This window comes from Pasteurella sp. P03HT, assembly GCF_054052285.1.
This window is the reverse complement of sequence record NZ_JBSIUM010000007.1, coordinates 57,672-115,342: the sequence shown is the minus strand read 5'-3', so window position 1 is coordinate 115,342 and position 57,671 is coordinate 57,672. Positions and strand designations below refer to the sequence as shown.

Below are 57,671 nucleotides of genomic sequence, written 5' to 3'. Positions count from 1 at the left end.
ACGGTGGCATATCTAATTAAAAAATCCGCAGCAAGAAATATACTGACTCAAGTACAGTCTCATCACCGACCTTTTTGGTTAGCGGATGATTTTATTTTGTTTGGTACAAATTTTAAGCTAGATAGTGTTGTTGTTCGTCCTTTATTAGCGATAGAGAATCCCATTTTACTGAGTAATTTAGAGGGAGCACGAGGGTCACTATCAAATAATTTGTTAAGCAAATTACTTAAATACCCAGCAAAAAAAGTCTTAGCAATAGTACGTAATTTGAGGCATAAAGTGTAGGAACGTTGTATGTCAGCATTATTTAATTTGTTCTATTTATACGATCCTTGGTTATTCCATGGAGTACGTTTAGCATTCTGTGCAGGAATATTGGCTTGTCTTTGGCTTGTGTATCGGGTATACAAGCAAAAAACTCCACAAGGTGTGATTGTGCCTGTTGATAGTTTACTCGCCATTCTTGCTTTGATTGTATTGAGTGCAGTACCGATTATTGTGAATGGAACCCATGAATTTGGTGTTATGAAAATGTATATCAAAACCCTGATACTTTTTGTGTTTGGGGTAGGGATTTATAATCTGTTTTATCACCATGCCACTGGTAAAGTACAATTTATTCGGGATGTGAAAATGGGGATTATTCTGCAAGCCAGTCTAGGTTTCTTGGCATTAGCAGGATTATCTTTCATGATTGATTTTGCGCTCTCGGTGCACGCAGTGATGCCAAGATTTTATGGTTCAGAACAAGAATACCGTTTATATAACTTTACGTCTTCTGCTTTTTTTCAGCTGAGTGCGTTCTATGTCATGCTGTTACATTTCTTGTTAGCTTACAATGCGAAAACGAACCAAATTGGATCGTTGTTTGTCTTTTTAATCTTGTTTATTGGCTTAATTTCAGGCAGAACCTTTTTCATGTTATCGATCATAAGTGTCGTGCTATATTTCAAATGGCGCTATTTGCCCGTTCTACTTTTATTTATTGCGATTGTCCTATTTTTAGCGATTAATTTTGCTGATCATAAATATGTTGCACATGCATTAGAACCTGTGATCAATTTATTGTCTTATCAAGATATGACAAAGCTTAGTTCATCAAGTGAAAATTTGATCAAAAACCATTTATTTGTGCCAACATTGAAGCAATTTTTGTTGGGAGATGGGTACTACTATACAGCAGAAGGGAAATATTACGGCGCAACCGACTCAGGATTTATCCGCCAAGTGTTGTATGGTGGTTTGGCTTATCTAATTATCTGTTTTTTATTTACTTTTTATTTTGTGAAACGGGTCGCAGATCATTGGTTTAACGGCAGTTGGACCTTCATTTTATCTACGCTTTTTATTTTAAGTGTATTGCATATTAAAGCGGACACGTATGCGTTTCCTGGGATCATGTTAGTATTTCTGATGTTTTTATCGCTATTTGGTACGCAAGGAAAAACATATCAAGTGGTTAACCAGAAGGAGTCGACCTGATGTTAAGTATTATTGTCCCTTCCTATAACCGAAACGCTGAAATTCCAGCGTTATTAGCCAGTTTAAATCAACAAACTACGCATCAATTTGAAGTCATTATTGTTGATGATCATTCAAAAGTGCCAGTACAGGTTGAACAGCCGTATCATTTTGCTTGCCATGTTATCCGTAACGAGCAAAACCTAGGCGCTGCAGAAAGTCGTAATGTGGGTGCCCAACAGGCGAAATATGATTGGTTACTTTTTTTAGATGATGATGATCGTTTTGTGAATGAAAAATGTGCTGTTTTATCGGACGTGATTCAACAGCATCCTCAAGTTAATTTTATTTACCATCCAGCAAAATGTGTCATGGTGAATGAAGGTTTTTCTTATGTGACACACCCTTACCGTGATACTCAGTTATTGACGTTAGAGAATTTATTATTGGCGAATAAAATTGGAGGTATGCCGATGATCGCGGTGAAGAAATCGCTGTTTTTAAAAGTAGGCGGATTATCACGTTATCTTCGCTCATTAGAGGACTATGAATTTCTGTTAAAATTGGTATGTGAGCCTGATTTTTCACCTTTTTATGTAGATCACGCACTGACGATTTGTACTTTTCATACTCAGCGCTCAAGTGTTTCCACAAATACACAACATACAGAGCAAGCGATTCATGAAATTCAAGCACGCTATGTGAAGACGGCTGTTCAAGCACAACATTTTGAGCAAAATGCGTTATATATGCTGGCTTATCCTCACGTAATGAATTTATCTCGTGTTGCGGCAAGGTACTATTTTGCGTTGTTCAAGAAAACATACTATGTTAAGCATCTGATTATTGCGGTGTTAACCTGTATTTCGCCTAAGTTGGTTATCAATATGAAAAGGTTTATGTCATGAAATTTTCTGTTTTAATGTCATTATATATTAAAGAAAATCCACAGTATTTAAGAGAATGCTTGGTCAGTTTATGCGAGCAAACAGTCCCCGCAGATGAAATTGTATTCGTGTTTGATGGTTCAGTGACAGCAGAATTAGAAAAAGTTGTTGATGAATTTTTACCTCAATTACCGATCAAGTTGGTTAAATTACCAAATAATCTTGGTTTAGGTCGAGCACTGAATGAGGGGCTGCTACATTGTTCACATGACTGGGTATGCCGTATGGATACTGATGATATTTGTGTCCCGACTCGCTTTGAACAACAGATGGCTTATATTCAGGCACATCCTGATACGATTATTGTCGGTGGGCAGATCGCTGAGTTTGGGCAAAATATAGATGATATTGTGAGTTATCGGCGCGTTCCTACTACACATGACGAGATCCTTCAGTTTACGCGACAACGTTGTCCTTTTAATCATATGACTGTTGCTTATCAAAAAGCCGCGGTACTCGCATGCGGTGGTTATCAGGATTTACAAGAGGATTATTATTTATGGATCAAGCTTGTTGCAATGGGCAAAAAAGTGGCGAATCTACCAGAGGTATTAGTTTATGCTCGCGTTGGCAATGGAATGGTAGGACGTCGTCGTGGACTGGCTCAAGCAAAAGCTGAATGGCGTTTATTTAAACTGAAATATCAGCTACGTATACAAGGGCTGATCCCTGGTTTATTCACGTTTTTATTACGTGCGTTACCTCGCTTATTACCCACTTCGTTATTGAAAGTGATTTACCAATTTTTGAGAAAGTAGGATAGTGATTGTGTTTGCCAAACAAGTATTAAATGTCAGTGTTGTGTTAGCGAGTCTTTTTTTCGTGGGGTGTGCCCATCAGTCGCATATCAAACCTCTTGATTCTCAGGCTAAGTATGACAAAGCCAGAACCCGAAACAATTTTGATGATTATGTGAATTTTTTAAAAGGCAAAGCATTAGGCGAGGGAATCGCAGAAACAACACTCTATCAGCATAATGATATTCGTTATGTCGATAAAGCCATTGATTTGGATCGTCAGCAAGCGGGGCGAGCTAAAAAAAACACATCACATCAGCCTATCTATTCAAATCCCAATGGCACGACAAATTATTTGAACCGTGTTTTGACGCCTCGTAAAGTCACAGTGGCGGAAAATCATTATCGTGACAAGCATGCTCAAATCGAAAAAGCAAGTCAACGTTTTGGGGTACAAAAAGAGTATTTGATGTCTTTATGGGGGATGGAAAGCAGTTTTGGTTATTATCAAGGAAATTATGATGTTCTTTCTGTGTTAGCAACATTGGCCTTTGAAGGTCGTCGCGAACCGTTATTTAGTCAGGAATTCATTGCTGCTATGAAAATGTTAGAGCGTAAAGATATCTCTCGTCAGAAAATGCTTGGTTCATGGGCAGGGGCAATGGGACAAACCCAATTTATGCCAAGTTCTTATTTGCGTTATGCTGCCGATGGTAATCAAGATGGTGAAAAAGATATTTGGAAAAACCATGATGACGTTTTTGCTTCTATTGCCAGTTATTTAAGCACAGTAGGCTGGGACAAAACATTGCCTTGGGGGATCGAAGTTTATTTAACTCAACCGTTATCGCTAGAATTATCTGGGATTGAAAAAAATAAAAAACGTACATTGCAAGCTTGGCAAAATTTAGGCGTGATGTTGAAGTCTCATTCGCCGCAAAACCAAGAAAAATTGACCGCACTTTCAACGACAGATTTATGGCTTGTGAGACCCGATCGAGAAGTGGGGCGTGCGTTCCTTGTTTCGAATAATTATCGTACATTATTGAATTGGAATCGTTCAAATTATTTTGCTGTCAGTATTGGTATGTTCGCGGATCGCATTAAACAACAAGTCGGTTTGTAAATTTATGTTGACACGACGGTGTAGTGCCTCATTTTCATGCTTAGACCGATACCTGTGTTTACAGGGGTATCGGTTTTTCTAATTATCGAGCAAAACGATTACGTTGCAGCTATATCTGGGTTTTATGCACTATTTTTTACTTAAAATCGATGCATCCAATACGTTCTTCTGATAGAATCCTCTGGAAAAACGCCTCTCTTTTTTCTTTATCTGTTTTTCATCATCTCTTATTTTATACTAACCTAGGAAACATAATGGAAAATCAATCTTTTCTACATCGTTTTTTTAAATTATCAGAAAAAAAGACGACACCTAAAACAGAAATTATTGCAGGAATTACCACATTTTTTACGATGGTATATATCGTATTTGTTAACCCGTCGATTTTGGGTGACGCAGGCATGGATAAACAAGTGGTCTTCGTTACGACTTGCCTCATTGCAGGATTGGGCACAATGGCAATGGGATTATTTAGTAATTTACCTATTGCCCTTGCACCTGCGATGGGATTGAATGCGTTTTTTGCTTATGTGGTCGTCAGTAAATTAGGCTATTCATGGCAAATTGGAATGGGAACGATCTTTTGGGGCTCAATCGGGTTACTGATTTTAACCATTTTCCAAATTCGTTATTGGTTAATGGCCTCCATTCCACTAGGCTTGCGTGTTGGTATTGGAGCAGGGATTGGATTGTTTATCGCCTTAATTGGTTTCAAAAATATGGGGGTAGTGGTAGCGAATCCAGCAACGTTAGTGGCCTTAGGTGAATTACATGATCCTAAAGTTTTACTGGGGATTTTAGGTTTCTTCATTATCGTGGTATTAGCTGCACGCAATATTTATTCTGGTGTTTTAATCTCGATTGCGGTTGTGACGGGATTCGCATTTTTGGTGGATCCTAATGTCGCGTTCCATGGTGTGATTTCAATGCCGCCTAGTTTAACTTCTGTCGTAGGACAGGTAGATATTCCAGGAGCATTAGATACTGCTTTATTGGGTATTATTTTTTCGTTCTTATTAGTCAATTTATTTGATTCTTCTGGTACGCTACTTGGGGTGACTGACAAAGCAGGGATCAGTGATGAGAAGGGACGTTTTCCGAAAATGAAACAAGCACTGTATGTTGATAGTGTAAGTGCGGTGGCGGGTTCCTATATGGGAACGTCAGCAATCAGTACGTATATCGAAAGTGGTGCGGGGGTATCTGTAGGGGGACGTACAGGCTTAACTGCCGTGACTGTTGGTATACTATTTTTATTAACAATTTTCTTTTCGCCTTTAGCGAGCGTTGTGCCTGCTTATGCCACGGCGGGAGCTTTGGTCTATGTGGGAATCTTGATGGCATCAAGCTTAATTCGAGTAAAATGGGAAGATTTAACAGAAGCGACTCCCGCGTTTATTACAGCAGCCATGATGCCATTCACTTATTCGATTACGGAAGGCATTGCCTTCGGTTTTATAAGTTATTGTATTATGAAAACCTGTACTGGTCGTGTGCGTGAAATCAATGCACCAGTGTGGGTCGTTTCATTCTTATTTATCGCAAAATTTGTATGGGTAGGTTAGTATGCAAAAAATTTTATTTATCATTCATGCCGCACCTTATGGCAATGAAAGCTTTTTTAGTGCGTTGCGTTTAGCGTTGCAATTACAAGATCAATATCAACATAATGTGAAGTTAACGCTGTTTTTGATGTCAGATGCAGTGACTGGTGGATTAGCGAAGCAAAAACCAAGTGAAGGTTATCACTTGCAACAAGTGCTCGAAATTCTGACGGCGCGCGGTGCTGAAATTAAATTGTGTAAGACTTGTGCACAGGCGCGTGGGATCATTGATTTACCACTGGCAGAAGGGGTTGAGATTGGTACGCTGTATGAATTGGCGGATTGGACGGTCGAAGCTGATAAAGTATTAAACTTTTAACATAAAAAGTGCGGTAAAATAGACCGCACTTTTTTGTAGGTATGATAATCACAGAGAAAAATAAGATGATGGATACACCCGTTCTTCTCAATCCTATTACAACACCATTAAATAAAATTTGCCTTATTGAAGCCTCCGCAGGTACTGGGAAAACCTATACTATTGGTTCGCTTTATTTGCGTTTATTACTTCAAGCAGGTTCGTCGTGTTTTTCTCGACCTTTAAGTGTTGAAGAAATTTTAGTGGTGACTTTTACTGACGCGGCAACAGAAGAATTGAAAGGCCGTATTCGGGAACGTATTCATCAAGCCAAACAAGCGTTTATTGCCTATAAAACGGAAGGTATAACGGCATTACAGGAAGATCATTTTTTACTTGAATTATGCCGCACAATTCAAGATATTGATGTTGCTATACAGCGTTTAAATCAAGCAGAACAAACCATGGACCTTGCTGCCATTTATACGATTCATGGTTTTTGTCGTCGTATGCTAATGCAGTATGCATTTAATTCTGGGATTCATTTCAATTTAGTGCTAGTTAAAGATGAACAGGCATTATTGGAACGTTTTATACGCGAGTTTTGGCGTGAACATTTTTATTCACAACCTTTTGATATTGCTAACTATCTTCATCATACACTAGGCTCGCCTGATGCAGTATTTAAAAAATTAAAAAGTCATATTTCTCATCAACTTGAAGCGAACATGACCCAGAATAGATGGCTTCATGTACCATTACAAACTTTTCTAATGGAACAAATTGCTCCTCAACAACAGGCTATTCAGACATTAAAACAGGAATGGTTACAACATGAAGCCGAGTTGAAACACCTCGTATTCAATGAGTTAGAGAAAACGTATCAAAAAGGTGAAGCAAAAGCATTAAAACGTACCACTTTCAAAAAAAATCTTGTTCCAAATTGGTTTGAAAAGATTCATCTTTGGGCGAGTTCTACGGTGATGACATCTCTCCCTGACACATTGATAAAATATTTTAGCCAACAGGCGTTGAATAAATATGCAGATGAAGGGGGCATACCTCTTTCTCACCCCGTGTTTAAACGTGTAGATAACGTGATTGAGAGCACTCGTGAGCAAACACAGAATGAAAAAATCCTGTTGTACCATTATTTACGGGGTGTACAGCAGAAATTAATCGAATATAAGCAGCATCATGTTGAAAAGAATTTTGATGATTTGCTGCGACTATTAAAGCAAGCGCTTTATACAGAACAAGGTGAGGAATTAGCGCAATTTATCCGCTTACAATATCCTTTTGCAATGATTGATGAGTTTCAAGACACAGATGCACAACAATATCAAATTTTCTCAAAAATTTATATTCATCCTACGCCTCTTGAAAGCGGATTTATTATGATCGGGGATCCTAAACAAGCGATTTATAAATTTCGTGGTGCGGATATTTTTACATACTTTAAGGCGGCTGAGCAGGCAAATGCGCGTTTCACACTAGGAACCAACTGGCGTTCTGAGCAGCATTTAGTCAAGGTGGTCAATGGCTTGTTTGATTTTTCTGATAACTTGCCTTTTTTATATCAGCAGATTCAATTTCAACCTGTGACAGCTCGCCCCGATCAAGCAAAATTTGTTTTAAATCATCAAACTGAACCCGCTTTACGCTGTTATGTGGGGGATCTCGGCGTATCGAATAAAGAATTGAGCGGCGTACAAAAACAAAAATTAGCCGAGGTTTGTGCGATTTCTATTCAAAACTGGTTGCAAAGTGCGGTTGAAAATCAGGCTATTTTTCATGGTGTAAAGGATACGTTTCCTTTGGCGGCTGAGCGCATTGCGGTGTTAGTTCGTAATGGCTGGGAAGCAGACTTAGTGAGCCAAGCATTACAAAAGTTAGGCATCGCTTCTGTCTATTTATCCGATCGTAGTAATGTATTCGATTGTGTCGAAGCGAAAGAACTCGCTTTAATTTTAACCGCTTGTCTAAATCCATTTAGTGAACGCCATATTTTAAATGCGATTGCTACACGAATTTTTTCATTGACTACACGTGAAATTAGTGAGATCAAACAAGATGAACAACGTTGGACCAATATTGTTGAACGTTTTGTTTATTATCAGCGTATTTGGCAGTGGCAAGGTATTTTGGCGATGCTACATTGCCTATATTTAGAAGAAAAAATTACAGAAAAATTACTCGGTACAACAGGTGGTGAGCGTAAAACCACAGATTTGTTGCACCTTGCTGAATTATTACAAGAAGCCAGTCGCTTAAATGATAGTCCTGCGAGTTTATTACGTTGGTTTGAAAAACAAATACAAGGTGAAGATCGCCAAGAGGGGCAACAGATTCGCTTAGAAAGCGAACGTCAATTAGTCAAAATTGTGACGATACACAAGTCCAAAGGGTTGGAATATGATCTAGTTTGGCTTCCTTTTATTGCCAATACGCTGAAAGAAGACAAATGTATCATTCAAACCTATTATGATGAGACACAACAACGAGTACTATGGGACCTCGATGCTCAACATGATGATGAAATACAACGGGAACAACGCGCGGAAGACATGCGTTTGTTTTATGTTGCATTAACTCGAGCAAAATATCAGGTTGTGATGGCATTGCCAGAGACCTTTTTGACGGAGTGGAGCGCATTACAATACGTGTTAACACAAGGCAGAATGGATAACTCGGATGTGCGGTCTGTTTTAGCCGACTTTCAGCAACGCATGGCTGCACAGCAAGTTGAGGTTGCCATTGACAATTTTGAGCAGTTACAACCGACTACATTACGGCTTCCCTCTGATTCTATTAATTTAGCTTGTGCAGAGTTTACAGGTAAAATTGAGCAAAATTGGCAAGTTACCAGTTTTAGTGCAATCACAGCATTGCATGAACGAGCTAAACAATTCAAAGTGTATGAACAAGCAGAAAAGGACGAGGCGTTAACGGCTGTTTTAGGATTAAGAGATGACGAACTAGAATACGCGGATGAACAGGACGGGGACGAGCCTGTACAGCTTATTGAAGGCTATGAGAAAGGTTATAGTCCATTCGACTTTCCAGCAGGTGCTAAAATTGGGCGAGTGTTGCATCGTTATTTTGAATTACATGATTTTAATCAGCCAGTATCTCGTGAAGCACTGATACAATTATGCCAGCAATTACAGCTTGAACCTGCATGGGTTGATACGTTGCAGACATGGTTCACGAATATTTTAAATACGCCTTTATGCCCACATAGCCCCCTTAAGTTATCAGACTTGAGCACATCAAACTGTTTAAAAGAACTGGCTTTTTATTTGAGATTAGATAACGCATTAAGTGCTCAAAAATTTAATCAGCTTTTACAACAGCATGATTTTCTTTCCGAACCATTGCAGTTTCCCAGCATCAAACACGACATCACTGGCATGATGCGTGGTTTTATTGATCTCGTTTTTCGTCATCAAGGATACTATTATTTATTGGATTATAAATCCAATAAATTAGGGGGGAGTTTTAGTGATTATACCCCAGCCAAACTAGACATTGCGATGCGTGAACAGCATTATGATTGGCAGTATTTATTTTACACCGTGGCATTACATCGTTATTTAAAACAACGTGATCCAGCGTATGATTACCAAACTCATTTTGGTGGAGTCATTTATACTTTTTTACGTGGCATGAATGGGCATGGGGAGTACGGCGTTTATTTTAATAAGCCCGATTTTCAGCTTATTGAAGCATTAGAGGAGTTATTGTAATGCTGACGATCTTAAAGGAATTACAGCAACAACGAGTTATTAGTGCGGGTGATTATTATTTTGCTAAACTCATTGCAGATAAACAACCCGTCACGATTCCCCTTGAAGTACAGAATCTGGCGATTTTATTGGCGGCATTATGTCGCTACAATGATCAACAAGGTCATACGTGTTTATTGCTAGAACCAGGTGTGGAACAGCATTTTTTTAATTTAGCATACCGTACGACTGAGCGTCATTATTTAGAGAAAATTCAAGCAAAAATCGGTGCTTTATCTCCAGAAAAATGGCAGACCGCTTTAGCCGAACATCATGCCTTTACCACACGTCCTTTCGAAAAAGTGGCGCCTTTTGTTTTTCAATTTAAGGCACTTTATTTTTATCGTATTTGGCAAGATGAATACCGTGTTGCTGAATACTTAAAAGATCAGGTCCAATTGTCTCAAACGGCTAACTTTTCCACGCCATTCGCATCGATTCAAACAGTATTAGCAAAATATTTTCCTTTATTGCAGCAAAACGACGTGAACTGGCAAAAAGTAGCAGTCGCCACTGCATTACGTCAGCATTTTTGTCTGATTACAGGTGGTCCTGGAACAGGGAAAACTACCACTGTGGCACGTTTATTGTTAGCTTTACAAGAATTACACCAACGTCAATTGCGGATTAAATTAGTTGCACCGACAGGAAAAGCCGCTGCTCGCTTAACCGAATCTATTCATAGTGCGTTAAAAAATTTACAAGAAAGAGAAAATATTCAGATTGATGATGAATTGAGACAGACAATCCCTATGGTCGCGCAAACATTACATCGCTTATTGGGGATACGTTTATTTGAAGATAGCACGCTTTTTAATTCAAATAATCGGTTACCCATAGATGTGTTGGTGGTGGATGAAGCATCCATGATCGATTTACCCTTGATGGCGAAATTGTTACAAGCATTAAAACCACAAACAAAATTAATTTTACTGGGCGATGAAAATCAGCTTTCGCCTGTTGAGGCGGGAGAAACATTAGGTGAAATTGGGCAATTTGCGCAAGGACATTATAGTGTGGCATTGACACAGTATTTGCAAACGGTTGCGGGTATTTCATTACCAGCAGCAGAGCGAGTTCATCCCCTTCGAGATCATCTATGCCGCTTGTATCACAGTCATCGTTTTTCTAGTCATTCTGGGATTGGTCAACTTGCACGTGCGATTAATCAGGGCGAATATGCGGCAAGTTGGCAATGTTTTAGTCAGTATCCTGATCTTACATTAATCGATTTTTCAACGTTAGCATCACTAAGAACGGGGAACCCTGAAACTTATGTTCAAGCTTGTGTTGCATTAGTTGTAAAAAGTGCGGTTGAAAAATATGCAGATTATTTATTGGCTATCAAGCAGGTGCAACAAGTTGGGCAACCGTTGACAGAACAACAAGTCAGTACGATTTTTACCTTATTTAATTCAGTGCGTTTTTTGACGGCTCTGCGTGTCGGAGAATTAGGCGTCGAGCAGTTAAATCACAAAATCGCACAACGGCTACAACAAAAAGGTTTAGTACAGTTTAAACATGAACGCGATTGGTATTTAGGTAAGCCAGTGATGATTACCCAAAATGACAGTCATGTTGGATTGTACAATGGTGATATCGGTTTATTTTTAGGTGATGGGAAAGTGTGGTTCGAACAAGGTCAGCAACACTATAAAACCGTCCTTGCTAGCCGTGTCCCAAGCTATGAACCTGCATTTGTGATGACAGTACATAAATCACAAGGATCAGAATTTGCACATACCTGTTTAGTGTTGCCTATTGAGCCTAATCCTATCTTATCGCGAGAATTAATTTATACGGGCATAACTCGTGCCAAAGCAAAATTAACGTTGTTTACGACACCAGAAAGTTGGAAAACTGCGGTGAAACATCCCGTGAAGCGACAAAGTGGATTAGCAAAATGGTTAATTGCGTTGTTTAATACATCGGATTAGATTATTGAGTCGAAGATAGAAAAGGAGAAAACTATGCAACTTTATGTTTATGATCACTGTCCGTATTGTGTACGAGCGATGATGATGGTGGGATTAAAGGATCTGGAGGTGAAAATACAGGTTTTATTAAACGATGATGAGGACACTCCCACCAAGCTCGTGGGCAAAAAAGTCGTGCCAATTTTAATTAAAAGTGATGGGAGCGCCATGCCTGAGAGCCTTGATATTGTGAAATATCTCGATACTCATTATGGTACGCCAATGATTCAGGAAACCGTGCGTCCTGAGGTCGAGACAATATTAAAAGAGATAACAAGCTATTCAAATTATTTGTTAATGCCTCGTTTCATACAATTAGATGTAGCAGAATTCGCCACCCAAAGTGCGATTGATTATTTCACTAAAAAGAAAACAGACTATGTGGGGGATTTTGATGAACATTTTCGTAACACACCAACATATTTAGCTCGTTTAGCGCAAGATCTTGAAACATTGGAAACTTATGTAGTAGGGCAGAACTCGTTAAATCATACGTTGTCACTTGAAGATATTTTAGTCTTTCCCGTATTACGTAATTTAACCTGTGTAAAAGGCGTGAAATATCCTGAAAAATTAGCAAATTATGTAAAGCAAATGTCGAGCTTAAGTAAAGTTAATCTTTACACGAAACAAGCGGTTTAATTGGTTAAAATAGTTGCAATTTTTTGTAAACGACTTATTCTTGTGAATGAGAATTTCATCTCAACAGCACATTCATCTAAGGAGAACATTATGGCATTAGGTTGGTATGAACTTAAATTGGCAAAAGACGGTCAATTCATGTTTAATTTAAAAGCAGCAAATAGCCAAGTGATTTTAACCAGTGAGCTTTATCGTTCACGTTCAGCCGCTGAAAATGGGATTGCGTCAGTACAAAAAAATGGAGTAGACGAGAGTAATTTCGAGGTTCGTGTTGCGAAAAATGATAAGCCATATTTTGTCTTGAAAGCAAAAAATCATCAAGAAATTGGTCGCAGCCAATACTATGCGTCTCGTGTATCCACGAAAAAAGGAATTGGTTCCGTGATGAAAAATGCAGTCAGCACGGTAATTAAAGACCTCACTTCACAAGCATAAGAATCATAATAAGAATTTGCGGGTAGTAGACTACTCGCAAATTTTTTATCCATCCTATTTTTCATTTTTCTTTAAGTTTTCTTTATAAAAAGTAGTCGCTTTTTATTTCTTTCTCTTGTATAATCTCGCGACCCTGTGAATGTGTTGGATTTCCCACCACACATTATTTTATCGAGATCACACTCGAAGGGGTGCTTGATTAAGATTCATGGTTGTGTTTATGAGTGAATAAACAAAGTAAACACTGGGTATTAATAAATATTATTTGGTAATTAATTAATGAAAACTTTTGTAGCAAAGCCAGAAACGGTTAAACGCGACTGGTATGTAGTTGATGCGACAGGTAAAACTTTAGGTCGTTTAGCGACTGAATTAGCACGTCGCCTTCGTGGTAAACATAAAGCTGAGTATACTCCACACGTTGATACAGGTGATTACATCATCGTTATCAATGCGGACAAAGTTGCTGTAACGGGTAACAAAGCAGACGATAAACTTTACTACTGGCACACTGGCTATGTAGGTGGCATCAAACAAGCGACTTTCAAAGAAATGATCGCACGCCGTCCTGAAGCAGTGATTGAAATTGCGGTTAAAGGTATGTTGCCAAAAGGCCCATTAGGTCGCGCAATGTATCGTAAATTAAAAGTGTATGCAGGTTCAGAACATAACCACGCTGCACAACAACCACAAGTTTTAGACATTTAATCACGAGGTTTAGGATATGGCAGAGAATCAAAACTACGGCACAGGTCGCCGCAAAAGCTCTTCAGCTCGTGTATTTATCAAACCGGGCAGTGGTAAAATCACTATCAACCAACGTGAGTTAGACGTTTATTTCGGTCGCGAAACCGCTCGCATGATCGTTCGTCAACCTTTAGAGTTAGTTGAAATGACTGAGAAATTAGACCTATACATCACTGTTAAAGGTGGCGGTATTTCAGGTCAAGCGGGTGCAATCCGTCACGGTATCACTCGTGCATTAATCGAATATGATGAGAGCTTACGTTCTGTATTACGTGCAGCTGGTTTCGTTACCCGCGATGCGCGTCAAGTTGAACGTAAAAAAGTGGGTTTACGCAAAGCACGTCGTCGTCCACAATTCTCAAAACGTTAATTTTTTATTTTACGTTTTATATTCAAATTGCAAGTCCTTGGGGCTTGCAATTTTTTTATCTAAAGAAAATTTATCTTTGGAAATCAGCATGTGATTTATGGTAAAATAAATGCCCATTTTTTATATCATATTATGCCGCATATTCGGCACAGTTTAATCGATTATAATTCATTTAGAGCTGTCGGAGGAATAGATGACAAGCGCTGCAAATAAACGTTCAATAATGACACTTTTTTCAGATAAAACCGATATTTATTGCCATCAAGTGCGCATTGTATTAGCGGAAAAAGGTGTTGCTTATGAGACGGAAGTTGTAGACCCTCAAGTTGTATCAGAAGATTTAATGGAATTAAACCCATATGGCACACTGCCGACTTTAGTGGATCGTGATTTAGTATTATTTAATTCTCGCATTATTATGGAATACCTTGATGAGCGTTTTCCACATCCCCCTCTAATGCCAGTTTATCCTGTTGCACGTGGCAAAAGTCGTTTATTAATGTTGCGTATCGAACAAGATTGGTACCCAACTTTAGCCAAAGCAGAGGCTGGTACAGAAGCAGAACGTGCAACCGCATTAAAACAATTAAAAGAAGAGATTTTAGCGATTGCCCCGATTTTTACACAAATGCCTTATTTTATGAGTGAAGAGTTTAGCTTAGTCGATTGTTATATCGCACCATTACTCTGGCGTATGCAAGAGCTCGGTGTAGAGTTTACAGGCGCAGGGAGTAAAGCGGTGAAAGCTTATATGTCACGTGTTTTCGAGCGTGATTCTTTTATGCAGTCTTTAGGCATTTCAGCACCTAAAAATTTAATGGATGAGAAGTAATTTATAATGCAATATCGTTCTTCACCAAAGCGCCCTTATTTATTACGCGCATATTATGATTGGCTTGTGGATAATGATTTTACACCTTACTTAGTTGTTGACGCGACTTACCAAGGCGTTAAAGTGCCAATGGAATACGTGAAAGACGGTCAAATTGTGTTAAATTTATCGGCTAATGCAACAGGTAATTTACAATTAGCGAATGATGTTATCCAGTTTAATGCACGTTTTCGTGGGATCCCACAGGATATTTATATTCCAATGGGAGCAGCATTAGCAATTTATGCACGTGAGAACGGTGATGGCGTGATGTTTGAGCATGAAGCCGCATATGCGGTGTTTGACGATTCAGTCGTTGAGCAACCGTTAAGTTTTGTCGACGCTGTTGATAAACAACCAGAAGATACATTGAAACCAAAAGCGCAAAAGAGAGAACAAACCACTGAGAAAAAATCGGCTTCTCACTTGCGGATCATTAAATAATCAAATTACTCATTGTTTCAATGAAAAAAGCACGATTTATGAATATGAGTCGTGCTTTTTTATGTTTATGTGCTGTTATTGCCCCATTTTTGCCACGTTTTTTAAAAATCCTTTTGCACTGGTATAAATATCACTTTTATCTTGAGCGGCCAAAAGCATATCCGCCATTTCACGAAATGCGCCTTTTCCACCTGACAAATGTAAGACATGATCTGCCTGTTGACGTACGTAAATTGGAGCATCATTGACAGCAAAGGATAAGCCACATACCGCAAATGCAGGTAGATCAACACTGTCATCACCAATATAAGCGGTTTCATCAGGTGTTACTTGTGCTTGTTGCATCAGTTCAAAGCAGGCACTTTCTTTTTCTAGCTTACCTAAGAAAAACAATGAAATACCTAAATCTGCAATACGTTTGCGTAAAATAGGCGAGTCTCGACCAGATAATACCGCCACTTGAATACCTGATTCCATGAGCATTTTTATACCTAATCCATCACGAACATGAAAGGTTTTGATTGCTTCACCATGAGCATCATAGTGTAGTGCACCATCCGTTAATACCCCGTCAATGTCAGTGATAACAAATTTAATTTTTTTTAATTTTTCAGTTAACATCAGCTTGAAAACTCCACTAAACCGACAACTTTATTTTCATCATCAACAACGACAAGTGAATGAATTTTATGAGCTTTCATAAAGGACTCCGCTTCAGATAAATAGGCGTTTTTATGAATCGTTTTAGGGTTAGATGTCATCAAATCTTGTGCACATTTGTTCAATGTTTCTGCACCATTAGCACTTAAAGCACGACGAATGTCACCGTCTGTGATAATGCCTTTTAGTTGATCTTGTGCCATGACGAGTGCAACGCCCATTCTGCCTTCATTCATAATGGTTAAACAATCAGTAAATGAGGTACCAAGAGCGGTCACTGGTAAACGTGTTTGCATTTGATCTTTCACGCGGCACAGTAAGCGGCGACCAAGACTTCCACCAGGGTGAAATTTTGCAAAATCAGCAGGTTGGAAATTACGAGCTTTAATCAGTGAAACTGCAAGCGCATCACCTAATGCCATAGTGACCAGCACGGATGTTGTTGGGGCGAGATTATTTGGGCAAACTTCACGCTCAACACTAATATCAAGTACATAATCTGCGTGTTTTGCGAGAGTAGAGTGAGGATTGCCTGTTAATGCAATGATAGTATTACCAAAGTTTTTGAGACTTGGGATCAACTTGTTGACATCATCTGTTTCACCACTGTAGGAAATTAACATCACGATATCAATCGGTTTAAGCATGCCTAAATCACCATGAAAGGCTTCCGTCGGGTGTAAAAAGAAACTCGGCGTTCCCGTTGAAGCAAAGGTTGCAACCATTTTTTTTCCAACAAGTCCCGACTTACCAATCCCCCCTATGACTAAGCGCCCTTCGCAATGTAGGAGTAAATTGACAACATCTGCGAATTGGTGATCAAGATTTTGGCTTAAGCGAGCAAGCGCTTGTTCTTCTACTTTAAGCGTTTCTTGAGCAATTTTGAGATAATCCATTTCGATTCCTTTAATCAGACAAACAGCAGACGAATTATAACACAAAAGCACTTGTCATCATGTGGTAAAATTGTGCGAAGAGCGGAGGGAAACTATTGAATAGGGTGGAATAGTACTGTATTTCTTGGTGAAATTCCGTTATACTTCGCCACTTGAGTTGGTCAGGCAATCGCTGGTTTATTGAAGCCCTTAACCGCCTTATGGCGACCTAGTGGGACAAGTAAACGAGAGGAAAGTCCGAGCTACACAGGGCAGAGTGCCAGGTAACGCCTGGGGGGCGTGAGCCCACGACAAGTGCAACAGAGAGCAGACCGCCAGTTTCGGCTGGTAAGGGTGAAAGGGTGCGGTAAGAGCGCACCGCGTGGCTGGCAACAGTTCACGGCAGGGTAAACTCCACTCGTAGCAAGACCAAATAGGAATCCAATGGGTGGCCCGCTCAGGATTCGGGTAGGTTGCTTGAGCGTATGTGCGAATGTACGCCTAGAGGAATGATTGTCCACGACAGAACTCGGCTTATCGACCAACTCAACTTTTCTTATTTTCTTCTTGTATCAAGTTGTTTTCGTACTGCTTGGATCTTATCAAAATCCGTTACCCAAATTTTTTGATCATCTTCGATATTATTTCCCATTACAGCATCAGACTGCAATTTCATCGCACTTAAGCGATAACTTTTGCCGGATAAATGCAGCTCTTGCACATTTGTTTCGGAAATGAGCTCTAAAGCATTTTCTGCGCTCACTCCAGCGCCCGCCATAATTTGAATTCGCTGATTTGCCTGTTCCACTAATTGTTTGAGCAAGGTTTTGCCTTGAAGCGCGGTTGTTTTTTGCCCAGAAGTTAAAATACGTTCGCAACCGAATGAAATGATTTGCTCAAGGCTTTCAAATGGATCTTGGCATAAATCAAAAGCACGGTGAAATGTTACGCCTAATCCATTTGCGGCAGACACTAATTTTTCACAGTTCTTTAGATCAATTTGGGCATTTTCAGTTAATGCTCCGATTACAATGCCTTTTGCACCGAGATCTTTTGCAATCTGAATATCATCTAACATCATTTGCACTTCATTTGAGCTAAACAGAAAATCGCCAGCTCGCGGGCGAATCATTACATAGCAAGGAATTTTAACTAAATTGACCGCACTTTTGATCAGTGAATATGGGGGCGTTACACCGCCCACAGATAAGCAGCCGCAAAGCTCTAAACGATCTGCACCAGCTTGTTCTGCAGTCAGTGCAGATTCAATATTGTCGATACATACTTCAAGTTTCATTGTATTTTTAACCTAAGAAAAAAGAGGCATATTGCCCCTTTTTGATTTGTTATTTCGCGGAGTAATAACCCGCCATTGCACTGTAAATCGCATTCTCTTGCTGAATGAGCTGGTATTTCGCATTCAAAATTGCCAGTTGTGAGTCGTTTTCAGTATTCGCAGCCATTAACCAGTCACGTAATTGCGATACACCTGCATCATAACGCGTTTTGTAATATTGCGTAATGCGTTTGTTATAAGCATAGGCTTTTTGTAAGTTGCTAAAACTTGCTTGTGATTGCTGGTAAGCGAAGTAGTTAGTATCAATTTCGTTAAGTGCTTTTGTGATACTTTGTTCGTAGTTTAAGCGTGCTATTTCATAATTCGCTTCAGAAATTTTGACATTCCATCTCACCACATTCCAGTTTAAGAATGGCAGATTAATGCTGACTAAACCCGCTGCGATCGGCGTATGCAATGCGTTATCTACTTTGGTACCTGCAGAGGATAAACTTGCGCCTAATGTCACCGTTGGGAACCAACTTTTTTGCATTGCTTTCGTATCTTTAAATGCACCATTCAAACGATATTGCGCGCTTTTAATATCTGGACGGTTTGCAATGGTCGAAACTGGCACATTTGTGTTAATGCCTACGTTTTTCACATTCAAGATTTTGGGCAAGTTAAGATTTAACACATCATTTGGCTTTAAATTCAGTAAATTGCGCAATGTTTGTTCCGCAAGTTTACGCTGTGTTTGATAGGTTAACAGCTGATTGCTTGCACGTAATACAGATTGCTGTGCTTGAACGGTGCTTGCACTATCCGCCACACCCAACTTAAAGCGGTTTTGCATAATTTGGCTAATTTGATTGTAGTATTTGATACTGCCTTCAGTCGCGTGGATTGCATCATTCAAGAATGAAAGTTGATAGTAAGTCGCAATCACGGAGTTAATTAACGCTAAACGAGCAGCGGCTAAATCTTGTGCGGAGGCGTTATATGTCCATTCTGCTGCTGAGGCTGAATCGGCTAAACGTTGCCAAAGATCTACGGTGTAGCCTACATTGAGGATACCGCTATGGCTGATTTTAGAAGGTTGGCTATGTTCAATATTACGTGCTGCTGTTGATTCTAATTTTCCGTTAAACGCTGGCACTAAATTGGCGCCGACTAAATTGGCGGCGTAAAGTGCTTTGTTGACATTAATCGCAGCTTTCGCAAGGTTTTTATTATTTTCTAAAGCTTGCGCAATGAGATTATTTAGTTGTGGATCTTGATATAACGTCCACCAATCTTCTTTTACACTATATTGTTGGGTAAGCTCTTGATATTGTTGAAAATCCTGTTTTGCTTCGTTAAAAGACGTGTCAATGTTGGCGCAACCGACTAATGCAGTTGAGAGAATAATCAAAGTAAGTTGATTGAGTTTTAACATGTTGTTTTGTTCCTTAATGACAAGTGCGGTCTATCTTGACACACTTTTCTGAGTAAATTATAGCAACTTTCTATTCGCTTACTAAAGCGTTAATGTCGTTTAAATTTTCTACATTCTGAGCGACGTATAACCATATTATTTGCTCATGTTCTTAAAATGAGTGAATTATGTACTGAATGAACGTTCGTTCATTTTATCATTAAAACAAAAAATAGGAAGAGTAAAACCACAAGAAAATTGCCCGCACTTTTGTATTCTGCAGGTAAACCATGTAAAATAGATAACATTTTTTATAGCAAAATATTTATTGTAATTTGAGGTCAGAATGAATAACCCAATTGAACGAGAAGAAACTGTTGAAAGTGCGGATAAACGTCCTACCAATTTTATTCGTCAAATCATTGATGAAGATTTAGCATCGGGTAAACATCAAGCTGTCCAGACCCGTTTCCCACCTGAGCCAAACGGTTATTTACATATCGGTCACGCCAAATCAATTTGCTTAAACTTTGGTATCGCAGAAGATTACCACGGGTTATGCAACTTGCGTTTTGATGACACAAACCCAGTGAAAGAAGACGTAGAATATGTGGATTCAATTAAGCAAGACGTAGAGTGGTTAGGCTTTAAATGGGAGGGTCAACCTCGTTATGCTTCAGATTATTTTGACCAATTATATGGCTATGCGATTGAGTTAATTCAAAAAGGCTTAGCTTATGTGTGTGAGCTTTCACCAGAAGAAATGCGTGAATATCGTGGTACTTTAACAGAACCAGGTAAAAACAGCCCATATCGTGATCGTTCAGTTGAGGAAAACCTCGCATTATTTGAAAAAATGAAAAAGGGTGAAATTGCAGAAGGTAAAGCCAGTTTACGTGCGAAAATTGATATGGCATCACCATTTATGGTAATGCGTGATCCTGTAATCTACCGTATCAAGTTTGCGACTCACCACCAAACAGGTGATAAATGGTGCATTTACCCAATGTACGATTTCACCCACTGTATTTCTGATGCGATCGAGCGTATTACACATTCACTTTGTACATTAGAATTCCAAGATAACCGTCGTTTATATGATTGGGTATTGGAAAATATTTCTATTGAGCGTCCATTACCGCATCAATATGAATTTTCTCGCTTAAATTTAGAAGCGACACTCACTTCTAAACGTAAACTTTTACAATTAGTAAACGAAGGCATTGTGGATGGTTGGAATGACCCACGTATGCCAACCATTTCAGGTTTACGTCGTCGTGGTTATACGCCTGCATCGTTACGTGAGTTTTGTCGTCGTATCGGTGTCACAAAACAAGATAACGTGGTTGAGTTTAGCGCATTAGAAGCGTGTATTCGTGAAGACTTGAATGAAAATGCACCACGTGCAATGGCTGTTATCGATCCACTTAAAATTGTGATTGAAAACTTTGGTGAAAAAGAAATTTTAACCGCGCCAAATCACCCAAATCGTGAAGAATTAGGTCACCGAGAATTACCATTTACACGCGAAATTTATATTGATAAAGCAGACTTCCGCGAAGAAGCGAATAAACAATATAAACGTCTGGTGTTAGGTAAAGAAGTGCGTTTACGTAATGCGTATGTGATTAAAGCAGAGCGTGTTGAAAAAGATGCGGATGGCAATATCACCACTGTCTATTGTACTTACGATCCAGAAACATTAGGTAAAAACCCTGCAGACGGTCGTAAAGTAAAAGGCGTAATTCAATGGGTATCTGCAGAAGAGTATTTACCAGCAGAATTCCGTCAATATGGTCGTTTATTCACTGTACCAAATCCAGGCGCAGCAGAGGATATCCACGAAGTGCTAAACCCAGAATCGCTGGTAGTTAAACAAGGTGTCGTTGAGAAAAGTTTAGCCAATGCACAACCAGAAAAAGCGTATCAATTCGAGCGTGAAGGTTATTACTGTGCAGATAGTAAAGACAGTTCTCCAGAACATTTGGTGTTTAATCTAACCGTCAGTTTAAAAGAAAGTTTTTAAACTGGACTCTGTTACGAAAAGAGCGCTTAAGTGCGCTCTTTTTCGTTGCAAAATACGTGCGAATAGTGATTTAAAAATGAAAAATATTTGATTATTTTCTTGATTTTTTAGCTTTAATTTAATGAATCGGCGATTTTTTATCTAATTCTGAAAAATATTTCGGTGTTATTAGCGAAAATGATTAGAATATTTTTAGTTTTAAAATGATGTGGGATACAAAGGAAAATACATGAATATCGTTTCTGGTTTTATTGATTGGGTCGAACAGGCACTGGTTTGGTTTGTGGAAAAAGTAGATGGGCCTTTATGGGATGTGACGATTGTCACGTTATTAGGTGTTGGGCTATTTTTTACTATTACAACTGGATTAGTTCAATTACGGTTATTACCACGTAGTTTACGTGAAATGTGGTCGGGTCGAACAGCTGAAGGGAATTCTTTAACTCCTTTCCAAGCCTTTACAACGGGCTTAGCAAGTCGTGTTGGCGTGGGGAATATCGGTGGGGTGGCGACGGCCATTGCGATTGGTGGTGAAGGGGCAGTCTTTTGGATGTGGGTGACTGCACTAATCGGAATGAGTAGTGCATTTGCTGAGTCTTCTTTAGCACAATTATTTAAAGTGAAAGAGCCTTGTGGTTTATATCGCGGAGGTCCAGCTTACTATATTACAAAAGGGCTCAAAGCACCTTGGTTAGGGGTACTTTTCGCCATCAGCTTAATTTTTACTTTTGGTTTTGCCTTTAATGCTGTGCAAGCTAACTCTATTGTGGAAGCAACCAGTAATGCGTGGCATTGGGACCCTCAATATGTAGGTTTACTGTTAGTGGCGATTACAGCATTGATTATTTTCGGTGGAGTAAAACGTATTGGGGCAGTCAGTGCAAAATTAGTTCCTATGATGGCATTATTTTATTTAATTATCGCCGTGATTATTCTAGGAATGAATATTAACGCGATTCCAACGGTACTTTCTCGCATTGTCTCAAGTGCGTTTGATTTTAGTGCAATGGCGGGAGGTATGTTTGGTGCGATTTTCTCAAAAGCGATGCTGATGGGGGTAAAACGTGGATTATTCTCAAATGAAGCAGGAATGGGCTCAGCGCCAAACTCAGCCGCAACTGCAGATGTAAAACATCCCGCAAGCCAAGGGTTGATTCAAATGTTAGGGGTGTTTGTTGATACTATTATTGTGTGTACTTGTACTGCGGTTATCATTTTGCTTTCAGATAACTATGGCAGTGAGTCACTAAAAGGGATTTCATTGACACAAAATGCCTTACAATACCATGTGGGTGATTTTGGTTTACACTTCTTAGCGTTCATTTTATTTTTATTCGCTTATTCATCGATTATTGGTAACTATGCCTACGCAGAAAGTAATATCCGTTTTATTCGAAACAAGCCTTTTTTTGTGATGGTATTTCGTTTAATTGTCTTATTTTTTGTCTATTTTGGTGCAGTGAATCATGCCAATATTGTTTGGAACTTTGCAGATACGGTGATGGCGATTATGGCGATGATTAACTTAGTGGCGATTGTTTTGTTGGCACCAATTGTATGGTTAATTCTGAAAGACTATCAACGTCAAATCCGAGCAGGGCAGGAGCCAGTGTTTAATATTGAACAACACCCAGAATTATTAAAACGAGGCGTGGATAAAGATATTTGGTCTTAACCCTTTCCGATTTATCTAAATTTTATATAAAGCTGTACTTGAAAGGATCGATGCCTAGTAAAGTACAGCTTATTTTTAGGTGAAGTTCTCGGCAATCATTTGGCACAATAACTCGTTTATGCAATGTATTTAGATGTATGTGTTCATTCTTGTGTTGAAAGAATGATGAGTGACACAGGACTGAACCTGTGGCAGCAGAAGTGCGGTCAGAAATTAGAAAATATCAGTCTTGAAAAGAAAAAACCGCTACACCAAGAAGATGTAGCGGGAGGTCTTAATATAAGAAAGTTAAAAAGACGACTGCATTTTGCAGTGCACTAGCATTATCTAAGACTCAGGATTTTCCAAATAGTTCATAAAAAGTTTTATTTTTTATAAAAAATTTTTTATTTGTGCCTCAATGCCTGTTTCGTCTAGTTTTAAATCAGCCAGAATTTCTTGTTGTGTCCCTTGTGGAATAAAGAAATCAGGTAAACCTAATTGTAATAATTTAATGTGATGTTGCTGTGCATGCAGGACTTCCGCCACAGCACTCCCCGCACCACCTTGAATAGCATTCTCTTCTAATGTCACTATCATTTCATGGGTTTGTGCAATTTGGTGAAGACGTTCCACATCAATTGGTTTAACAAAACGCATGTCCACGACGGTGGCATTGAGTTTCTCCGCCACTTTCATGGCGGTCGGTAACAAGGTACCAAAATTTAGAATAGCGATTTTTTCACCTTCGCGAATTAAGTTTGAACGTCCTAATTCTAATGCCTGTAAAGGTTGTAAAGTCACACCAATGGCATTACCACGTGGATAACGTACTGCGGCAGGTTGATTGAGTTTGTATCCAGTGTAAAGCATTTGTCGACATTCATTTTCATCACTTGGTGTCATAATGACCATATTGGGAATACAACGCATGAAGCTAATATCAAATGCACCTTGGTGTGTTTGTCCGTCAGCACCAACTACTCCCGCACGATCGATAGCAAATAATACAGGTAGGTTTTGGATCGCTACGTCATGGATAAGTTGGTCATAAGCCCGTTGTAAGAAAGTCGAATAAATGGCAACAACAGGTTTATATCCTCCGATGGCTAAGCCAGCTGCAAAGGTGACGGCATGTTGTTCAGCAATGGCAACATCAAAATATTGTTCAGGAAAACGATTAGAAAATTCAACCATTCCAGAGCCTTCTCGCATTGCTGGGGTAATCCCAACAAGTTTAGGATCCTGCGCCGCCATTTCACATAACCATTCCCCAAAAATGTGTGAGTACGTTGGCGTGCTATTAGATTTGGGGAGTTGACCACTTAGATGATCGAACTTAGGAACACCATGGAAACCAATCGGATCTTTTTCAGCTGGGGCATAGCCTTTCCCTTTTTTCGTCATAATGTGTAAGAACTGCGGACCTTTTAAAGAGCGCATATTCTTTAATGTACTAATCAGCTCTTCAATATTGTGCCCATCAATTGGACCAATATAATTAAACCCTAATTGTTCAAACATTGTGCCGACTGGTGACACAAAGCCCTTGACATGTTCTTCTGTTTTTTTAACAAATTCTTTTATTGGAGGCATCCCAGATAAAATTTTCTTGCCACCTTCACGAATAGAAGAGTAGAACGAGCCCGTGAGTAATCGTGCAAGATGATTATTTAAAGCGCCAACATTCTCTGAAATTGACATTTCATTGTCGTTTAAAATGACAAGCATATCCGCGTGGGAGGCACCAGCATGGTTCATCGCTTCAAACGCCATGCCTGCGGTAATCGCACCATCCCCGATAACACAAACGGTTTTACGTCCTGCATTTTCTTTTTCCGCTGCGATCGCAATTCCTAATCCTGCGCTGATGGAAGTAGAAGAGTGACCTACACTTAACACGTCAAATTCACTTTCCTCTCGCCATGGGAAAGGATGGATACCATTTTTTTGACGGATGGTAGACATTTTATCACGACGCCCAGTTAAGATTTTATGGGGATAGGCTTGATGTCCTACATCCCAAATTAATTGATCGAAAGGTGTTTTATAAATATAGTGAAGAGCAACAGTCAACTCGACTGTCCCTAAGCCTGAAGCTAAATGCCCACTACTTTGGCTAACTGACTCTAAAAGATATGCACGTAATTCCTGACAAACTTGAGGCAGTTGTTCTTTGCTGAGTAAACGCAAATCTTCAGGTGAATTAATTAAAGATAAAAGAGGGTAATTTTGCATAATTGTTAGTCAATTCCAAAATAATTTAAAAACAGACCGCACTTTTGTTAGGTGAATGTGCGAGTTAACTTTTTCTATTCACGACAAATTCAGCAATCGCGCGTAAGGCTGCCGTATCAAAGGGTAAATGTTCTAGTTCAGCTAATGCAACTAAGTAGAGTTCTTTCGCTTTTTGTTTCGCACCATCTAAACCAAGTAATTTGGGATAGGTACTTTTATCAGACAGTAAATCTGAACCTACATTTTTACCGATTACGTCACTTTCTCCTTCAATATCTAAAATGTCATCTTGAACTTGAAAGGCGAGTCCAATGGCATCAGCATAGCGTTGTAAATGCTGTTCTAGCGTTGTGTCTGTAAAATGAGGTGAGCAAATGAATCCCATTTTCAACGCAGCGGATAATAGCGCCCCTGTTTTGTTACGGTGGATTTGCTCAAGTTCATCTAACCCAATGTGTTTTTGTTCAGAAATGAGATCCAAGCTTTGTCCTAGGCACATGCCTTGGATACCCGATGCTTGACTGAGTGTTTTGACGAGTGCCAGTGTTTGTTCTGCTGATAAGTGTGGAACTTGAGTGAGAATATCAAAAGCAAAGGCTTGTAAGGCATCTCCAGCTAAAATGGCAGTCGCTTCATCAAATGCAATGTGGCAGGTTGCCTGACCTCGTCTTAATGTATCATTATCCATGGCTGGCAGATCATCATGGATTAACGAATAAGCATGAATCGCTTCGAGTCCCGCTGCAACATAATCTAATTGCTCTAGTTTAGCGCCCAACATTCTTCCTGTGGCATAGACTAAAAAAGGACGAATACGTTTTCCGCCTAATAACACACCGTAGCGCATTGCTTCAGCAAGAGGAGATGGCGCAGTGTCAAAGGAAAGTTGTTGCGCTAGAAAAGTATTAATACGTTGCTGTAATTGTGATAGATCTTGCGAAAATTGATACATAATAGCTTTGTTGTTATGAGTCTGGTTGATAATCAGTCAGCGCGGCATGCTCATTCTTTTGCAATAAAATCTGAATACGTTGTTCCGCTTGTTGCAAACGCTCTTGACCTAAATTAGCTAATTTTATTCCATTTTCAAATGCTTCGAGGGACGCTTCTAAAGGCAACTCGCCACTTTCTAAACGCGTCACAATGGCTTCCAACTCTTGTAATGTGGTTTCAAAGTCCAATTCTGTTTTTTGTGTCGGTTTTCTCGCCATTGTTAATCCTGTGTTATTTGAACGATATAGGGCAGTTATTGTACTGTATTTTAAGGCATATGTTAAAATTATTTAGCTTTTTTCAGGGATTTTATTGCGGATGTTTTTCTGATATGACTCGTTGATTTGACATGGTCGAGAAGTGACTTCTTTAGAGCGGAAACAATAAAAAGTGCGGTCAAACTAACCGCACTTTTAGTTTCATTGGTGTCTTGTTTACAGCTAACTTAAGCTTTTGCTTGTTTTGGTTGTTTAAACACCGTCACTTCTGGCGCTTCGCCTGTGAATTTTTCAACTTGAACAATACACGTATTTGGTGAGTTACCTTGTGCAAGGTTGGATGTACCAATATCCATGGTTAACACGTTTGGACAACCGTTTTTACACAATGGTTTTTCGCTCATACCTAAGTCTAATGGGTCATACCAAGCCCCTTCACATAAGCCCACTGTACCTTTAATGATGTGATCACTCACGATTGCACCTGCAAGCACTTGACCACGTCCGTTGAAAATACGCACGATATCGCCATCTGCAATACCACGTGCCTTCGCATCTTCAGTGTGAATAAGCACAGGCTCACGATCTTTCACTGCGTATTTTTGACGAAGTGAAGTGTGCGCTAATTGGCTGTGTAAGCGATAGTAAGGGTGTGGTGTCACTAACGCTAATGGGTGTTCTGGGGTTACATTGCCTGCAAACTCTTCAGGTTCAAACCAAGAAGGGTAGCCTCGACAATCGTCGTAGTTCATTTTCGCAACGGTGTCAGAGTAGATCTCAATTTTACCAGAAGGCGTACCAAGTGGATTTAATAATGGATCTTCGCGGAATTCACCATAACGTACCCATTTTTTCGCTTTTTCACTTGCGTTAAATGTGATTGGTTTGTTTTCTTCCCAGAATTTTTCAAACTTCGGCATTAACACACGATTTTTACGTGCTGCATCAAAGGCGGATTGATAGAAGAATTTCAACCAATCCATTTCAGTTTTACCTTCAGTGAATTTATCTTCTACGCCAGCACGTTTTGCTAATTCAGCAAAGACATCATAGTCATTACGCGCTTCAAATTGTGGCTCAACGACTTGTTTCATTGGGAGAATGTGCATCATTGAGTAGTCACCAGTCATTGTTAAGTCATTACGCTCATAACTTGTGGTGATCGGTAATACAATATCTGCCATACGCGCAGTTGGTGTCCAGTTGATTTCATTCACAATGATAGTTTCTGGTTTTTGCCATGCTTTCACTAAGGTATTGGTATCTTGATGGTGTACAAATGGGTTACCGCCTGCCCAGTAGATTAATTTAATGTCTGGGTAAGTGATTTCGGTACCATTAAACTTGATCGTTTTCCCTGGGTTGAGCAATACATCTGCGATACGTGCGAGTGGGAAGCTGATTTTCGCTGCTTTAGATAACCAAGATTGTCCAGTGTTTGTAGTATCACTGTCTAATGTTGCAGACATCGAACCAATTACACCGCCCGTTGTGGTTGGTGCACCACCATTTGAATAGTGATAGCTGAAACCAAAACCGCCACCTGGTAAACCAATTTGACCTAACATTGACGCAAGAGTGACTAACATCCAGTGAGTTTGTTCACCGTGACGTTGACGTTGCATACCCCAACCACCCATTAACATTGTGCGTTTTGATGAGAAGTCAGCTGCAAGTTGTTTGATAACATCAACGGGTACGCCACAGATTTTGCTTGCCCATTCCGCATCTTTTGCTTGTCCATCGACTTTACCGAGCAAGTATTCTTCGAATTTGGCATAGCCTGTTGTGTATTTTTTTAAGAATGCTTTATCGTGTTTATCTTGCGTTACTAAAGTATGCGCAATACCTAACATCAATGGAACGTCGGTTGCCGTATTGGTTGGGATCCATTCTGCGTTAAGCATTTTACAGGTTTCACTTTTGATTGGGTCAATACAAATAATGCGTTTGCCTGTTGCTTGATATTTTTTGAAGTACTCAATACCTTGTTGGTCGGTTGCAGTCCAAGCAATACGTAATGTAGTAAGTGGGTTTGCAGACCATAACACGATAATATCAGTGTTTTCTAAGATAGTTTCCCAGCTGGTTTGTTGTTCATAAACTTCGATGGTCCCCAACACGTGCGGCATAATCACTTGTGCAGCACCAGTAGAGTAGTCACCTTTATGTCCTACGAAACCGCCTGTGGCATTGAGGTAACGGTGTAATAACGTACGGCTTGAGTGCAGAGAACCCGAGCTTTTCCAGCCATAAGATCCACCGAAGATATTTTCAAATCCGCCTTCTGAACGAACACGTTTGAATTCTTTGTCGATTAAGTCGAGCGCTTGATCCCACGTGACGCGTACCCATTCATCACGACCACGCATTGTGGTGTCGCTTTTACCTGGGTTAGCTAAATAGCCTTTACGCACCATTGGATATTTGATACGGGTTTCACTGTAAAGTTGATCTGGTACAACGGATTGTAATTCGTTTTCAATAACAGGTGGAATGGCAGGACCTGATTTGACGGCTTTACCATTTTCAACTACCACGCCGAGTGGTCCCCAGTGCGCAGCGGTGACGATTGTTTTGCTTTCAGCTGCAACAGCATTTGGCGAAACAAGTGAACCGACTACGCCACCGCTTAATGATGCGCCAGCAATGCCAAGAGAGGAGTTTCTTAAAAACTCTCTACGTTTTACATCTACTTTGTTCTCTTTTTTCATATAAAGCCTCGCTTATTTAAGTAGTTGACGTTTTGACACCTTTCTAAATATGAGTGGACAATCAATTTCTCGGTTATCCATGGCATAAGCGAACTTATTGCTGGCTTGTTACCATATCTGTCGACTTAGGATCACAAGCTCGGAGTCAGTAACTAATTTTTTAGTGACTAGCACCAACCATATCTTTACTGTTACGTTGTAAATAAATAGTTAGCGCTCTTACTTCTTCAGACGTTAATGCAGTACGATCTTTCATTGAATTAACGACGCCAATCCATTGATTTGCTGTGTAGTGATCTGCCTCGATAACAGCATGGCACGCACTACAATGGGTTTGATTCAATTTATTGCCAAATTGGTTTAACGCCGCTAAATCAGACGTTATTTTGTCTTGTGGAACAGTAATCGTGAAAGCAACTTCTCTCCATTCTGAGTCAGTGACATCATCATGTACGGTTTTGATCACGCTTGCTTGTTCTTTTGCTTCCTCTTCTAATAGAGCTAAAATAATGCGTTTACCGAGCGCCATATAAACGATTGATTCGGCACCAGATTGTTGCCAACCTTGTAATGTGGCTGTGATTTTTTGTCCATCATTTTTCCAATCTGTTAAAGTGGCATAAGGCATTAAACGTATTTCGCCACCATTTGCAGTTTGTGCGGTGGAAATAGTTTGAGCATAGACGGGTTTTGAGTTATCCATCGCCAAAGCAGGTTCCGCTTGTGTTGCTTTCGTTGCGTCGGTTTCTTCTGGTATTTCAGGAAGGAAGTGAGCGATACCTTTATGGCAATCAATACAGGTTTGTCCATCAGATTTCGCTAACTCGTGCATCGTTTGTGCAGATTTAGATTGAGAAGCCATTTCCATTGCGTCTAAACTATGACAAGTACGACAGGTTTCAGAATTTGTCGCTTTCATGTCATCCCACACTTTTTTAGCCATTTCGTAACGGTGTTTTTCAAAGGCTTCACGGTCAGGAATTTTGCCATTTAATTCATACCAAACATCTTTTAAGGCGAAAACTTTCGCTTTAACGTAATGCAAGCCACCAGGAGGAACGTGACAATCAGCACAATTTGCGCGAATCCCTTTTTGATTAGAAAAATGCACACTGGCTTCCCATTCTTCTTGTGGGAAACTCATTGAGTGGCAACTAACACAAAATTCTGGTGAGCTTGTTTCGTGCATAACATATTGAACGCTAAATAATGCCCCCGCTCCGATGACCATGAGTGCTAAAGCCGCGAGTACAGAACGTTTTTTTATTTTTGACATAAATCACTCCAAAATTAAGTTATATACTTTTGTATATAACCAAGCGATATAAGAGGAATAAAATACTCATAACTGGTTAATTCATTTTAGGCGTATTTGGTACGTTAACTTTGATTAAAATCAAAAATAGCCTAAAGAATTTGCTTTTTTATGGTTATTTGTTTAATTGTTGGGCTTTCTTATAATTTTTCTTTATATAATGATTTTTATAAAGGTTGATTAAATTAAGTCAGTCGAAAGATTTTTATTATTGATGTGATCTGTTAGAATGCAGCGTTTAAAATTAAGATGATGTTGAAATAGACTATGAAATTTATCGTTAAACTTTTCCCTGAAATTATGATTAAAAGTGAATCTGTCCGTAAACGATTCGTGAAGATTCTAACAGGGAACATTCGCAATATTTTAATTAAATACGATGATTCAGTGGCAGTTGTGCGCCATTGGGACTACATCGAAGTGCGCTCAAAAAATGAAGAAAATAGACCGCACTTGATCGAGTTGTTACAACGTATTCCAGGAATTCATCACTTTTTAGAAGTCGATGAAAAGCCATTTGAAACCATGCACGATATTTTTGAGCAAACTTTACAAGATGTTGGCTCAAGCCTTGAAAATAAAACGTTCTGTGTACGTGTGAGGCGTAAAGGGAAACACGAGTTTAATTCTTTAGATGTAGAACGCTATGTGGGCGGCGGTTTAAACCAACATATTGCTTCTGCAAAAGTACAGTTAAGCAAACCTGATGTCACAGTGCGCATTGATATTGAAAACGACAAAATGATGTTGGTGAAAGCGCGTCATCAAGGCATCGGCGGTTACCCGATTGGTACACAAGAAGATGTACTTTCATTGATTTCGGGTGGTTTTGACTCAGGTGTATCAAGCTATATGTTGATTCGTCGTGGTTCGCGCGTGCATTATTGTTTCTTCAATTTAGGTGGTGCGGCACACGAGATTGGCGTGAAACAAATGGCGTATCACATTTGGCAACGTTATAGTGAATCACACAAAGTTCGTTTTGTGGCGATCAATTTTGAAGGGGTTGTTGGCGAGATTTTAGAAAAAGTCGATAACGGACAAATGGGCGTGGTGTTAAAACGTATGATGGTACGTGCAGCAAGCCGTGTTGCAGAGCGTTTTGGTATTCAAGCTATTGTTACTGGCGAAGCGTTGGGGCAAGTTTCTAGCCAAACGTTAACGAATTTGCGCTTGATCGATGAGGCTTCGGGTTGCTTAGTGTTGCGTCCATTGATCACCCACGACAAAGAGCAAATCATCGCCATGGCAAAAGAAATTGGTACAGATGATATTGCAAAATCGATGCCTGAATTTTGTGGCGTGATTTCGAAGAATCCAACCGTAAAAGCGATCAAAGAAAAAATTGAAGCGGAAGAAGGTCACTTCAATTTTGATGTGCTAGAAAGTGCGGTGCAAAATGCGCAATATTTAGATATTCGTCAGATTGCAGAGCAAACTGAAAAAGAAGTGGTTGAAGTGGACACCGTTTCTGTATTGGCATCGCAAGATGTGATTTTGGATATTCGTAGCCCAGAAGAAACCGATGAAAATCCATTAGAAATGGACAACGTACAGTTAATGCCGTTCTATAAATTGTCTTCACAATTTGCAACGTTAGATCAAAGCAAAAACTATCTTTTATATTGTGAGCGTGGCGTAATGAGTAAATTACAAGCGTTATACTTAAAAGAACAAGGTTTTAGCAATGTGAAAGTTTTTCGCCGTTAATTGCCGATAATCAATAAAAAATGCCGAGTATTTCTCGGCATTTTTGTTTGTGTGTTTTGATTATTTTTTCCAAATCACGTGGAATTCTCGATCTTCTTCACGGTGTGAAATCAGGAATTTGGCAAACACATCGTCCATTTCATCTTTATCGTTCACTAAACCAATCCACACTTCAGCATAAGCTTCAGGATCAATTAGCACGCCAATTTCCATCTCCCAATCATCAGCGGTTTCTACAAATTCTACGGCACCACGTTCTTCAAATTGTAAGTTGAAAAGTAAAATATCAGCAGGATCGAGATTCTCAGGGGCCATTTCGAGAAAAATATCATAGGCAATATCGATCGCTGTATCAGGATCCAGTTTTACTTCATTTGTCATAGGATTTTCCTTTATTTCTTCAGTGTTACATCATCATAGCATAAGTTACTAAAACAGATGAAATTTGACGCTATTTTTTCTTGTTATACAAAAGGAATAAAAAGAACTTGTAATAAAGTACGATTATTTTTCGTCTAAATGAAACGTATTCTTGAATAAATGATAACGCAAATAAAAATTATTCTTTATAATAAGAAATGGGGGAAATATCATGCAACGATTGACAGAAAATGAAGTAACGCCAGAGCATATTTTTTTCGAACGTAGAAAAATCATTCAAGCAATGGGGGTGATGGGGGTCGCTTCATTGCTACCGAATATTGCGTCTGCAAGTACAGAAGACGACCTGCGCAAAGTATTAACCTTTGCTAAGGACGATAATCCACATTCATTAGTTTTAACACCTGAAAATAAGGTGATTGGTTATAACAACTTTTATGAATTTGGTGTGCCGAAAGAATCACCTGCGAAGTATGCATCTGCGATGAAAACAGAACCTTGGACGCTACGTGTTGAAGGTGAAGTTGAAAAGCCAATGACTTTTGATGTACAGGAATTAATGAAGAAATTGCCTTTAGAAGAGCGTATTTACCGTTTTCGGTGCGTCGAGGCCTGGTCAATGGTGATTCCTTGGATTGGTTTCGAACTCAATAAATTGCTTGCGATGGTGCAACCAACTAGTCAGGCAAAATACGTCGAATTTGAAACCTTATATGATCCAGAAACTATGCCTGGTCAGAAAAATAGTTTTTTTGGGGGGGGATTAATTTATCCGTATGTAGAAGGGCTAACCATTGAAGAAGCCATGAACCCACTCACGTTATTATCCGTCGGGCTGTATGGAAAAACCTTAGCACCACAAAATGGTGCACCCATCCGTTTAGTTGTTCCGTGGAAATATGGATTTAAAAATATTAAGTCTATTGTGAAAATTACTTTGAAATCGACTCAACCTAAGACCACCTGGAATCAAGCTGCGCCACAAGAATACGGCTTTTACGCAAATGTGAACCCAGCCGTTGATCATCCGCGTTGGTCACAAGCCAGCGAACGAGTGATTGGTTCAGGTGGATTATTAAGTATTAAACGTCAACCAACATTGATGTTTAATGGATATGAAGAACAAGTTGCGCATTTATATCAACATCTTGATTTGAGGAAACATTTTTAATGCTTAACTTACTTAGAATAGTGACTCATGTATCTTGTGCCATTCCGTTTATTTGGCTGCATATCATTTTATTTTCAGGTGATGAATCGCAATTAGGGGCTGATCCTGTAAAAGAAATGCAGCATTTTCTTGGGTTTACTGCAATAACGATTTTATTACTGGTTTTTGTATTCGGTATCATTTTTCGTATATTCAAGTTATACCACCTGCAAATCTTACGTCGTGCATTAGGATTATGGGCATGGTTCTATGTGATTTTGCATATCTATGCGTATTTTGCTTTCGAACTAGGCAGCGATGTGCAATTATTTTTACATGAGTTAATTCAGCGTGGGTACTTAATTGTTGGCGGAGGGGCGTTTCTTATTTTGACGTTGATGTCAATAAGTTCGTTGCCTTATATTAAAAATAGAATGGGTAAGTGGTGGTTCTATTTACATAAACTCGGTTACTACGCCTTGTTATTCGGTGCGATTCATTATTATTGGTCGATTAAAAATTTGACATTTAATGCCTTACTTTACCTAGTGTTGTCAGTATTTATTGTATTATTGGAATGTTATACTTTATTTCGTAGTAAGAAAGCACATTCAGCATGAATAAAACAAAAGACATTGATCTGTAAATTAAGTGCGGTAGAATACCGCACTTAATTTTTGTCGTTACGTTTAATTGGATAATACGATGTCAACTTACCAAACAATTGAGCCTGAATTTTGGAAGCATAAAAGCTTACTGGAAATGACAGATGCTGAATGGGAGGCATTATGCGATGGCTGTGGTAAGTGTTGTTATCGAAAGTTTATCGAAGGGCGAGGGAAACGAAAAAAATTATACTATACTCGTATTGCCTGTAATTTATTAGATCTTGAAACGGGAAAGTGTAGCAATTATTCAGAGCGCTTCAAATTTGAGCCTGATTGCACCAAATTAACTAAGAAGAACTTACCTGATTTTCATTGGCTCCCTTCAACATGTGCCTATCGTTTATTAAATGAAAACAAACCGCTTTTTGATTGGCATCCATTAATCTCTGGTAACCCTGACTCAGTCAAACATGCTCACATTTTGATTGAGCAAGGCATTCATGAGAAGGATGTCATTGATTGGTTTGAATTTGTTGTTGATTCAGATCACTAATTTAAACAAAAATCGTTGCCTTTGTATTCAGCTTGGATAGAATAACTACTAATTATTAGTCTAGTTTGGGTAGTTGATAATGGATATAACGGATTTAAGGCAGGAGGCAGAGAAGTGTGGTATTGCAAGTTCTCATTATGATATTGATGGGCACTTAATCCATGCGAGTCCAGAGACCCTACGTTATTTTATTCAACTTTTAACTTCATCCTCTACTAGACAATCAGCAAATCGGTTTGATGATGTTGCTGTTTTTTTTCAACATCATGCAATTCAATATGATATGACGCCTTTAGCACTCCCTTGTGCAACAACGGTGTCTTATCAGCTCACTAATGAATCTGGTCAAATTGTTGTCGAGTCGTCGCAACCATTCACGCAATGTATTGATTTACCGCCTCTTGATTATGGTTATTATCAGCTAATTATTTCATCAGCAGGAACACAGAAACGTATTCGTTTGCTTATTTGTCCTCAAACAGCGTATCAACCTGCTGTATCGTCACACAAAAAAGCTTGGGGATTGAATGTCCAGCTCTACAGTTTACGTTCAGAGCGCAATTGGGGGATTGGGGATTTTGCTGACTTACATTATTTGATTGAACAAGCCAGCCAGTATGGTGTGGATTTTGTAGGAATTAACCCGCTGCATTTAATGTATCCAGCTGTGCCAGAATGGGCGAGTCCTTATAGTTCTTCTTCAAGACGTTGGTTAAACCCTATTTATTTGGCCATTGATTGCTTACCTGAATTTAAAATGTGCAAAACAGTACAGCATTGGTTGAAAAGTGATCCTGTTCGCACACAACTTCAACAGTTGCGTGAAGTGGAATTAGTCGATTATTCTGCGGTAACTACGCTAAAAATGACCGCACTTGAGCAACTCTTTGCTTTTTCTAAACGCAGTCAATCCAAGCAAATTTCTCAGCGTCGTCAGGCTTTCTTAACTTTTATGAAGCAAGAGGGAGAACCCTTATTATTGCAGGGATTGTTTAATGTGTTAGATAGTCAAGCACATCAGAAAGCACCAACAGAGCAAACTATTGGTTGGTTAGGTTGGCATATTGAATGGCAACAATTGAATAAGGTAACGCGTAAGCGCTTATTAGCACAACATCAGGATAAAATTGAGTTTTACGCGTGGTTACAATGGTTATGTTCAATGCAGTTAAATGATATTCAACAAGGATGTCAAACCGTTGGCATGTCATTAGGACTTTACGGGGATTTAGCGGTTAACAGCTCGCGAGGCAGTGTTGATGTTTGGGCGGATCCTGAATTGTATTTTGTTCATGCCTCTGTTGGTGCTCCTCCTGATCCTTTGGGCCCTGTCGGTCAAAACTGGAATTTACCACCGTATAACCCTGCGACATTAAAAGCACGGGGATTTCAACCTTTCATTGATATGTTACGTAGCAATATGCAGCACGTAGGCATTTTACGGATTGATCATGTCATGGGATTATTCCGTTTATGGCTGATTCCTGAGGGAAAAACAGCCGCAGATGGCGTCTATGTGTATTATCCATTTGATGAATTAATGGCGATCTTAGCGATTGAGAGCCAACGTAATCAATGTGTTGTGATTGGTGAGGATTTAGGTACAGTGCCTGATGAAGTGCGGGCTAAATTGAATGAATTTCAAATTTTTTCTTATTTTGTTTTGTATTTTGAGCAGAGACAACGTCAATACCCGCATGTGAATGCCTTCCCGCGTAACGCGTTTGCGACGATCGGTACGCATGATGTTCCTTCATTATCAAGTTTTTGGCACTGTGTTGATTTGCAATTATTTCAGCAACTTGGCGTACTGAAAGGTGAGCAATTGCAACAAAAATATGAACAACGTGTGATTGATAAACAAGCATTATTGGATACATTACACCGTGATGGCTATTTGCCCGAGAATTATGAAGGGGATGCGCTCACCATGGCAATGCACGCTCATTTGAACTACGTGCTACATCAATATTTAGCACACAGTTGTAGTCAATTGGTTGGTGTGCAATTAGAAAATCTGTTGGGGCAAGACATCTCGTTCAATTTGCCTGGAACAGATACCGAATATCCAAACTGGCGTAAAAAATTAGCTTGTACGTTAGAAAAAATGTTTAGTGATGCGCACATTACCGCATTCTTGGCATCGGTTAATCAAGCGCGTCAGGGATAAATTTATTAGAATCAAATTGAGGGCTTGTTATGGTTCAATTAGTTTCACACTCAGTAATTAATCAATTTTTTGATGGAACACATGCAGATCCGTTTTCTGTGTTAGGGATGCATGAAACAGAACAGGGGATTGAAATTCGTGCCCTGTTACCAGATGCCAATCGTGTTGTTGTGATTGATACTGAAACCCATAAAGAAGTATGCGAATTAACCTGTTTAGATGAGCGTGGTTTTTTTGCTGCTGTTGTGCCTAAAACAAGAAGTTTTTTTGCGTATCAATTACAAGTTTTTTGGGGAAATGAATCTCAGATGGTTGAGGATCCCTACCGTTTTCACCCGATGCTAGCGGATCTAGATAATTGGCTATTGAGTGAGGGATCGCATTTACGCCCTTACGAAGTATTAGGTGCACATTTTATGGAATGCGATGGCGTTTCTGGCGTGAATTTTCGCTTGTGGGCACCCAATGCAAAACGGGTCTCTATTGTCGGGGATTTTAACTATTGGGATGGTCGCCGTCATCCAATGCGTTTTCATCAAAAGAGCGGTGTATGGGAATTATTTTTACCGAAAGCATCACTCGGACAATTATATAAATTTGAATTAATTGACTGCCATGGACAATTGCGGTTGAAAGCCGATCCTTACGCATTTAGTTCACAGCTCCGCCCCGATACCGCTTCACAAATTAGTGTACTGCCTGATGTGGTAGAAATGACTGCAAAACGTCGTAAAGCTAATCAAGCCGATCAGCCTATTTCTATTTATGAAGTGCATCTTGGATCGTGGCGTCGTAATTTAGCAAATCATTTCTGGCTTGATTATGACCAAATTGCAGATGAATTAATCCCTTATGTAAAAGAAATGGGCTTTACGCACATTGAGTTTTTACCACTATCAGAGTTCCCATTTGACGGTTCTTGGGGTTATCAACCACTTGGACTTTATTCACCAACTAGCCGTTTTGGCACGCCTGAAGGCTTTAAACGTTTAGTCGAAAAAGCGCATGAAGCAGGTATTAACGTGATTTTAGACTGGGTACCAGGACATTTTCCAAGTGACACGCACGGTTTGGCGGCGTTTGATGGTACGGCATTGTATGAACATGCGGATCCAAGAGAAGGATATCACCAAGACTGGAACACATTAATTTACAACTATGGTCGGAACGAAGTTCGTAATTTCTTATCCAGTAACGCACTTTATTGGCTAGAGCGTTTTGGCTTAGACGGTATTCGTGTTGATGCGGTTGCTTCGATGATTTATCGTGATTATAGCCGCGCAGACGGTGAGTGGATTCCAAACCAATATGGCGGACGTGAAAATCTAGAGGCCATTGAATTTTTAAAACATACGAACTGGAAAATTGATTCTGAAATCAATGGGGCAATTTCGATCGCAGAAGAATCAACCTCATTTGCTGGGGTAACTAAACCGAGCAAAGAGGGGGGATTAGGCTTCCACTTTAAATGGAATATGGGCTGGATGAATGACACCTTGTCCTATATGCAGAAAGATCCTGTTTATCGCCAATATCATCACGATCAGATGACATTCGGTATGGTGTATCAATACAGTGAAAACTTTGTGCTCCCCCTTTCTCATGATGAAGTCGTACATGGTAAATGTTCTCTGTTAGGCAAAATGCCAGGAGATGCTTGGCAGAAATTTGCTAACTTGCGTGCTTATTATGGCTATATGTGGGGTTACCCAGGTAAAAAATTACTCTTCATGGGAAATGAATTTGCGCAAGGACGAGAATGGAACTTTGAACAAAGCTTAGATTGGTTTTTACTGGATGAAAATATTGGTGGTGGTTGGCACCAAGGCGTGCAATTACTCGTGAAAGATTTAAATCACATTTACCAAAAACATGCCGCACTCTTTGAGCTTGATTATAGCCCTGAAGGGTTTGATTGGTTAGTGGTTGATGATCGCCAAAACTCTGTTTTCGCTTTTGAACGTCGCAGCAAAGCGGGTGAGCGGATTATTGTTGTAAGTAACTTTACCCCAGTTCCACGCTACGATTATCGGATTGGCGTCAATCAAGCTGGGGAATATATTGAGATATTAAATACTGATTCTGAATTTTATCAGGGGTCGAATGTGGGGAATTTTGGGGCTGTTGTGACAGAGCCGATTGAAAGTCACAGTCGAGTGCATTCTCTTTCTGTATCGATACCGCCATTGGCAACCATTTATCTGAAGTATCAAGATGATAAACAAGACGAGAAGATCGAGCCAAAAGCCTAACATGTTCGTGTTGGGCAGAAAGGTTCTGCCCTAATCGGACATAAGTAGTATGGTGACATTTAACAAGAAGACAAGTAGTAAGTAATCGTACTGATGAAGACAAACATAACAAGAGCAGGACGCCCTTATCCATTGGGTTGTAGCATTCAAATCGAAGAAAAACAGAAAGGTCATAACTTTTCCCTTTTTTCGAGCGCAGCAAGTGCGGTTGAGCTTTGCCTTTTTGATGAGAAAGGTCAAGAAACACGCTATGCGTTAACAGAGAAAACAGATGACATTTGGCATATTTGGCTGAGTGATGTGCCGATTGGTACTCAATATGGCTATCGAATTTCAGGAAAAAGTGACCGCACTTTAGCGAATCCGAACAAACTGATGTTGGATCCTTATGCTAAAGCAGTGATGGGTAAACCTGATTTAAGTGATGCAGAAAAGCGTGCTTGGTTCGATTTGGCGGATGAACGTGATAATGCGCATTTGGCGCCCAAAGCCGTCATCATTGATGAAACATTTGATTGGGAAAATGATCAGCCTTTATACACGCCTTGGTCAGAGACCGTGATTTATGAGCTTAACGTCAAAGGTTTTACTCAGTTAAAAGAAGATATCCCTGAGGTTATTCGTGGGAGTTATGCTGGGTTAGCGCACCCAAATACTCTGGCATATTTGCAGAAATTAGGGGTGACTGCTGTTGAACTATTACCAGTCAACTATCAGCTTGATGAAGTGCATTTACAAGAAAAAGGATTACATAACTATTGGGGGTATAGCCCATTAGCAATGTTTGCGGTTGAACCGAAATATTGGTCTAAGCAAATGGCTTCCACACCGTTAACAGAATTCAAAATGATGGTAAAACGCTTGCATCAAGCGGGTATTGAAGTGATTTTAGACGTGGTTTTTAATCATACGGTGGAGTCTGAAAAACATTTTCCGACCTTTAGTCAACGTGGTATTGATGATAAAACGTACTATTGGCAAACTGAACAAGGACATTATTGTAACTGGACTGGCTGTGGCAATACGCTCAATTTATCGCATCCGATGACGCGCCGTTGGGTTGTGGATTGCTTACGTTATTGGGTTGAGGAATGTCATGTTGATGGTTTTCGCTTTGACTTGGGTGCTGTATTGGGACGTGAACATGAGGGGGGATTTACACCTCATGCGCAATTGTTTAGCGATATCATGGCAGTACCCAGTTTACAACGATGCAAGTTGATTTCAGAGCCTTGGGATATCGGTGAATTTGGCTATCAAGTAGGAAACTTCCCAGATTATTTTGCAGAATGGAATGATCGTTTTCGTGATGATATGACGCGTTTTTGGTTATGGAAAAGTGGAGAGAATGGGGCATTTGCTGAAAGATTGGCGGGTTCCAGCGATATTTTCAAACGTGGACAACGCTCCCCACATTGCTCGATAAATTATATTACAGCACATGATGGTTTTACCTTACGTGATCTTGTGAGTTATAACCAAAAACATAACTGGGCAAACGGTGAAGAAAATCGTGATGGTCGTAATGAAAATTATAGTTATAACCACGGATTTGAAGGGATTGAAAATGTCCCTCATGAAATTGAACAAGCACGTTTTTTAAGCAGTGCAGGGTTGTTAATGAGTTTATTGTTATCCAATGGTACGCCGATGTTATTGGCGGGGGATGAATTTGGTCACTCACAAAATGGTAACAATAATGCGTATTGTCAAGATAATGAGACCACTTGGCTGAAATGGAGTGCGTTTAACCCTGTTTTATTTGATTTAGCAAGGCAAACGATTGCCATTCGAAAACGGATACCTAGTTTACAACAAGACTGTTGGTGGCAAGCCGAGAATGTCCAATGGCTTACGGTGTCTGGTGTGCCAAAACAACAAGAGGATTGGCATAATCGTGAAACAAAAGCCTTACAAGTGATGTTAGATAACCACTGGTTATTTTTAATTAATACAAAAGCCGAATTACAAACTTTTTTGTTGCCAGTGGGTAACTGGGAAGTTGTATATCATGCAACAGACACGACCATTCAGGATAATGTGGTTGAGGTGGGGGATGTCGCTTTTTGTGTGTTGCAGAAATTGAGTCGTGAATAAAAGTTGAAACAATAAATAAGGGTTGTTGATATTAGGTTGTGCAACATCGCCCGTATAATAATGGAGGTCATTATGAACAGTAGTATTGCTAAGTTGCCTAATAAATATGAGTTAGTGAAAGAAACACTTGTGTTAATTCTTGCGGGTGGTCGTGGTTCACGCCTTTATGAATTGACGGATAAACGAGCTAAACCAGCACTGTATTTTGGTGGGAATCGCCGTATTATCGATTTTGCTTTATCAAACTGTTTAAATTCAGGGTTAAACCGTATCGGTGTGGTAACACAGTATGCCGCACACTCGCTTTTGCGTCATTTACAAAATGGTTGGTCATTCCTTCCTGCAGAACGTGGTGAATTTATTGATATGTTACCTGCTCGTCAACAAATCGATGATTCAACATGGTATCGTGGCACCGCGGATGCAGTCTATCAAAATATGGCGATTATCCGTGATCATTATTGCCCAAAATATGTATTGATTTTAGCGGGTGACCATATTTATAAACAAGATTATAGCCAAATGTTGATCGATCATATTAATAGTGGGGCAAAATGTACGGTTGGGTGTATTGAAGTAGAACGTGAAAAAGCCTCTGAATTTGGTGTGATGGCAGTGAACGAAAACTTAAAAGTGAAATCGTTTGTGGAAAAACCAAAAGATCCACCTGCGATGGTTGGCAAACCGAATACATCTCTAGCTTCCATGGGGATTTATGTGTTTGACGCTGATTATCTCTATGATGTTTTAGAACGTGAAGTCACATCACCTTATACTTCTCATGACTTTGGTAAAGACGTGTTACCAAAAGCGTTAGAAGAAGGCGTATTATATGCACACCCATTTAGTCGCTCTTGTATGGGACGCAATACGGAAGGAGAAATTTACTGGCGTGATGTTGGGACTTTAGATAGCTTCTGGCAATCCAATATTGACTTAGTCTGTGAGAATCCACAATTAGACATTTATGACCAAACTTGGCCAATTCGTGGGAACCCAGTACAAACTTATCCATCAAAATTCTTCTATAAGAGAGAAAATGCACGTCCAGTTGATAACTCATTGATTTCAGGTGGCTGTGTCATTACTGATGCCTCTATCAGTTATTCTGTCTTATTTGATCGCATTAAAATTGATGAAGGCTCTGAAATTGACCATTGCGTTGTGTTACCGCAAGTGACGATTGGTAAGAACTGTAAATTGAAACGTTGTATTATCGACCGTCATTCTGTGATTCCAGATGGCATGGAAATCGGGGTAGATATTGAACTGGATCGCCAACGTTTCAGAGTAAGCTCTGGCGGTGTTGTGTTAGTGACTCCATCCATGTTAAAGAAATTGAGCGGTGAAAAAGTCGAGTCAGAAGCACACTTAGACTAGAAAAGTGCGGTCAATTTTGACCGCGTTTTATCCAGTTTAATTCTTAGGAAGCTGGATGAAACAAGGGCGAGCCGATATGTTCGCCCTTTCATATTAAAATAACATATTCTTATATTGTGATACGTTAAGGGTAACAGAATGAAAGTACTACATGCTTGCTCGGAATTATATCCCCTCTTAAAAACGGGAGGGTTAGCAGATGTGATGGGCGCATTACCTTTTGCGCAAAAAGAGATTGGTATTGACGCGCGTATTGTCCTCCCCGCTTATCCTGCTATTGCAGCTGGCATTCCTGACACTGTTGTGGTCAGTGAATTTGATAATTTTGCGGGTCGTATTGTTTTGCGTTATGGTGAGTATAAAGGCGTTGGGGTGTATTTAATTGACGCACCACACTTATACCAACGTGAAGGTAATCCATATCATGACCAATGGTATAACGACTATGCGGATAACTATAAGCGCTTTGCATTATTAGGTTGGGTTGCCGCAGAGCTAGCGACAGGATTAGATTTTTGGTGGCGAGCTGAAGTCGTGCATGCACATGATTGGCATGCTGGTTTAGCCAGTGCTTATTTGTTTAATAAAGGTCGTCCAGCAAAATCTGTTTTTACGATTCATAATTTAGCCTATCAAGGTCAATTTTCTTATCATCATTTGTTTGAAATTGGTTTACCCGCAGGAATGTTCCATGTTGATGGGCTAGAACTTTATGGACAAATGTCTTATTTGAAAGCTGGATTGTATTATTCTGATGCTGTGACGGCAGTGAGTCCAACTTACGCAAAAGAGATTACAACACCTGAATTTGCCTATGGTTTGCAAGGCTTGTTACAGAGTTTAGATCACCAAGGGCGTTTAGTCGGTATTTTAAATGGTGTTGATGAACAAATCTGGCATCCTAACAATGATAGCTACATTGAGCATCACTATAAATTAAAAGCAATGACGGGTAAGCGTAAAAATAAAGAAGCATTGCAAGCTTACTTTAATCTACCACAAACCTCTGACGCCTTATTGTTTGTGATGGTAACGCGTTTAACTGAACAAAAAGGGGTAGATTTATTAATTGAAAGTGCAGATGAAATTGTGAAGCAAGGTGGTCAGCTGGTGATTCTTGGTTCTGGCTCGCCACATTTAGAAGCAGGAATTAAGTATTTAGCAGAACACTATCCTCAACATATTGCCGTGAAGATTGGTTATGATGAAGCCTTATCGCATTTGATGATTGCTGGGGGGGATGTCATTTTAGTTCCGAGCCGCTTTGAACCTTGTGGTTTAACACAGCTATATGGTTTGAAATACGGTACTTTGCCATTAGTGCGCTCAACGGGTGGGCTCGCTGATACTGTTGTGAATGCAACAGCTGAAAACATTAAAGAGCGTCTTGCTACTGGTTTCGTCTTTGAGCAGGCTAGCAGCGAGGCACTTCGTCACGCTATTATTAATGCGTTTGCATTATGGCAGAAACAACGTTTGTGGTTTAGTGTCAGAACGGTAGCGATGGAACAAGATTTTAGCTGGCAAATTTCAGCAAAAGGTTACCAACGTTTATACCAACGTATTTTATCGGGTTATTAAAGATAACGTTTGTTTATCGGAGATAAGCTAAGCTTTATTGATCGCAATGTTTCACAAAAAAACTGTTGCATTTTTGTGCAAAAGTGACTACATTGCACCGTTTTTAAAATAATTTAGGAGTGAAATAGAACTATGATTATGGATAACTTCGATTCTCCGTTTTTATATAATCGTCCAGAGATTACTGTTGAGTCTTTGAAAAAAACCATTGTATCGAAACTTATCTTTTTGATTGGCCGCTCACCAAAAGAAGCGAGTCAGCGTGATTGGCTTAACGCGACCTTGTATGCCGTACGTGATTTTGTGACAGAAGGCTGGATTACGACAGCTCGTCAAGCACGAAGCGAAGAAACGCGTCGAGTTTACTATTTATCAATGGAATTCTTGATCGGAAGAACATTATCTAACGCGATGCTTGCTGAAGGCGTATACGATGTTGCAAAACAGGCATTGTCTGAACTGAATGTGAATTTAGAAGATGTACTCGAAAAAGAAGTTGATCCAGGTTTAGGGAATGGCGGTTTAGGCCGCTTGGCTGCTTGTTTTATGGATTCGATTGCGACGTTAGCATTACCTGGCGTCGGTTACGGTATTCGTTATGAATACGGTATGTTTAAACAAGAAATCGAAGATGGTCACCAAGTCGAAAAACCAGATGCGTGGTTAGATAAAGGCGCACCATGGGAATTTATTCGTCCTTCTAAACGTCATACTGTTCGTTTCGGTGGTGGTATTCATTTTGAAGGGAAAAAATGTATTTGGACCAGTAAAGAAGAAGTTGTTGCATTAGCCTATGACCAAATGATTCCTGGTTATGCAAATGATTCTGCGGCAACATTGCGTTTATGGGGAGCTTACGCGGGGGATCGTTTCGATCTTGCGGACTTCAATAAAGGTGATTATTTTGCGGCAGTACAAGATCGTATGTTAAGCAAAAATATTTCCCGTGTTCTGTATCCAGATGATTCTACGTCAAGTGGTCGTGAGTTACGTTTGCGTCAAGAGTATTTCTTAGTCTCTGCATCATTACAAGATATTATTTATCGTCATAAACGTATTCATCACACGATGGAAAACTTTGCGGATAAAGTCGCAATTCATTTAAATGACACACACCCTGCATTAGCTATCCCTGAATTAATGGTGATTCTCATTGATGAAGAAGGGTTTGAGTGGAAAAAAGCGTGGGATATTACCCGTCGTGTCTTCTCTTATACTTGCCATACCCTCATGTCTGAAGCATTAGAAACCTGGCCTGTAGAAATGATGGCGCATATTTTACCGCGACACTTACAGATGATCTTTGAAATTAATGATTATTTCTTAGAATATGTCCGCACTTATGTGACAACCGATGCTGATTTTATCCGCCGTGTTTCGTTAATTGAAGAGGGCGATCATCGTAAAGTCCGTATGGGATGGCTATCTGTTGTTGGTTCTAACAAAGTGAATGGTGTTGCAGCCATCCACTCTGATCTCATGGTGACTTCAACCTTTGCTGACTTCGCACGTATTTACCCAGAGCGTTTCACTAACGTAACAAACGGAATTACACCGCGTCGTTGGATTGGCGTTGCAAACCCAGAATTATCTGCATTATTTGACAAATATATCGGTAAAGAATGGCGTCGTGATTTAAGTCAATTAACCTTATTAAAAGATAAAGTACAAGATCCTGCGTTGAAACACTCTGTCGCGCAAATTAAGTACAATAATAAAGTGAAATTAGCTGCCTACATCAAAAATGAATTAGGAATCGAGGTGAATCCAAACGCATTATTTGATGTACAAGTCAAACGTATTCATGAATATAAACGTCAAATCTTAAATGTGTTGCATATTATTGCACGTTATAATGCGATGATTGAAAACCCTGAGAAAAATTGGGTACCACGTGTATTCATCTTAGCAGGTAAAGCAGCTTCAGCTTATTATGCGGCAAAACAAACGATCAACTTGATTAATGATGTGGCAAATATCATTAACAATGATGAACGTTTACAAGGTCGTTTAAAATTGGTATTTATTCCTAACTATAGCGTGAGCTTAGCGGAATTGATCATTCCTGCTGCGGATATTTCAGAACAAATTTCATTAGCGGGTACGGAAGCGTCAGGGACCAGTAACATGAAATTTGCGTTAAACGGCGCATTAACGATTGGTACACTGGATGGTGCAAACGTTGAGATTTTAGATAATGTGGGTGAAGATCACATCTTTATCTTTGGTAATACCGTAGAACAAGTCGAAACGTTACGTCGTAACGGCTATCGCCCATTCGATTATTATCAACGTGATGAAGAGTTACGTAATGTTGTGGATCAAATTATCTCTGGTCGTTTTTCTCCAGAAGATTCAAACCGTTACCATCAATTATTACAATCATTACAATATCATGATTATTATCAAGCATTTGCTGATTTCCGTAGCTATGTTGATATGCAACAACAAGTGGATGAGAAATATCAGGATCAAGCGGCTTGGATTGATAGTACGTTACAAAACATTGTCAACATGAGTTATTTCTCTTCTGACCGTACTATTCTGGAGTACGCCGAGAAAATTTGGAAAATTAAGCCGATTAAATAAGCGCTGAGTTTTTAATTGGTTCACCTTTAAGTGCGGTTGAAATGTGTATTCATTTTAACCGCACTTGTTATTAGTCGAGGAGAAAAATGTAAGGTCTAAAAGGCATGTTATTGTGATAAACGAACTTCTTTTAACCAGCGCTCAATAATCCGTTTGGCTTCTTGACTAGCACCAAAACGTTCAAAATCAAGATCAACAAGCTTGAGTGAGGCTGGGATAGTATCATTCGGTACGATTTTAGCATACTTATTTGTTGGAATTTGATAAGGCGCTTGTTTCATCCAATCTACTTCTTGCCCTTCTTTACTGAGTATCCAGTCCATAAATAACTTTGCATTGTCTAGATTTCGTGCACCTTTAATAATGCTTATTCCGCCCAAAGCATAGCTATCGCCATCACACATCGATAAAGATTCTACGGGTGCACCTTTGAGTTTTTCTTTTTCAAAGGTGTGTAAGAAACCAACACTTACTGCCGTATCTCCACGTGATAAATTTTGTGTCACTAATCCTGTTTTTACATATTGAGAAATGTTTTTATCCAATTGTTTTAAAAAAGTAAATGCCTCTTCTTCTCCCCAGAGATGAATCAGCGTTGCAATAAAGCTGTAAGCTGTGCCTGAACTTTGTGGATCGGGCAATTGCACTTCATCTTTCAGAGAGGGGTGTAATAAATCACGCCAACATTGCGGTGGCTGGAGCCCCAGTGTTTTTAACTTTTCAGTATTGATGCCAAGCCCAAGGATAAGCATATAAGCAAAAGAGGTGTAATCGCCGTATTTAGCGATAATCGGTTGGAATTGAGGGAGAATGTCTGCTTGATTTGGTGAACGATAGGCTTCTAATAAGCCGAGATCTCGTGCTTGAAGATGGGGTTCTAAGGTTCCGCCATACCAAATGTCTGCTTGAGGGTTATTTTTTTCGGCTTTCAGTTTACCGAGCGTGACGCCTGTACTATGGCGAACAAATTTAGTATTGACTTGATATTTTTCAGAGAATCGCTTTGCCATTTCTTCACACGCAGTATGTTGTAACGTGCAATAGAGGGTTAAGTTACCTTCTGCTTGTAGTAATGGCGCGGTAAATAACAAAGTACTGACGAGGCAACGTGCCTTTCGTTTTAAGATACTACATCGTTTCATTGTCTATTCCATTAGTTGTTACACAAAGTAATAAGTGAAGCTTTATACAAAAGCGACGCATAATAACAAAATTTTTCGTCAGTTTCGATGATAAAAAGGTATAAAAATCTTATAGTTAGTCGGTTTGTTGGTTTTCTGCGCAAAATAAAAGGGTAGCTCTCGCTACCCAGATCGTTTTAGCTTATCAGTCACCTTTATTTTGACTTAACCAGTATTTCGCATTCCTGCCGCGATACCTGTAATAGTAATCATCAGTGCTTGCTCAACATCCAGATTGGTATGTTCTGGCTGGCTGCGCAAACGACGTAATAATTCAACTTGTAATAAATTGAGGGGGTCAGTATACACATTGCGTAGCGCAATAGATTCAGCTATCCAAGGTAAGTCAGACATCAATTGATCTTCATGAGAAAGTGATAACACAGTCTGTATATCCTCTGTTAACTGTTGGCGTAATGATTGACCAAGATGCCAAAGCGCTGGTTTGACGAGATGTTGGTCATAATGTTCGGAAAGCCATGTGTCTGTTTTACTGAAAACCATCTCTAACATCCCAATACGCGTTGAGAAAAATGGCCATGTTTTACACATTTCTTCAATGAGCTCGGCTTTACCTTGTCCAATTGCTTGACGTAGTGCAGCGCCAGCACCTAACCAGGCTGGTAACATTAGACGGTTTTGCATCCAAGCAAAGATCCAAGGAATCGCCCGTAAGCTTTCTACGCCCCCGTTTGGATTACGTTTGGCAGGGCGAGAACCTAATGGTAGTCTAGATAATTCTTGTTCTGGCGTAGCGGCACGGAAATAGGGAACAAAATCTTTTTCACCACGTACAACTTGGCGGTAAATGTCACAAGAGCAAGCCGCTAATTCATCCATTAGGTCGCGCCATTTCCCTTTCGGTTCAGGGGGGGGTAAGAGGTTAGCTTCTAGAATTGCACTGGCATACAAGTCTAAACTGCCTCTTGCGATATCTGGTAGTCCTAATTTAAAGCGAATCATTTCCCCTTGTTCTGTCACACGCAACCCATTTTTGAGTGAACGAGGTGGCTGAGAAAGTAATGCCGCGTGAGCAGGAGCCCCACCACGCCCAATTGTGCCACCTCGTCCATGGAATAACGTCAATTCAATATTTAAGTTTTCACATAAATTGACTAATGCTTCTTGCGAACGGTATTGTGCCCATGAGGCTGCCATCATGCCAGCATCTTTTGCGGAGTCTGAGTAACCAATCATGACCATTTGTTTATTGTTGATAACACCTCGATACCAACCGATACTAAATAAAGTTTTCATCACTTGCTCAGAGGCATTTAAATCATCTAATGTTTCAAATAAAGGAACAACAGGTAAATGGTAGGTGAGGCCAGACTCCTTGAGCAATAAGTGGACAGCTAACACATCTGAGGCGGTTTTTGCCATGGAAATAATATAACAAGAAATGACGCCTTCTGGCTGTTCGGCAATGACTCGGCATGTCTCTAACACTTCTTGTGTTTCGGCAGATGGTGTCCAATGTCGCGGTAAGAGTGGGCGACGTGAATTTAATTCACGAATAAGAAAAGCTTGTTTATCATTTTCGCTCCATTGTGAATAATCTCCTAGACCAATATAGCGAGTGATCTCAGCAATCGCGTCCATATGACGAGTACTTTCTTGACGAATATCAAGGTGCGATAACGTCACACCAAAGCATCGGATGCGACGTAGACAGTCAAGTAATAGACCATTTGCAATAATGCGCATACCACAAGCTTGCAGTGATTGATAGCAATCGTAGAGCGGTTCCCAAAGTTGAGCATCAAGCGTGATGATCTCATTTTCAGTTGTTCTCGGTTGGCGATTGGCTAACAAATCATCATAGTAAGCTAATGTCATCGTGAGTTTAGTACGAAGTTGTTTGACGACAGCGCGATAAGGTTCTACGTGATCACCATATTTGGCACGAAACGTCTCAGTACATTTCACGACAGATAATTCATCTGCGAGTGCTTGAATATCGGTCAAAAATAAACTGGCTGCTTTCCAACGTGCGAGTTGTAGGACTTGGCGGGTCACCTGAGCAGTGACAAAAGGATTACCATCTCGATCACCTCCCATCCAAGAAGAGAAACGAATAGGATTGGATTCCACGGGGAGATTAAATCCAAAAAATTCGACCGCACTTGTATTGAGTTGGCGTAGGAACGCTGGAACAGCTTGCCATAAACTGTTTTCAATGACAGCAAATCCCCACTTAGCTTCTTCAAAAGGGGTAGGACGCTGAGTGCGAATTTCGTTAGTATGCCAAGCCTGAGCAATCAGCTGTAATAAGCGACGTTCAACGTTTTTACGTTCTTCTTCTGTTAAATCATCGTGTTCGAGCTTACTTAAGCATTTATTGATTTCAACATGTTTATGTACTAAAGAACGGCGAGTGACTTCAGTGGGATGAGCGGTTAAAACAAGTTCGATGAGTAATTTTTCAACGGTCTCCATCACTTGTGCTTTAGGCATATTTTGTGCTTTTAAACGTTGAAATAACGCTCTAATCGAACGATCAGAAGCCACTTGATCATGATGCTGGCGAGAAACCGTTTGATATTGTTCAGCAATATTCGTGAGATTGAGAAACTGACTAAAGGCCCGTGCAACAGGAATAATGGTATCATTTGATATTGTTGCTAGCGTGTTCAAGAGTGCTTGACGCGCTTTATCATCGCCACTACGTGAGTTACGTGATAAAACACGAATATTTTCGATTAATTCAAGAATGTCACTGCCTTGTGCATCGCTAATAGTTTCGCCTAAAAAACGTCCAAGCATACTGATATTATTACGCATCGTAGCGTACTGCTGAATCATGAAATACCTCGCGGAATACAGTTAAATTAAAAATGAGTAAAGTTCAGAACTGGAGTAGATATAACCAAAATACTTACAAAGATCAATGAGAATTAATTTTTAAAATTAAAAAAATATCCTGCACAGTAAAATTGCTATCTTTTTTATTTTTTAAGTCGGTATATTAAATAGTTTTTAATAAATAAATGAAGTCACCTCACTTTTCATTAAGTGAGGTGAGATGTGTTAAAGAAGGGATTTAACGGATTTACGAATAACAAGTTCAGGATGCATTTCGATGACTTCACGTTGATCAGATTTCTCATTAATTCGTTCAAATAATAATGTGACCGCTCTTGCTCCTAAACGTGATTTAGATTGATGAATCGTCGTTAAAGGCGGTGAGTAAAAACGTGACGCATGAATATTATCATAACCAATAATAGAGATGTCTTCTGGAACACGTAATCCTTTTTCACCGATTGCGGAAATCGCACCAAGTGCCATTACATCATTGCAACAAAATACTGCACTTGGTCGTGTTGGCTGCGCTAAAATTTTATTCATGCACTCATAACCATCTTCAGGCTCAAAAAAACCTTCCATGACCCAATCTGGATTGATCGTCAACTTCGCGTCGTTCATGGCTTTAATAAACCCTTCATAGCGCGTTTTAGCCGTCGTTTTAGTGAGTTCACCAGCAATAATCCCGATATTTTGGTGCCCATTATCAATTAAATATTTCGTGGCAATGTAACCGCCTTCGAAACTGTGATCTTGGATGATATCTGTATGTTCATTATTAGGACCCCAATCCATGACAACCATTGGTAGCGAGGTAAAATTCGCTAATAAATCGAGTGAGTCTTGAGTATATTCAGCGCACATGACTAAGATGCCATCCACGCGTTTTTTGATTAACATTTCAAGGTGATTTTTGATTTTTTCGACGTTATTTTGCGTGTTACACAAAAAGAGCGAATAGCCTTGGCGATAACAATGTTCTTCAACGGCATGAATCACTTCAGCAAAATAAGGGGCTTCACTACTTGTTACAATCATCCCGATTGATTTTGTGGTATTGACTTTTAAACTGCGAGCGACCGCACTTGGTGAGTAATTTAATTCTTGAATAGCCTGTAAAACTAATTTTTCCGTTTCTGCTGCAACAAAGCGAGTTTTATTAATAACATGTGAGACGGTGGTCGTCGATACTCCCGCCATTTTTGCGACATCTTTGATTGTTGCCATAATTCTTTTTCTCCATACAAATTCTATCTATTATAAGGATTCAAATAGAATTGGTTAAGCGCTAGATGAGAAATATTTGTTGGGGGTCACATATTTTTTTACTGTAGTCGATCATTATGCTTCTATTCCAAATAAAATTATTGGTAGAATGGGCACTATTCATAATTTAATAAACACATGAGAGGTGAAATATGAGTGAATTTGGTTATGCAATGATGACAGTCGCATTGGCTTTAGGTTTGATTGTGGTATTAGCAACGTCTATTTTTTAATCATAACAAATTTTTTAGTAAAAAGCTGAGCGTGATGTGATCACCTCAGCTTTTTTATTTTAAACAAGCCTGGAGCGCTTGCGCGAGTTCAGGATAGGTAAATTGAAATCCTTCCGCTAACAATTTTTGTGGCATAATTTTTTGACTATCAAGCAGAAGCTGTGCTCTTTCGCCTAGTAAGAAATTTAATACAAATGCGGGGACTGTCGCAAAGTGCGGTCGTTTAAGCAGCTTACCTAAGGTGGCATTAAATTCTGCCTGACGAATCGGTGTGGGAGCAACAAAATTGAATGCGCCATGGCAAGTTGGATGATGTAGGAGAAAAAGGATGCCTTCTATCATATCCGCTAAGGCAATCCAGCTCCAATATTGTTGCCCATTTCCGAGTTTTCCCCCTAAGCCTAAGCGATAAAGGGGCAACATTTTACTCAGCGCCCCACCTTGATGAGACAGCACTATACCAGTACGTAATACGCAAACACGTGTGTTCGCTTTTAATGCAGTCGTTTCCCATTGTTGACAGAGTTGGCTAGGAAAGTGACTAGAAGGGAGAGACTTTTCTGTAATCAGAGCTTCACCTTTATCGCCATAATACCCCGTCGCTGAACCTGAAATGAACGTATGAGGTGGACGATCACTTTGATTGATCAACGCTGTGATTTGTGCAGTCAAATTGACTCGGCTGTGTAATAGACGATGTTTCTGCTTTTCTGACCAACGGCGTTGAAAAATTGGTTCGCCAGCGAGATTGATCACGGCATCGACCTCATTTAAGTTGGAGTATTGGCTAAGTGTTGTGATCAGTTTCACTGCACTCGGGAGTTGGGTATGTGCTCGTTCAGGTGAGCGAACTAACGCTGTAACTTGATGTCCTTGTTGTAATAAACGGACGGTTAATGTTGAGCCAATTAATCCTGTTGCACCAGTGATTAAGATCTGCATAGCACGCCCCTTGTGGTGTGGAGTCGATAATTAAAATTAGATAGAACTTTCAAATAGCTCGCGAATACTAGTAATTAAATCATCAATATTGGATTCACGGGTAGGCGTCACGAAAATGGTATCATCGCCTGCAATTGTCCCTAAAATACCGTCTGCTTTTCCAATAGAGTCGAGTAAGCGAGCAATAAGTTGGGCTGCTCCAGGCGTCGTTTTTATCACTACAACAAAGTGATTATGATCAATATCCAGCACTAAATTTTTAAGCGGGCTTTTAGTGTTTGGTACACTCAGTTCATTAGGTAAACAATACACCATTTCCATCCGTGTATTGCGTGTACGGACTGCACCAAATTTCGTTAACATTCGAGATACTTTAGACTGGTTAATATTGGTAAAGCCCAAATCTTGTAAAGCTTGCACAATTTCACTTTGCGAGCCAAAACGTTCTTGAGCTAACAAATCTTTAAACGCGTTGAGCAGGGTATCTGGCTTTTCGTTATTCATAATGACTTTCCTTTTGGCATTTGATGCGCTGATCTTGCATAAGTTTGCATAAATATGCAAATGAATTCCATAAGGTTGTTTTGATTTTAAGCAAAGTGCGGTCGCTTTTTCTTGAAAATTTGAGTTAGATCTCACTATTGAACTTATCTGTTTGAATTTATATTGGCTTCATTTTAGAATTTTATAGATTCACTTTATTAACCCATAAGGAGTAGCAAATGAAAGTTGCAGTTCTAGGTGCCGCAGGCGGTATTGGTCAAGCGTTAGCATTATTATTGAAATTACAATTACCAGCGGGTTCAGAGTTATCACTCTATGATATTGCGCCAGTCACCCCAGGTGTTGCTGCAGATGTTAGCCATATTCCAACCGCAGTAAGCGTGAAAGGTTTCGCTGGCGAAGATCCAACACCAGCATTGCAAGGTGCTGATGTGGTATTAATTTCTGCTGGCGTAGCACGTAAACCTGGTATGGATCGTTCAGACTTGTTTAATATCAATGCAGGTATTGTTCGTAACCTAATTGAAAAAGTGGCTGCCGTATGTCCAAAAGCATGCGTAGGAATCATTACTAACCCAGTTAATACCACAGTTGCGATTGCTGCAGAAGTATTGAAAAAAGCAGGAGTTTACGATAAACGTAAATTATTTGGTGTAACAACACTTGATATTATTCGTTCAGAAACGTTTGTCTCTGAATTGAAAAATTTAGATCCTGCTCGTACGACGGTTCCTGTCATTGGTGGGCATTCAGGTGTGACAATTTTACCGTTGCTTTCTCAAGTTCAATATGCTGAATGGAAAGCTGAAGAGATTGCACCGTTAACAAAACGTATCCAAAATGCAGGTACGGAAGTGGTTGAAGCAAAAGCTGGTGGCGGATCCGCAACATTATCTATGGCGCAAGCTGCAGCGCGTTTTGCACTTTCTTTAGTGAAAGGGTTACAAGGTGAGAATGTTGTAGAGTGTACCTATGTGGAAGGATGTGGTAAATACGCACGTTTCTTTGCACAACCTGTTCGTTTAGGTAAAGAAGGGGTCGAAGAGATTCTACCAATTGGTCCATTAAGTGCATTTGAACAACAAGCATTAGATTCAATGTTAGACACATTACGTGCAGACATTGAGTTAGGTGAGAAATTTGTAAATCAATAATTATCGTCTTATTGTGTTTAAGCGCATCACATTGAGTAGATGCGCTTTTTTTATCATAAAATCAGTTATTAAAATAAAATTTTTAATAAAAATCGTGAGTTAGTTCACATTATTAAAAATAACCATTTGCAAAATAAGGGTTATTTCCGTATTCTTAGCACAACTAAAAACAAGTGCTATAAAAATAGCCGACATATTTTGCTTTCCGAGTAGTGCCTTAACATAAGGCACTTTTTTTATGCCCAAAAAACACAATAAAAAAGCTGATAAGTTGATCAGCTTTTTGTTTATTGTCTGGAGATATTACATTTTTTCGACCGTTTTAATACCTAATAGCGCCAAACCTTGTTTTAAGGTGTTAGCGGTCAGTAAGGCGAGTTTTAAACGGCTTAGTTTTACTTGTTCATCTTCATTATTTAAGATTGGACAATGTTCGTAGAATGAAGAGAAGATTCCCGCGAGTTCGTATAAGTAGCTACACAAAACATGTGGTGTTCCTTCTTTGGCAACAACGTGAATTGCCTCTTCAAATTGTAATAATTTTACGGCTAAAGTATGCTCTTTTTCGTCAATAATCGCGACATTAACCGCTTTTAAATCCTGCTCTGTGAGCTGGCTGCGATTAAAGATTGAACGAATACGGGTATAAGCATATTGCATATATGGCGCCGTATTTCCTTCAAAACTCAACATATTATCCCAATCAAAGACATAATCGGTTGTACGGTTTTTCGATAAGTCAGCATACTTAACCGAACCAATTGCTACGGCCTCAATGACAGCCTTCTTCTCTTCTGCAGAGAGTGTGCTACTTTTTTCTTCAATTAACTGGCTGGCACGTTCTATCGCTTCATCTAATAAATCGGCAAGTTTAACTGTCCCACCTGTACGGGTTTTAAACGGTTTTCCATCTTTACCTAACATCATGCCAAAATTTTTATGTTCAAGTTGGAAATGATCGGGGACATAACCTGCCTTACGTGTAATTAGCCAAGCTTGTTGCATGTGTTGACTTTGTCGTGTATCAGAAAAGACTAAAGCACGATCTGCTTTTAACGTTTCATAACGGTATTTGGCTGCCGCAATATCCGTTGTGGTGTATAAGAAACCGCCATCTTTTTTCTGAACGATTACCCCCATTGCTTCGCCATCTTTATTCTTGAATTCATCAAGATAAACAACCCACGCGCCTTCATCTTCAACTGCTAACCCTTGCTTTTTAAGATCCTCTACGATACTTGGTAACATAGGATTATATAAACTTTCCCCCATGACATCTTTTTCGGTAAGTGTTACATTGAGACGATTGTAGTTTTCCTGGTTTTGTTGCATCGTGATATCTACGAGTTTTTTCCACATTGCGCGACAATATTCGTCTCCACTTTGGAGTTTCACTACGTAGTGACGGGCTTTTTCTGCAAACGCTGGATCCGCGTCATAGTGTTCTTTCGCCGCACGATAAAAAGCCTCTAAATCACTGAGCTCCATTTCTGAAGCCTGTTCATTTTCCATTTTTTCAAGGTAGGCAATCAGCATGCCAAATTGTGTGCCCCAATCACCTACATGGTTAGCACGAATGACATGATGACCTAAAAATTCGAGGGTACGCACCACCGCATCGCCAATAATTGTTGAGCGCAAATGTCCCACGTGCATTTCTTTGGCAACGTTCGGTGAAGAGTAGTCGGCTACGACGGTTTGTTGCTCTTCTGCTGTTACTCCTAATTTTTTATCACTAAAAGCAGCATCAATCTGTTTAGCTAACCAACTTTTATTTAAGAAAATATTAATAAATCCAGGCCCTGCAATTTCTATATGATCAGCAATAGCGTTTAAATCGAGATGTTGAATAACATGCTGAGCAAAATCTCGAGGATTCATCCCCGCTTTTTTGGCGGCTGCCATAATACCGTTTGCTTGATAATCACCAAATTGTGCTTTACTTGACTGACGTACAAGTGCATCACATTGTGAGTCAGCACCTGCAGAGACCATGGCTTGTGTTATCTTGTGAGAGAGAATAGATTGAATATTCACTGTATTTTGATACCTAAATTATGAATTAATAAAATAATCGGCTATGATACCGTTCTTTATCTATTCAGAAAAGATACTCATACAAAAAATGATAACTTTTGAACAAAACAACGTACTTTTACATAATGAAACCGCGCTTGCCCAAACGTTTTTGTCTTTTGAAGAAAAAATACAGCAATTAGCTCAAGCAATGAATTTGAGGTTAAATGAGTATGAAATTGATCACGTTGCTTTGCGTGCTAA

The 57,671-nt window shown here is 39.6% G+C and carries 45 protein-coding genes, 1 other RNA gene and 1 riboswitch (2 of these 47 cut by a window edge); of the genes, 30 read left to right on the top strand and 16 right to left on the bottom strand.

All coding sequences use genetic code 11. The features are described from left to right. The 15 genes from ACWIT3_RS07375 to ACWIT3_RS07305 form a co-directional block, all read left to right on the top strand. Window positions 1-285, top strand: the end of a protein-coding gene (locus ACWIT3_RS07375) for a glycosyltransferase family 25 protein (RefSeq protein WP_457162100.1). Its footprint begins 501 nt before the window's first position; only the last 285 of its 786 coding nucleotides appear in the window; the start codon falls outside the window, past its left edge; the stop codon is at window positions 283-285. A 9-nt stretch (window positions 286-294) separates the two neighbouring features. Further along, complete coding sequence (locus tag ACWIT3_RS07370) at window positions 295-1,482, top strand: hypothetical protein (protein WP_457162099.1); 1,188 nt, start codon at window positions 295-297, stop codon at window positions 1,480-1,482. Continuing rightward, window positions 1,482-2,369 carry a glycosyltransferase family 2 protein gene (locus tag ACWIT3_RS07365; protein WP_457162098.1) on the top strand — a complete coding sequence of 296 codons (888 nt, stop codon included), beginning with the start codon at window positions 1,482-1,484 and terminating at the stop codon, window positions 2,367-2,369. The genes ACWIT3_RS07370 and ACWIT3_RS07365 overlap by 1 nt, the downstream gene beginning before the upstream one ends. Continuing rightward, window positions 2,366-3,166 (top strand): glycosyltransferase family 2 protein, encoded by an 801-nt coding sequence (locus tag ACWIT3_RS07360; protein WP_457162097.1) that lies wholly within the window; start codon window positions 2,366-2,368, stop codon window positions 3,164-3,166. The genes ACWIT3_RS07365 and ACWIT3_RS07360 overlap by 4 nt, the downstream gene beginning before the upstream one ends. Window positions 3,167-3,176: 10 nt before the next feature. After that, entirely contained in the window at window positions 3,177-4,271 is a 1,095-nt protein-coding gene (locus ACWIT3_RS07355) for a lytic murein transglycosylase (protein WP_457162096.1), read from the top strand. Between the two features lie 254 nt (window positions 4,272-4,525). Further along, entirely contained in the window at window positions 4,526-5,836 is a 1,311-nt protein-coding gene (locus tag ACWIT3_RS07350) for an NCS2 family permease (RefSeq protein ID WP_457162095.1), read from the top strand. Between the two features lies 1 nt (window position 5,837). Further along, on the top strand, window positions 5,838-6,194 hold the full coding sequence (locus tag ACWIT3_RS07345; protein ID WP_457162094.1) for a DsrE/DsrF/TusD sulfur relay family protein: 357 nt from the start codon (window positions 5,838-5,840) through the stop codon (window positions 6,192-6,194). A 68-nt stretch (window positions 6,195-6,262) separates the two neighbouring features. Beyond that, complete coding sequence (gene recB, locus ACWIT3_RS07340) at window positions 6,263-9,922, top strand: exodeoxyribonuclease V subunit beta (RefSeq protein WP_457162123.1); 3,660 nt, start codon at window positions 6,263-6,265, stop codon at window positions 9,920-9,922. Further along, window positions 9,922-11,898, top strand: coding sequence for an exodeoxyribonuclease V subunit alpha (gene recD / locus ACWIT3_RS07335; RefSeq protein ID WP_457162093.1), 1,977 nt, complete (start codon window positions 9,922-9,924; stop codon window positions 11,896-11,898). The genes recB and recD overlap by 1 nt, the downstream gene beginning before the upstream one ends. Window positions 11,899-11,931: 33 nt before the next feature. Then, window positions 11,932-12,579, top strand: coding sequence for a GrxB family glutaredoxin (locus ACWIT3_RS07330; protein WP_457162092.1), 648 nt, complete (start codon window positions 11,932-11,934; stop codon window positions 12,577-12,579). 90 nt (window positions 12,580-12,669) lie between these two features. Continuing rightward, window positions 12,670-13,014 (top strand): YegP family protein, encoded by a 345-nt coding sequence (locus tag ACWIT3_RS07325; RefSeq protein WP_046338344.1) that lies wholly within the window; start codon window positions 12,670-12,672, stop codon window positions 13,012-13,014. 279 nt (window positions 13,015-13,293) lie between these two features. After that, a complete protein-coding gene (gene rplM / locus ACWIT3_RS07320; protein WP_005762238.1) occupies window positions 13,294-13,722 on the top strand; it encodes a 50S ribosomal protein L13 in 429 nt (142 codons plus the stop codon). Between the two features lie 16 nt (window positions 13,723-13,738). Next, window positions 13,739-14,131 (top strand): 30S ribosomal protein S9, encoded by a 393-nt coding sequence (gene rpsI, locus ACWIT3_RS07315; RefSeq protein ID WP_005762236.1) that lies wholly within the window; start codon window positions 13,739-13,741, stop codon window positions 14,129-14,131. A gap of 193 nt (window positions 14,132-14,324) precedes the next feature. Continuing rightward, window positions 14,325-14,963: a stringent starvation protein SspA gene (sspA, locus tag ACWIT3_RS07310; RefSeq protein ID WP_457162091.1), complete on the top strand. Its 639-nt coding sequence runs from the start codon at window positions 14,325-14,327 to the stop codon at window positions 14,961-14,963. Between the two features lie 6 nt (window positions 14,964-14,969). Next, the gene (locus ACWIT3_RS07305) at window positions 14,970-15,446 is read left to right on the top strand and encodes a ClpXP protease specificity-enhancing factor (protein WP_457162090.1); all 477 of its coding nucleotides are present in this window, start codon (window positions 14,970-14,972) and stop codon (window positions 15,444-15,446) included. Window positions 15,447-15,521: 75 nt separating this feature from the next. Here ACWIT3_RS07305 and ACWIT3_RS07300 read toward each other — a convergent pair whose 3' ends face one another. Both ACWIT3_RS07300 and ACWIT3_RS07295 read right to left on the bottom strand, forming a co-directional pair. After that, window positions 15,522-16,067, bottom strand: a complete 546-nt coding sequence (locus ACWIT3_RS07300) for a KdsC family phosphatase (protein WP_457162089.1) — start codon at window positions 16,065-16,067, stop codon at window positions 15,522-15,524. Further along, entirely contained in the window at window positions 16,067-17,002 is a 936-nt protein-coding gene (locus ACWIT3_RS07295) for a KpsF/GutQ family sugar-phosphate isomerase (RefSeq protein ID WP_457162088.1), read from the bottom strand. The genes ACWIT3_RS07300 and ACWIT3_RS07295 overlap by 1 nt, the downstream gene beginning before the upstream one ends. Before the next feature lie 153 nt (window positions 17,003-17,155). Here ACWIT3_RS07295 and rnpB point away from each other — a divergent pair. Then, window positions 17,156-17,534: RNase P RNA component class A (gene rnpB / locus ACWIT3_RS07290), an RNA gene on the top strand. A 3-nt stretch (window positions 17,535-17,537) separates the two neighbouring features. Here the strand turns inward: rnpB and ACWIT3_RS07285 are convergent. Together ACWIT3_RS07285 and tdeA are read right to left on the bottom strand one after the other, a co-directional pair. Next, window positions 17,538-18,278 (bottom strand): copper homeostasis protein CutC, encoded by a 741-nt coding sequence (locus ACWIT3_RS07285; RefSeq protein ID WP_457162087.1) that lies wholly within the window; start codon window positions 18,276-18,278, stop codon window positions 17,538-17,540. Between the two features lie 49 nt (window positions 18,279-18,327). Beyond that, a complete protein-coding gene (gene tdeA / locus ACWIT3_RS07280) occupies window positions 18,328-19,695 on the bottom strand; it encodes a toxin/drug exporter TdeA (protein WP_457162086.1) in 1,368 nt (455 codons plus the stop codon). A 325-nt stretch (window positions 19,696-20,020) separates the two neighbouring features. On the opposite strand from tdeA, the gene glnS reads away from it, so the two are divergent. Both glnS and ACWIT3_RS07270 read left to right on the top strand, forming a co-directional pair. Beyond that, window positions 20,021-21,700 (top strand): glutamine--tRNA ligase, encoded by a 1,680-nt coding sequence (gene glnS, locus ACWIT3_RS07275; RefSeq protein WP_457162085.1) that lies wholly within the window; start codon window positions 20,021-20,023, stop codon window positions 21,698-21,700. A gap of 229 nt (window positions 21,701-21,929) precedes the next feature. Further along, window positions 21,930-23,375 (top strand): alanine/glycine:cation symporter family protein, encoded by a 1,446-nt coding sequence (locus tag ACWIT3_RS07270; RefSeq protein ID WP_457162084.1) that lies wholly within the window; start codon window positions 21,930-21,932, stop codon window positions 23,373-23,375. Between the two features lie 372 nt (window positions 23,376-23,747). On the opposite strand, the gene dxs is transcribed toward ACWIT3_RS07270, so the two are convergent. The 5 genes from dxs to ACWIT3_RS07245 all read right to left on the bottom strand — a co-directional run bounded on the left by dxs (window position 23,748) and on the right by ACWIT3_RS07245 (window position 30,793). Beyond that, window positions 23,748-25,592 (bottom strand): 1-deoxy-D-xylulose-5-phosphate synthase, encoded by a 1,845-nt coding sequence (gene dxs / locus ACWIT3_RS07265; RefSeq protein WP_457162083.1) that lies wholly within the window; start codon window positions 25,590-25,592, stop codon window positions 23,748-23,750. Window positions 25,593-25,656: 64 nt separating this feature from the next. After that, window positions 25,657-26,544 carry a (2E,6E)-farnesyl diphosphate synthase gene (ispA, locus tag ACWIT3_RS07260; protein ID WP_457162082.1) on the bottom strand — a complete coding sequence of 296 codons (888 nt, stop codon included), beginning with the start codon at window positions 26,542-26,544 and terminating at the stop codon, window positions 25,657-25,659. Between the two features lie 13 nt (window positions 26,545-26,557). After that, window positions 26,558-26,803, bottom strand: a complete 246-nt coding sequence (gene xseB, locus ACWIT3_RS07255; protein WP_457162081.1) for an exodeoxyribonuclease VII small subunit — start codon at window positions 26,801-26,803, stop codon at window positions 26,558-26,560. A 227-nt stretch (window positions 26,804-27,030) separates the two neighbouring features. After that, a complete protein-coding gene (gene torA / locus ACWIT3_RS07250) occupies window positions 27,031-29,517 on the bottom strand; it encodes a trimethylamine-N-oxide reductase TorA (RefSeq protein ID WP_457162080.1) in 2,487 nt (828 codons plus the stop codon). 20 nt (window positions 29,518-29,537) lie between these two features. Continuing rightward, window positions 29,538-29,674: riboswitch (molybdenum cofactor riboswitch) on the bottom strand. A 3-nt stretch (window positions 29,675-29,677) separates the two neighbouring features. Continuing rightward, window positions 29,678-30,793, bottom strand: a complete 1,116-nt coding sequence (locus ACWIT3_RS07245; protein ID WP_457162079.1) for a NapC/NirT family cytochrome c — start codon at window positions 30,791-30,793, stop codon at window positions 29,678-29,680. Window positions 30,794-31,099: 306 nt separating this feature from the next. On the opposite strand from ACWIT3_RS07245, the gene thiI reads away from it, so the two are divergent. Further along, window positions 31,100-32,542, top strand: coding sequence for a tRNA uracil 4-sulfurtransferase ThiI (thiI, locus tag ACWIT3_RS07240; protein ID WP_457162078.1), 1,443 nt, complete (start codon window positions 31,100-31,102; stop codon window positions 32,540-32,542). 60 nt (window positions 32,543-32,602) lie between these two features. Here the strand turns inward: thiI and ACWIT3_RS07235 are convergent, their stop codons facing one another. After that, window positions 32,603-32,923 carry an HI1450 family dsDNA-mimic protein gene (locus ACWIT3_RS07235; RefSeq protein ID WP_457162077.1) on the bottom strand — a complete coding sequence of 107 codons (321 nt, stop codon included), beginning with the start codon at window positions 32,921-32,923 and terminating at the stop codon, window positions 32,603-32,605. Window positions 32,924-33,134: 211 nt separating this feature from the next. Between ACWIT3_RS07235 and msrP the strand changes: the two genes are divergently transcribed. From msrP to ACWIT3_RS07190, 9 genes are all read left to right on the top strand, one after another. Then, on the top strand, window positions 33,135-34,094 hold the full coding sequence (msrP, locus tag ACWIT3_RS07230; RefSeq protein WP_457162076.1) for a protein-methionine-sulfoxide reductase catalytic subunit MsrP: 960 nt from the start codon (window positions 33,135-33,137) through the stop codon (window positions 34,092-34,094). Further along, window positions 34,094-34,693 (top strand): protein-methionine-sulfoxide reductase heme-binding subunit MsrQ, encoded by a 600-nt coding sequence (locus ACWIT3_RS07225; RefSeq protein WP_457162075.1) that lies wholly within the window; start codon window positions 34,094-34,096, stop codon window positions 34,691-34,693. Before msrP ends, ACWIT3_RS07225 begins: the two co-directional genes overlap by 1 nt. 85 nt (window positions 34,694-34,778) lie before the next feature. Then, window positions 34,779-35,234 (top strand): YcgN family cysteine cluster protein, encoded by a 456-nt coding sequence (locus ACWIT3_RS07220; RefSeq protein ID WP_457162074.1) that lies wholly within the window; start codon window positions 34,779-34,781, stop codon window positions 35,232-35,234. 79 nt (window positions 35,235-35,313) lie between these two features. Continuing rightward, window positions 35,314-37,404, top strand: coding sequence for a 4-alpha-glucanotransferase (gene malQ, locus ACWIT3_RS07215; protein WP_457162073.1), 2,091 nt, complete (start codon window positions 35,314-35,316; stop codon window positions 37,402-37,404). A gap of 29 nt (window positions 37,405-37,433) precedes the next feature. Beyond that, window positions 37,434-39,656: a 1,4-alpha-glucan branching protein GlgB gene (glgB, locus tag ACWIT3_RS07210; protein ID WP_457162072.1), complete on the top strand. Its 2,223-nt coding sequence runs from the start codon at window positions 37,434-37,436 to the stop codon at window positions 39,654-39,656. Window positions 39,657-39,749: 93 nt separating this feature from the next. Continuing rightward, window positions 39,750-41,753: a glycogen debranching protein GlgX gene (gene glgX, locus ACWIT3_RS07205; RefSeq protein ID WP_457162071.1), complete on the top strand. Its 2,004-nt coding sequence runs from the start codon at window positions 39,750-39,752 to the stop codon at window positions 41,751-41,753. Between the two features lie 72 nt (window positions 41,754-41,825). Then, window positions 41,826-43,133 (top strand): glucose-1-phosphate adenylyltransferase, encoded by a 1,308-nt coding sequence (gene glgC, locus ACWIT3_RS07200; protein WP_457162070.1) that lies wholly within the window; start codon window positions 41,826-41,828, stop codon window positions 43,131-43,133. A gap of 138 nt (window positions 43,134-43,271) precedes the next feature. Continuing rightward, window positions 43,272-44,714, top strand: coding sequence for a glycogen synthase GlgA (gene glgA / locus ACWIT3_RS07195; RefSeq protein WP_457162069.1), 1,443 nt, complete (start codon window positions 43,272-43,274; stop codon window positions 44,712-44,714). Between the two features lie 132 nt (window positions 44,715-44,846). After that, on the top strand, window positions 44,847-47,303 hold the full coding sequence (locus ACWIT3_RS07190) for a glycogen/starch/alpha-glucan phosphorylase (RefSeq protein ID WP_457162068.1): 2,457 nt from the start codon (window positions 44,847-44,849) through the stop codon (window positions 47,301-47,303). A gap of 107 nt (window positions 47,304-47,410) precedes the next feature. On the opposite strand, the gene ACWIT3_RS07185 is transcribed toward ACWIT3_RS07190, so the two are convergent. The 5 genes from ACWIT3_RS07185 to argR all read right to left on the bottom strand — a co-directional run bounded on the left by ACWIT3_RS07185 (window position 47,411) and on the right by argR (window position 54,237). Beyond that, on the bottom strand, window positions 47,411-48,445 hold the full coding sequence (locus ACWIT3_RS07185; protein ID WP_457162067.1) for an ABC transporter substrate-binding protein: 1,035 nt from the start codon (window positions 48,443-48,445) through the stop codon (window positions 47,411-47,413). Window positions 48,446-48,649: 204 nt separating this feature from the next. After that, on the bottom strand, window positions 48,650-51,289 hold the full coding sequence (gene ppc / locus ACWIT3_RS07180) for a phosphoenolpyruvate carboxylase (RefSeq protein WP_457162066.1): 2,640 nt from the start codon (window positions 51,287-51,289) through the stop codon (window positions 48,650-48,652). Between the two features lie 225 nt (window positions 51,290-51,514). After that, window positions 51,515-52,519 carry an HTH-type transcriptional repressor PurR gene (purR, locus tag ACWIT3_RS07175; RefSeq protein WP_046338384.1) on the bottom strand — a complete coding sequence of 335 codons (1,005 nt, stop codon included), beginning with the start codon at window positions 52,517-52,519 and terminating at the stop codon, window positions 51,515-51,517. A 326-nt stretch (window positions 52,520-52,845) separates the two neighbouring features. Then, the gene (locus ACWIT3_RS07170) at window positions 52,846-53,733 is read right to left on the bottom strand and encodes a TIGR01777 family oxidoreductase (RefSeq protein ID WP_457162065.1); all 888 of its coding nucleotides are present in this window, start codon (window positions 53,731-53,733) and stop codon (window positions 52,846-52,848) included. A gap of 36 nt (window positions 53,734-53,769) precedes the next feature. Beyond that, window positions 53,770-54,237 carry a transcriptional regulator ArgR gene (gene argR, locus ACWIT3_RS07165; protein WP_457162064.1) on the bottom strand — a complete coding sequence of 156 codons (468 nt, stop codon included), beginning with the start codon at window positions 54,235-54,237 and terminating at the stop codon, window positions 53,770-53,772. Window positions 54,238-54,455: 218 nt separating this feature from the next. Here argR and mdh point away from each other — a divergent pair, with 218 nt between their 5' ends. Further along, entirely contained in the window at window positions 54,456-55,391 is a 936-nt protein-coding gene (gene mdh, locus ACWIT3_RS07160; RefSeq protein ID WP_457162063.1) for a malate dehydrogenase, read from the top strand. Between the two features lie 303 nt (window positions 55,392-55,694). Here mdh and argS read toward each other — a convergent pair whose 3' ends face one another. Then, window positions 55,695-57,428, bottom strand: coding sequence for an arginine--tRNA ligase (gene argS, locus ACWIT3_RS07155; protein ID WP_457162062.1), 1,734 nt, complete (start codon window positions 57,426-57,428; stop codon window positions 55,695-55,697). An 88-nt stretch (window positions 57,429-57,516) separates the two neighbouring features. Here argS and ACWIT3_RS07150 point away from each other — a divergent pair, with 88 nt between their 5' ends. Next, on the top strand, window positions 57,517-57,671 hold the beginning of the coding sequence (locus ACWIT3_RS07150; protein ID WP_457162061.1) for a VOC family protein. Its footprint extends 433 nt past the window's final position; 155 of the gene's 588 nt are visible here — the first part of the coding sequence; it begins with the start codon at window positions 57,517-57,519; its stop codon lies off the right edge, out of view.

What these genes read in the sequence shown, in the direction of transcription:
- ACWIT3_RS07370 (WP_457162099.1), top strand. Translation starts at nt 295, where the DNA reads ATGTCAGCATTATTTAATTTGTTCTATTTATACGATCCTTGGTTATTC.
- ACWIT3_RS07365 (WP_457162098.1), top strand. Translation starts at nt 1,482, where the DNA reads ATGTTAAGTATTATTGTCCCTTCCTATAACCGAAACGCTGAAATTCCA.
- ACWIT3_RS07360 (WP_457162097.1), top strand. Translation starts at nt 2,366, where the DNA reads ATGAAATTTTCTGTTTTAATGTCATTATATATTAAAGAAAATCCACAG.
- ACWIT3_RS07350 (WP_457162095.1), top strand. Translation starts at nt 4,526, where the DNA reads ATGGAAAATCAATCTTTTCTACATCGTTTTTTTAAATTATCAGAAAAA.
- ACWIT3_RS07345 (WP_457162094.1), top strand. Translation starts at nt 5,838, where the DNA reads ATGCAAAAAATTTTATTTATCATTCATGCCGCACCTTATGGCAATGAA.
- recB (WP_457162123.1), top strand. Translation starts at nt 6,263, where the DNA reads ATGGATACACCCGTTCTTCTCAATCCTATTACAACACCATTAAATAAA.
- recD (WP_457162093.1), top strand. Translation starts at nt 9,922, where the DNA reads ATGCTGACGATCTTAAAGGAATTACAGCAACAACGAGTTATTAGTGCG.
- ACWIT3_RS07330 (WP_457162092.1), top strand. Translation starts at nt 11,932, where the DNA reads ATGCAACTTTATGTTTATGATCACTGTCCGTATTGTGTACGAGCGATG.
- ACWIT3_RS07325 (WP_046338344.1), top strand. Translation starts at nt 12,670, where the DNA reads ATGGCATTAGGTTGGTATGAACTTAAATTGGCAAAAGACGGTCAATTC.
- rplM (WP_005762238.1), top strand. Translation starts at nt 13,294, where the DNA reads ATGAAAACTTTTGTAGCAAAGCCAGAAACGGTTAAACGCGACTGGTAT.
- rpsI (WP_005762236.1), top strand. Translation starts at nt 13,739, where the DNA reads ATGGCAGAGAATCAAAACTACGGCACAGGTCGCCGCAAAAGCTCTTCA.
- sspA (WP_457162091.1), top strand. Translation starts at nt 14,325, where the DNA reads ATGACAAGCGCTGCAAATAAACGTTCAATAATGACACTTTTTTCAGAT.
- ACWIT3_RS07305 (WP_457162090.1), top strand. Translation starts at nt 14,970, where the DNA reads ATGCAATATCGTTCTTCACCAAAGCGCCCTTATTTATTACGCGCATAT.
- ACWIT3_RS07300 (WP_457162089.1), bottom strand. Translation starts at nt 16,067, where the DNA reads ATGTTAACTGAAAAATTAAAAAAAATTAAATTTGTTATCACTGACATT.
- ACWIT3_RS07295 (WP_457162088.1), bottom strand. Translation starts at nt 17,002, where the DNA reads ATGGATTATCTCAAAATTGCTCAAGAAACGCTTAAAGTAGAAGAACAA.
- ACWIT3_RS07285 (WP_457162087.1), bottom strand. Translation starts at nt 18,278, where the DNA reads ATGAAACTTGAAGTATGTATCGACAATATTGAATCTGCACTGACTGCA.
- tdeA (WP_457162086.1), bottom strand. Translation starts at nt 19,695, where the DNA reads ATGTTAAAACTCAATCAACTTACTTTGATTATTCTCTCAACTGCATTA.
- glnS (WP_457162085.1), top strand. Translation starts at nt 20,021, where the DNA reads ATGAATAACCCAATTGAACGAGAAGAAACTGTTGAAAGTGCGGATAAA.
- ACWIT3_RS07270 (WP_457162084.1), top strand. Translation starts at nt 21,930, where the DNA reads ATGAATATCGTTTCTGGTTTTATTGATTGGGTCGAACAGGCACTGGTT.
- dxs (WP_457162083.1), bottom strand. Translation starts at nt 25,592, where the DNA reads ATGCAAAATTACCCTCTTTTATCTTTAATTAATTCACCTGAAGATTTG.
- ispA (WP_457162082.1), bottom strand. Translation starts at nt 26,544, where the DNA reads ATGTATCAATTTTCGCAAGATCTATCACAATTACAGCAACGTATTAAT.
- xseB (WP_457162081.1), bottom strand. Translation starts at nt 26,803, where the DNA reads ATGGCGAGAAAACCGACACAAAAAACAGAATTGGACTTTGAAACCACA.
- torA (WP_457162080.1), bottom strand. Translation starts at nt 29,517, where the DNA reads ATGAAAAAAGAGAACAAAGTAGATGTAAAACGTAGAGAGTTTTTAAGA.
- ACWIT3_RS07245 (WP_457162079.1), bottom strand. Translation starts at nt 30,793, where the DNA reads ATGTCAAAAATAAAAAAACGTTCTGTACTCGCGGCTTTAGCACTCATG.
- thiI (WP_457162078.1), top strand. Translation starts at nt 31,100, where the DNA reads ATGAAATTTATCGTTAAACTTTTCCCTGAAATTATGATTAAAAGTGAA.
- ACWIT3_RS07235 (WP_457162077.1), bottom strand. Translation starts at nt 32,923, where the DNA reads ATGACAAATGAAGTAAAACTGGATCCTGATACAGCGATCGATATTGCC.
- msrP (WP_457162076.1), top strand. Translation starts at nt 33,135, where the DNA reads ATGCAACGATTGACAGAAAATGAAGTAACGCCAGAGCATATTTTTTTC.
- ACWIT3_RS07225 (WP_457162075.1), top strand. Translation starts at nt 34,094, where the DNA reads ATGCTTAACTTACTTAGAATAGTGACTCATGTATCTTGTGCCATTCCG.
- ACWIT3_RS07220 (WP_457162074.1), top strand. Translation starts at nt 34,779, where the DNA reads ATGTCAACTTACCAAACAATTGAGCCTGAATTTTGGAAGCATAAAAGC.
- malQ (WP_457162073.1), top strand. Translation starts at nt 35,314, where the DNA reads ATGGATATAACGGATTTAAGGCAGGAGGCAGAGAAGTGTGGTATTGCA.
- glgB (WP_457162072.1), top strand. Translation starts at nt 37,434, where the DNA reads ATGGTTCAATTAGTTTCACACTCAGTAATTAATCAATTTTTTGATGGA.
- glgX (WP_457162071.1), top strand. Translation starts at nt 39,750, where the DNA reads ATGAAGACAAACATAACAAGAGCAGGACGCCCTTATCCATTGGGTTGT.
- glgC (WP_457162070.1), top strand. Translation starts at nt 41,826, where the DNA reads ATGAACAGTAGTATTGCTAAGTTGCCTAATAAATATGAGTTAGTGAAA.
- glgA (WP_457162069.1), top strand. Translation starts at nt 43,272, where the DNA reads ATGAAAGTACTACATGCTTGCTCGGAATTATATCCCCTCTTAAAAACG.
- ACWIT3_RS07190 (WP_457162068.1), top strand. Translation starts at nt 44,847, where the DNA reads ATGATTATGGATAACTTCGATTCTCCGTTTTTATATAATCGTCCAGAG.
- ACWIT3_RS07185 (WP_457162067.1), bottom strand. Translation starts at nt 48,445, where the DNA reads ATGAAACGATGTAGTATCTTAAAACGAAAGGCACGTTGCCTCGTCAGT.
- ppc (WP_457162066.1), bottom strand. Translation starts at nt 51,289, where the DNA reads ATGATTCAGCAGTACGCTACGATGCGTAATAATATCAGTATGCTTGGA.
- purR (WP_046338384.1), bottom strand. Translation starts at nt 52,519, where the DNA reads ATGGCAACAATCAAAGATGTCGCAAAAATGGCGGGAGTATCGACGACC.
- ACWIT3_RS07170 (WP_457162065.1), bottom strand. Translation starts at nt 53,733, where the DNA reads ATGCAGATCTTAATCACTGGTGCAACAGGATTAATTGGCTCAACATTA.
- argR (WP_457162064.1), bottom strand. Translation starts at nt 54,237, where the DNA reads ATGAATAACGAAAAGCCAGATACCCTGCTCAACGCGTTTAAAGATTTG.
- mdh (WP_457162063.1), top strand. Translation starts at nt 54,456, where the DNA reads ATGAAAGTTGCAGTTCTAGGTGCCGCAGGCGGTATTGGTCAAGCGTTA.